Below are 57,419 nucleotides of genomic sequence, written 5' to 3' on the forward strand. Positions count from 1 at the left end.
CCTTTCGGCGGCGCCGTCAGCTGCGTCCGATTCAAGCGTCGGAAACGATCAGCCGGTGTGTTCGATTCTGTCGCCCGCCCATACAGATGTTGAACCTCGCGAGATCTCCGCGTCGGCCAGTCCGCGGTCGCGAAGCCGTGCGATGAACGAGAGTCTTTGCTGGCCCGCGGTCCGCGGCCACAGAACGTCGACCGCTCTCAAAAGTGTTGAATCTCGCGAGATCTCCACGCGGATCAGCCCGCGCCGCGGGCGAAAGAGCTTAGCCCCGGCTTCAGCCGGGGGTTGGAGAGTCGTCGCACAGACGTCAAGCCCGCTTCAGCGGGCGACAGATCCACGCATCCCTACTCCAGATTCACCGAGATCTCGCCGACGGTGAGGAGGAGCTCGATCACGCTGCTGGCCTCGGAGCTCGGGTTGTTCCACTCTGCGGCTCCTGCAAAGAGGCCTTCTCTCGACTCTCTGCGGCTTCCGATCTCGGTGCGCACCTCGCCGACGCGGGCACGCGCTTTCAGCCGGCGCACGTCCGCGGACGAGCCTTTCATCCGGATCTCGCCCGCCTTCATCGAGACCAGAACGTTTCCGAGACTTCCACTCAGATCGACTTCACCGGCCGTCTGTCTCAGCTCGACGCTCGTCCACTCGGGGAGAGTCAGCGTGATCTTCGATTCGATGTCCCGTCGTTTGGCTTTCGAGCTCCGCGCCGCGCCTTCCCGCTTGTCGCGCAAGATCAGCCGGGTATCCTTCCGGATCGCCTCGATCGACAAGCCGTCGAGGACGCTGTCGAGCCATTCCTGGTCCTCGTTGCCGCGTTCGATCCTGTATTCGACCTCCACCTGAACGCGATCGATCGGAGCGGTTCGAACCTGGATCTCGGATGGAGGAACCTGTACCTCGACACGCTTCACGCCCTCTGCCGACCATGCGATCGTCGAGGTTCGCGAAACCCTCTCGTCCGCCCAACCCGGAATCGCCGCAATCGCTGCAACAGCCGCGACGAGAATCAGCTTCTTCATGAAATCCTCCCCTTCACACTCTGAATACGTATCCCCTCCGTCGAAGGTTCCACGCCGAGCGGATACGCGGAGTCGGATGCGCTCCGGTGTCGCTATGGGATGAAGTCTTCCCGTCTCGCTTCGAGCCACGTGATCGCTTCCTCGCGCGAGGAGATTCTCCCCTCCAGCTGCTCCGTGAAGACCGCCGATGCGGCCTGACCGATCACCGGGCCCGGCCCCACGCCGAGAATCGACATCACAGCGGTTCCGTCGAGAAACGGATTCATCCGGAAGATCTCGGGAGACTCGAGAAAGAGCTCGATCCGCTCGGCCTCCGCTTCGCGGCCGACGAGCCGGAGAAGCTCAGCGGCCTGCGCCGCAGCCTCACGGCCAGACGTTCTGACGGGGATAGCAATCGAGTCGCTCCCCGATCTGGCAACGAACCCCGCGAGAGCGAACATCTCACGAATGCCGGAGTCGCGCCTTCGCATATGAATGATCTTCTCAGCAGTTCCTTCCGGGACCTTCCACGCAATCGCTCCGAGAACGACGTTCGGATGCGATGCGCGCGCTGCGGTCGACGCATCGATCTCCGCTCCGAAGAGGACGACATCGATCCGAAGCGTCGAGAGCGCTTTCACCAGCCGCGGGGGGTCGCCGAGGTCGAGAGCGGCGTTGAGCTCCTGCGCAATTCGCTCTCCCGCGACATTCGCCAGCAGATGCGCATGGCGGCGGCAGGCGTCCAGCGTCTCGTCGGATATGTCGAATGCGAGCGTGCTGTGAAAACGCGCCGCGCGAAGAATCCGCAACGGATCGTCGATGAGATTTCGTTCGTCTACGATTCGTATGACCTCGTCGCGGATGTCGTCGAGGCCGCCGAAAGGGTCGAGGAAGGAACCGTCGCTTCCGAGGGCCATCGCATTGATCGAAAAATCACGTCTCGCGAGGTCCTGCGAGATATCTCCACCGACGATCGGCGCGACATCTGCCGTTCCGTCGCCACCGACGATCCTGCTGACGACGAGCTCGCGTCCGAGATTCACCGGTCTGCCGCCCCATTCTCGTGCGATCTGCCCGGCGGTGCGGGAAGGATCGGGTGAGACGAGATCGAGATCCTTCGTCTCGAGTCCCAGAACCGCATCCCGGACGGTGCCGCCGACGACCCACCAGGGGCGCGCGAGAGTGTGCAGGACCGCGAAGCGCTTCTCGATTGCCGCGAGAAGATCAGCGGGCTCGACCGTCATTCGACCCGGTTCGAGAGGATTCCGAGGTTTTCGATCTCGACGCTGACTTCGTCGCCCCGCTCGAGCGGTCCGACGCCCTCGGGAGTCCCGGTGAGGATGACGTCACCCGGTTCGAGCGTCATGACCGAGGAGACGAACCCGAGAATCGCACCGCAATCGAAGATCATCTGGGAGGTTCGTCCCTGCTGGCGGACGCTGCCGTTAACGCGGGTGGTGACCGCGACATCGTCCGGGTCGAGATCGGTTTCGATCCAGGGTCCTAGAGGGCAGAAGGTATCGAACCCTTTACCGCGGGTGAACTGCCCGTCGAATTTCTGCAGATCGCGCGCGGTGACGTCGTTGCCGCATGTGAAACCGATGATCACAGAGCGCCAGTCGTCGCCGAGGTTGCGGCAGCGCCTGCCGATGACGATGGCGAGCTCGCCTTCGAAATCGACCCTCGACGAGGAAGCAGGCCGGATGATCGATTCTCCCGGCCCGATGACGGATGTACCCGGTTTGAGAAAGATCAACGGCGTGGATGGCAGCTCGTTGCCGAGCTCCTTCGCGTGGTCCGCGTAGTTCCGACCGACCCCGACGATCTTGCGCGGCTGAACCGGAGCAACAAGTCTGGCCTCGGAGACTGCGATCCCGGCGTCGAACGTCGGAGCCGTCTCCGTGAACGGGTCGGCGATCGGAAGGATCCGCTCGTCGTGGATCTGTCCGTAGCCGATGATGCCGCCATGTTCGTATCGAACGATCCTCATGCGGGACTCAGAGATTCTGCGTAACGTGCTGGTCGTAGATCAGCCACAGGCCGGAGAACTCGCGAAACAATCTGAGTCTGGAGCGATGGAGGCGCCGGACGCCCTCGGGCCCCCATTGGGCCTGAGCTCCGTTCATGATTGCGCCGAAGGCGGAATCCGTGGTCTCCGCCGCCCCGAGCGTTTCGCGAATTCCGCCGAGATCCTCGCTCGCCGCGCCCTGTGTCTTCATGATTTTCAGCATCTTTCCCGCATCCTCGTTGATTCGCATTCGCAGCGCCGCTGCGCGGACATAGAGCAGATCCCGCTCCCGTTCATCGGCGGTTTGTCCCCCCTCCTCTCTGTAGAGATGGAAAAAGGCGGCAATTTCCCACGGCTCGAGTCGCAGATCGACGACGACTTCGCGCGCGAGATCGTTGGCAGGGCCGAGCCGATTCTTCCACGGCGTGAGTGCCGTGCTGATCTTCTCGAGATAGGGCTGGAGCACGGCATCGCTTCCGAAGATCCGCTCGAGCGACACCCGTTCCTCGACCTTCTCGATCACTGGAGAGACGTCGGTTTCCTCCGAGGCCTTTCGATCCTGGCCGAGCAGCCGATACAGACTCTGCTTCATTCGCATGATCGATTCGGTCTTGAGATTCGAGCGCGAACGCGATTCGTCGAAATCCTGCTTGAACTTTCGAAACCGCTCGAGCTCGGCGATTGCGTCATCCTCCCGAGCGAATCCATCTCTGAGAGAATCCTCGTTATCGATCACGCGCTGAATGTTGTTCAGGATCTCCTGCTCCTCGATCTGGTAGAGCTCGGAAAACCGTTTCTTCATCGCCACGTTCGCGTTGACCGCGGCCAGCATCACATCCGGATGAAACAGCGCGTTTCCGCACTCGTGCTTGAGCATCCGGAGTTTTCCGATCAGATCGGAGTCGGTCAGGTTCTCAAACCGGCTCGCCTGCTCGACCTGCTCTCGAATGACCTTGAGCTCCCGGATGATCTCGAGCAGACGCTCCTGTCCGGGGAGCTTGCCCTCGAAGCTCGAGCCAATCGCCTGGAATCTCTCCCGAAGATTGAGGGAGTCGCGGACGCCGATGCCTCCCTGGTCATCGACGTAAGCCTCTCCCAGACGTGTGACGAGAAAGTCGAACTTGTCGCGGCGGTCACCTTCGAGTGATTCCGGCGACGCCAGGTAGAAGCGGATCAGATGAACGAGGATCATCTCATCCCGACTCCCGAGTTTCTCGAAGAATCGCCGCATGACAGAAGTCGTCAGGAGCTCGTCCGCGACGAGAAGCTGCTTCGCGATGTTCGCCAGATCGGTCGCGCCGCTCTGGAGACGATCGCTCACCTTTTCCGGATCGGCGGTACCGATCTGCGTCTGCGTGTGCCGGATCGGCTCCCAGACGCTCTGGAAATCGATCTTGTACGGAAGCGGTCGCTCGAGAACGTTCCGGAACACGCTCTGAGCGAACTGGTGAAACGTCCAGAGCGATTTGAACCGGTCGGACAACTGCACAAACCGGTTGTGAAGCCCAGATATCTCCTCGACGGACATCTCCCTCCCCTGCGGTAGAATTCTTACACAGATGCCACAACGCACGATAATCACCACTGATCAACTGCAAAAACGAATCGCGGACCTCGGACGACAGATCAGTCACGAGATCCCTCCCGAAGAGGAGATCATCGCTCTCTGTGTTCTGAAGGGAGCTGTTTTCTTCATGACCGACCTCGTACGAGCGATGGACCGCGACGTCGCAATCGACTTTCTTCAGGTCTCTTCCTACGGAAACGACATGACTTCCAGCGGCGTCGTCACGATCCTCAAAGAACCCCAGCTCGATCTTCGCGGCAAGACCGTTCTCGTCATCGAGGACATCGTCGACAGCGGCCTGACCATGCGCGAAGTCGACCGATACATCCGCAACAAGGGTGCAGCCAGGGTGATGACCGTCACTCTGCTCGACAAAGCAGCTTCTCGAACCGTCGACTTCCAGCCCGATTACGTCGGTTTTCAAATCGATCCCGACTTTGTCGTCGGCTATGGACTCGATCACGCCGAGAGTTTTCGCAACCTTCCGGAAATTCGCGTCGTCGAGTGACCGATCTCTTTCCCTTCAATCTCTGGGAAGCGGTGCCGAATGTCAGCGAGGGCCGCGACCGCGAAATCATCGAGGGAATCGAATCCGCAATCCGTGGCATATCGGGAGCTCATCTTCTCGACCGTCACGTCGATCCCGATCACAATCGAAGCGTCTTCACGCTCGTCGCTCGTGACGGGGACGACCTGCTGGCGGCACTCCTCGCCATGTTTCACGAAGCGTCGAAGAGAATCGACCTCCGCAGGCACTCCGGGGTTCACCCGAGGACCGGAGCAGTTGACGTCGTCCCGCTGATCCGTCTCGGTGGTCACTCCGAAGAGAAAGGCCGCGAGCTGGCCCGGACGCTCGGATCCGAGCTCGCCAGACTCCACGATCTTCCGGTCTTTCTGTACGAGCACTCGGCGAGTGCGAGCCATCGTCGGACGCTCCCCTCGATCCGTCGCGGAGGTCTCGACGGCCTCGCCGCGCGCATGCGCGAGGCCGGCTGGAAGCCCGATTTCGGCCCCGAGAAGCATCACGAGTCGCTCGGCTCGGTGATCACCGGCCTCAGGGACGTCCTCGTCGCCTTCAACGTTCTGCTCGACTCGACCGACCCCGCGCCTGCCGCCCGGATCGCGCGGAAGATTCGCGAGAGCTCCGGCGGTCTCCCCGGCGTTCGCGCCCTCGGGATGTCTCTGCTCCGCAGAGGAAAATCGCAGGTATCGATCAATCTCGTCCGGCCGTTCGAAACCACCGTTGCGGATGTGTTCGGGGCGGTGTCGAGGGAGGCGCATGCGCTCGGAGTCGACGTCCTCTCCAGCGAGATCGTCGGACTCGCCCCCGCCCGATCCCTGGGGACGGACGATCTCGCGAGCCTTCTCCTCGAGCGGGAAGACATCATTCTCGAGGACCACGTCGAGAAGGGGTTGGAGGTCTGAGGAGGTTGGAGGTTGGAGGCTGTTTTCGGGGATCAAAAACACTCGTCATCGTGAGCCTAGAGACCGGTGCTTCGCGCCGGTGAATCGGAAATGACAACGGAGCCCTGGAAAAGCCGCTTCCGCATTCTCAAACCGACGTCGTCCCGAGCGGGCGGTCGGGCGGGCAAGCGAGGGACCTCGCAGGGTGGGACCTCCAGGCGAAGCTAAGCGCTGAAAAAGATCGGAGTCCAGGAAGTTCGCCGTTGAGTGGGCGGCTTTGGTTCCAATCTCAAACCTCCAACCACAAACCTTTTCCCTAGCCCCTCAGCTGAACGACTTCCTCAGCCGCTCGATCTCCCGCCGCTCCTTCTTGGTCGGTCTTCCGGCGCCGCGGTCCCGCTCCATGACCGGGCTGACCTTCTCCCTCACGGGACGCGGAGGAGAAAGATCGTTGACGATCGTCCTCGCCTTCTCCTTCGAGAGCTGCCGGTCGGGAATCTCCAGGATTTCCCATCGCCGGGTCCACTCGCCGGAGATCTCCACAGTGTCGCCGGCTCTCACCGCGCCGGCCGGCTTGATCCGCTGTCCGTTGACCTTGACGATTCCGCCCCGGCACGCATCGGTGGCATCCGATCGGTGCCTGACCAGGCACGCCCACTTCAGAAAAAGGTCGACCCGGAGGGAATCCACGGCAGATCAGGACCCGCCGGAGTCACTCGAGTCGGAGCTGTCCGACTCTCCCGCATCGGCAGGAATGTTTCGCAGCTCCTTGCCGGGTTTGAAGCGGATCGTATAACCGGGAGGAATGCGGAACTCGTCGCCGGTCTTCGGGTTGCGTCCGATTCCGCGCTTCCGCTCGCGCACTTCGAAGACTCCGAAGCCGCGGATCTCGATGCGCCGCCCCTCGGCGAGAGCGTCGCGCAGCCCTTCGATCACGGCATCGACCGCCTCGATCGCTTTTGGTCGCTGTGTGTCGGTCTTGTCGACCACATTGTTGACGATGTCGATTTTGATCATTCGGAGCTCGGACCGCGATTATAGAAACGGCGATTCACAACGGTCAAATCCGTCACTTCAGAACTGACTCAGAATCCGGACGTCGTTCTCGAACAGGACGCGAATGTTCGGCATGCCGAATTTCAGCATCGTGACCCGATCGATTCCGAGGCCGAATGCGAACCCGGTGTACCTTTCGGAGTCGATTCCGACGTTCTCGAGCACCTTCGGGTGGACCATTCCGCACCCGAGAATCTCCATCCACCCCGTCTGGGAACAGGTGCCGCAGCCCTTGCCCGAACAGAAAACGCACGAGATGTCGACCTCCGCCGACGGCTCGGTGAAGGGGAAGTAGCTCGGCCGGAATCGGATCCCGGTTCCCGCGGAAAAGATCTTCCGGAGAAAGTGCTGAAGCGTCCCCTTCAGATGCCCGAAGTGAATTCCTTCGTCGACCAGGAGCCCCTCGATCTGATGAAACATCGGCGAGCGGCGAAGCGTGATCTCGTCGCGACGGTAAACGCGGCCGGACGCGACCAGCTTCACCGGCGGCTTCACAGCCTCCATCACGCGGATCTGAACATTCGACGTATGGGTACGAAGGAGCCGGTCCGCCCCGAGATAGAAGGTGTCCTGTTCGTCTCGTGCCGGATGCTCCGGCTCGAAGTTGAGAGCTTCGAAGTTGTACCAGTCGCTCTCGATCTCGGGTCCTGCCGCGACCGAATAGCCCATCTCCCGGAAAACACCCTCGATCTCGCGCCGGACGATCGTGATCGGGTGAAGATGGCCGATCCTCGGGCGCCGGCCGGGAAGCGTGACGTCGATCGCTTTCCGTTTCGACGCCGGCCGGGAGACCGACGCGATCGCTTCGTCCATCCGGGACTGCAACTCGGCCCGGAGCGCGTTGAGCGCAGCGCCCGCTTCCTTCTTCTCCTCAGGCGGGATCGACTTCAGCTCGCCGAACAGAGCGGGAACGAGCCCCCCCTTGCGGCCGAAGTACCGGATGCGGAGGTCTTCTACCGAGCGGGCATCGTTCGCCGCCTCGAGGTCTTCGGCGAACCGACGGCGGATCTCTTCGAGCTGTTTCCCGAGCGTCTCGTTCATAAAAAAATCGCGGGTCAGGCCGACCCGCGATGGAAGTTTATACGATGAGACTCGATCAGGCGGAAGCGGTCTTTTTGCCGTCGAGCGCCGACTTCGCCTGCTCGACGAGAACGGCGAATGCCGCCTCGTCATGCACCGCGATGTCGGCCAGCACCTTACGGTCGAGATCCGAGCCGGCCGCCTTGAGACCGGCGATAAATCGGGAGTACGACAGCCCGTGCAGCCGCGATGCGGCCCCGATCCTGACGATCCACATCTTTCTGAAATCCCGCTTCCGGTCCTTGCGGCCCGTGTAAGCGGTATCGAGCGCGCGCGCCACCTGCTCTTTTGCGAGCCGGTGACTGCGCGACTTCAGTCCCCAGTAACCACTCGCAAGTTTCAATATCTTGCGACGACGATTCTTACGCTTCGGTCCTCTTTTGACTCTCATTGATCCCTCTCCTCGTTATGATTTCTTCGTCCGGCCGGGTCATGAGGATGGGCGTACCCGGTCGCGGTCGTTGCCGCCAGCTTCGTATCAGAGATACGGCAGCATTCTGTCGACGATCTTGGCGTCCGGTTTTGACAGAAGCACGGACCCGCCGAGCCGGCGCTTCCTTCCGGGCGACTTCTTGGTCAGAATGTGCGCCTTGAAAGCGGAGCTCCGCTTGATCTTTCCGGTGGCCGTTTTCCTGAAGCGCTTCGCCGCGCCTCGATGTGTTTTCATTTTGGGCATGGTTCACCTCTCGAATCGGCGTCCCTAACCGCCTCGACCCCGGTTTGATTCCCTGATCGCGACCCGGCGGCCGGGAGGCGAAGACGCTTCGACACCCCGGCCGCGAGCTCCTTACTTCGAGGGGACGATCAGCAGGATCAGCCGGTTGCCCTGCATACTCGGAAGCCCTTCCGGCTCTCCCACTTCCTTGATGTCCTCGAGAAGACGGTCGAGTACGGCCTTGCCGAGCTCGCGATGCGCCATCTCCCGTCCCCGGAAGCGGACGATCGCCTTGACCTTCGCATCGGACTCGAGGAAGCGGATGACGTGCTTCTTTTTGAACTCGAAGTCGTGATCATCGATTCGAGGGCGGAACTGAACCTCCTTGATCACGATCGTCTTCTGCTTCTTCTTGGCCTCGTTCGCCTTCTTCTTCTCTTCGAAGAGGTACTTGCCGTGGTCCATGATCTTGCAGACCGGCGGTTTTGCCTGGGGCGCGACCTCGACGAGATCGAGACCCTTTTCATCGGCGAGTGCTCTCGCTTCATCGGTGTTGACGATTCCTACCTGGTTTCCCTCGTCATCGATGAGGCGGACTTCCGGAACCCTGATGCGTTCGTTGATTCGGGTTCCATCCCCGGGTTTGCGGGGAATGCGGCCTCGAAAGCCGCGTAACTTGGATGGATGAATAAGCGTGACTCCTTGACGTTGTTTACGTGTTCCGCGCACTCGAAACGCGGCTCTCTACTGCACATTCCCTCGTCTGCAAGGGGCGCGCACAATCTACGAAGTGGTCATTTCAAAGTCAAGGACCGTGTTCGCATTGCGTCGCGCATCCTGGCGGCGAGCGCACCAACCTGCTCCGCTCCCAGGTCACCGGCGCTCCGGTCTCTCACACTGACCGTTCCGGCGCTCTCTTCCTTTTCGCCGACGATGAGCATCAAAGGCACTTTCTCGATCTGCGCATTCCTGATCTTGGCGCCGAGCTTCTCGTTGGCACCGTCGACCTCGACTCGCAAACCGGCTACGACGAGCTCGTCCCGCACCTTTCCGGCGTACTCCAGAAAGCGGTCCGACACCGGAAGAATCTTCGCCTGTACCGGCGCGAGCCACAGAGGGAACGCCCCCGCGAAGTGCTCGACCAGAATTGCGAAGAACCGTTCGATCGAACCGAGGATCGCGCGGTGGATCATCACCGGACGGTGCTCCTCGTTGTCAGCGCCGACGTAAGTAAGCTCGAAGCGCTCCGGGAGCGCATAGTCGAGCTGAATCGTTCCGAGCTGCCAGGGCCGGCCGATCGCATCGTGAATCAGAAACTCGAGCTTCGGCCCGTAAAAAGCCCCTTCGCCCGGGTTCACGTGGTACTCGAGCCCACGCGCCTCGAGCGCCTCCTCGAGGGCCTTCTCCGCCGCGTCCCACATCTCCGGCGTCCCGATCGCCTTCTCCGGTCGGTTCGACAGCGCAATCCGAACGTCAGCGAATCCGAAGACCGCGTACATCTCCTCGGTCAGCCCGATCTCCCGTTCGATCTCACTCCGAATCTGATCCGGTGTCGTGAACAGATGCGCATCGTCCTGCGCAAAGGAACGGACTCGCGTCAGACCGTGGGTCACCCCGGAACGCTCATAGCGGTGAAGCCTGCAGAAATCGGCGATCCGCAGCGGGAGATCCCTGTACGAATGCATTCTCGCGGCGTAAATCTGCGTGTGACCGGGACAGTTCATCGGCTTCACGCCATACTCCCGCTCGTCGATCTCCGAGAAGAACATCGAGTCGCGAAAGTTCTCGTAATGCCCCGAGGTCCGAAAGAGATCGGCGTCCCAGATCATCGGCGTCACGACCTCGTCGTATCCGTCGCGAACGTAATACTCCCGGACGAAATCGACGAGCTCGTTGTAAATGATCGTTCCCTTCGGAAGAAAGATCGGCATCGCCGGAGCGAACTTCGAGAACGTGAAGAGATCGAGATCTTTGCCGAGCTTCCGATGGTCCCGCGCCTTCGCCTGCTCCAGCCGCTCGAGATACGCCGCCAGCTCCTTCCGGTCGGCCCACGCCGTGCCGTAGATCCGCTGCAGCATCGCGTTCCGCTCGTCACCTCTCCAGTAGGCTCCCGCGACCGACAGAAGCTTGAAAGCTCCCAGCTTTCCCGTCGCCGGAACGTGCGGGCCGCGGCACAAGTCCTTCCAGTCACCCTGCGAGTAGACCGAGAGAACCTCGTCCTCCGGAATCTCCCGGATGATCTCGGCCTTGTACGCCTCCCCCATCGTCTCGAATTCCTCGACGGCGTCGTTGCGCGCCCACTCGGAGCGCTCGATCGGGAGATCGCGCTCTACGATTTCCGCCATTCTCTTTTCGATCCGCTCGAGATCCTCGTCGGTGAAGGGCCGATCGGTCGCAAAGTCGTAGAAGAAGCCATCCTCGATCACCGGGCCGATCGTCACCTGGGTTCCGGGAAAGAGCTCCTGAACCGCATTCGCCATCAGATGTGCCGTCGAATGCCGGATGATCTCGCGGCCCTGATCGGTCTGCGGGGTGACGATCGCGATCTTCGACCCTTCGCTGACCGGCGCGTACAGGTCGACGATCTTCCCGTCGACGATTCCCGCAATCGCGTCTTTCGCGAGTCGCTTCCCGATCGAGGCGGCCACGTCGGCGACCGTCGCCCCGTCGGGCACTTCTTTTTTCGATCCGTCCGGCAACTCCACCTGCATGCAAACTCTCCTCTAAACGAAAAAGACAGGACCCGGGGCCCTGTCTCGTGCGCGCCTGAAAACAGATGACGACTTCACGAGCCGGGGCGTCTCACCTCGTCCGTGGTAGTCGACGTCGTCGTCATTGCTCCCGCCATTCCGGGGCAACAACGGCCCCGTTTCACCCCGGATTCCCGACAAGGCACGCTTTTTGTTCCCGAAATTACTCGGTAACGAAAGGAGTCACCCATCATGAGAAACCGCACGTCAATCCTTCTGGCAGCAACTCTTCCGCTTCTTTTCCTCGGCTGTGGTTCGACCGACCTCGGAGGAATCCTCGGAGGGGGCACCGACACCCGGACCTCGTCGTCCGCACCGAGCATGGTTCGCGGCGTAGTCTCGAGCGTCGACCCGACCAATCGCGTGATCTATCTCGACTCGGCGACCGTGAGCCTCCAGAACAGCGGCTACGATTCCGCCAAGCTCTACTACGAGACGAATACGCCGGTCATTTTCAACAACGAGCGCTATACCCCCGAGAACCTCGAGCGGGGCGACCGGATCGAGGCCTCCGTTCAGAGCTCCTCGAATCGACTGATCGCCACCGAGATCCACGTGACCTACGACTCGACCCCGGATGATGCCTGGGGCGGTTCGACGAACGCATCCCTCATGACGGGAACCGTTCGTGACATCGATACCCGCTCACGCTGGATCGACGTCCAGAGCAACGACTGGAACCGCACCGTCACGCGCGTCTACTACGACAACTCGACGGTCGCGATGCAGGACGGACGCTCCTACAATCCCGATACAATCCGCGTCGGCGATGAGATCCGGCTCGAGGTCTCGCAGACCTCGAATCGACTCTATGCATCGCGCATCGAGATCGGCGCTACCGCCTCGGGCGGTGACCGGTGGGGTTCGATCAATGAGACCGTTCGCGCTGAAGTCGTCTCGGTCAACGAATGGAACAACACCCTCGAAGTGCGGCGAACGACCGGAGCGCGCGAGCGGCTGACGCTGAGCTACGACTCCAGAACGGGCGTCGAGTATCAGGGCCGGACCTATCCGGTCGTGAATCTCGAGCGAGGGGACGTCGTCGACATTGCCGTGACCGGAACCTCGCCGACAAATCTGACGGCGAGCCGCATCGTCGTCGTTCGGAGCGTCCGGTAGGAAAGACAGGGATCAGGGATCAGGGAGCAGGGACCAGGGAGCAGGGATCAGGGAGCAGGGACCAGGGAGCAGAAGAAACCTCGTTCCAGAGCTTCGGTCGCAAGATTTCACCCCGCCCAGATCCTTCGCCGTGCTTCGGCGGCTCAGGATGGCGAGTGTTTCGATGTGGCGAGAGCAAAACGACCCGGACCTCGTCGTTCCGAGTCTGAAGGTGGAGTTTGCGAAACCGAAACCACGTCATCCTGAGTAAAACCCGTTCGTGGCGCCTGGTGAAGCGGAAATGAGACCCGTGAGTGCATAAACAACCGCACTCGCGTACTCAAACCGACGTCATCCTGAGCAAGTGACCGGCGCGTTGCGCCGGTGAAGCGGAAATGACACCTGTAAGTGCAGAACAACCGCGCTCACATACTCAAACAGACGTCATCCTGAGCGGGCGGTCGGGCGGGCAGGCGAAGGACCTCGCAGGTTGGGACATCAGACCAAGCGAAGCGCTGTAAAAGGTCGAAGTCCAGCAATTTCATAGTGGTTTCATTAGGAGCGGGCGGTCGGGCGGGCAGGCGAAGAGCCTGCCCTGAGGGGTGATGGGTGGGGGAAACCGAAGGGACCTCGCAGGTTGGGACATCAGACCAAGCGAAGCGCTGCAAAAGATAAGGGCCGGGCCGACCACGTGGGGTTGGTCGAGCCTTTTGCCTCCGAGACCCTCGCGCGCCCTTACTCGACGCTGACCGACTTCCATGCATCCGCGATGGCCTGAGCGGCGACGAGCGCCTCGTCCTGCCCCGTCGCCCAGTTGCTGACCGACACCCGGATGACCGCCCGCCCCTTCCAGCGGCTTCCGCTGAGCCAGATCCGCCCGTCCTGCTGAATGCGCCGCACCACACGATCGACGAGGCCGTCGTGTAGTTTCGAATCCTCGACGTCGAAATCGACGAGCACCTGATTCAGCACGACCTCGTTGACGATTCGAATGCCATCCACTTTTCGCAGTTCCGAGGCGATCCGGCTCGCTGCCGAACAGCCGCGCTCGATCAGTTCTCGAAGTCCCGAGCGACCAAGCCAGCGCAGCGCGGCATAGACCGGCAATCCTCTTCCGCGCCTGGAGAACTCCGGTGTCCAGTCGAGAGGATCGCGGGGCGCATCCGAATCCGGACCCGCCTGGATGAGGTAGTCGGCACGCACGGAGGTCGCTCCGAGGTGTGCGGCGCGATCTTTGACGATGGCGATCCCGCAGTCGTAGGGGACGTTGAGCCATTTGTGGGCATCGGTCGCCCACGAATCCGCCTCCTCGACGCCTTCGACGAGCGGCGAGGTCTCGGGTGAGACGCGAGCCCAGAGACCGAACGCTCCGTCGACGTGCACCCACGCATCCGATTCATGGGCGATCGCGATCACCTCCCCGAGAGGATCGAACGAGCCGGTGTTGACATTACCCGCCTGCGCGCAGACGATCGCCGGCCCTTCGCCCTCTCGCAGCGCATTCCGAAGCGCTTCCGGCCGCATCCGCCCTTCGAAATCCGTAGCGATCCGTACCGGACTCGCCCCGAGTCCGATCAGCCTCAGCGCGCTGAAAATCGTCGCATGCGCCTCGTCCGGAACGAGCACGCGAACTCTCGGGGCGCCCTGAAGCCCGTCTCTTTCCACATCCCATCCGGCATCGGCGAGGACGCGGTGTCTCGCCGCCGCGAGGCAGGTCGTGTTCGCCATCTGCCCGCCGGTCACGAACGCAACGCCACTCGTTTCCGGCAATCGGAGGACTTCGAGCAGCCAGCGCGCGGCGACCTCTTCGCAGACCGAAGGAGCCGGCGCCGCGGCATAGAGCCCGGCGTTCTGATCCCACACGGAGGTGAGCCAGTCGGCGGCCAGCGCTACGGGCATCGAGCCACCGATGACGAAGCCGAAGAAGCGCGGCGAGACCGATCCGAGCAGACCGTCTCTCGCCCCTTCGATCAGTTCCCGGATGACCTTTTCATCATCCAGCCCCTCCTCGGTCAGTTCGAGCCCGAGCCGCTCACGCAACTGCTCGAGCGACGCCCGATGCGTCACATCCCTCTCGGGGATGGCGGAGAGGAAGCGCTGCGACTCGGCGCTCGCGAGCTGCAGGACACGCTCGAAGCGTTTTTCGTCCCAGTCGAACCGGCTCATCTCTTCTCTGACAACCGCTCAGACATCCGCGGCAGGCTCGGACACCCCTTTGTCGTGGTGCAGGTGGTAATCCTTTTCTCCCGCCTCGACCCGGATCGGCAGCCAGTTCTGTCTCGGCGGCAACGGACAGGTTGCGAACGGAGTGAAGGCGCACGGAGGGTTGTACGCTCGATTGAAGTCGATGACGATCGATCCATCCTCCGCGGCAGTCGTCTCGGTATACAGATAACGGCCAGCGCCGTATGTCTCCTCGCCACTGGTCTCATCCCGGAAGATGATGAAGTAGTTGTCGTCGCTGTCGTAAACGTCGAGGGTCAGCTTCCACCCGTCGTGCTCGAAATGAATTCTCCCGGGGCTCTCCATGGTCTGCTGGCCTCCGGCGTAGTCTTCGAGCCGGACCATTCTCACCTCGTCGAACGGAATGAATCGTCCTTCGATCCGCCATTCGCGCGACACCGGGTAATGCTCGATCCCTTCGAAATTCACTCGAGTCGGCGCTTCAGTGTCGAGGACGCGAACGCCGAGCCGGCCATCGCGCTCGATCAGGTAGAACGACGTCGTACCCGAGACCAGAGTCGTCGGCTCCCTCTTCAGCTCGGAGGCCTCGGCATCGGAGATGAGATCGATCGGGCCATCGAGCGCGTCGGTTTTCGAAGTCAGATCGGTCCCCGTCACCGGAATGAATCGAACGGCTCCGTGATCGCCCTCCGAGGGCATCCGGTCGACGACGATCACGCCGGCACGGGGAGGAAGCCCGTCAACGACGATGTCGCTCCCCGGCACGCTTCCGATCCGGTTCGAGCCGGGCTCGAGCCAGTGGAGACCGACCAGCGCGAGGTACCCCCCTTCCGACTGCAGACTCGACAGCCTCCGGGCCCGCCACTCCTCGGTGGCCTCGATGTGGCCGTCCGCATCGGATCCTTCAGGCGCCTCGTACGCGCATCCGGACAGGATCGAGATCAATGCAACACCTGCGAGCAGGGGACGAAATGGCTGGTTCAAGTTCACCTCCGGTACAATCTCGCAGGATTCTATCGCTAAGAGCACCACGAGTTGATCGAACCGATGACCAGAGGGAACTTCTACGCGCCGCCGCAGCGGGATGTCGCTGCGACGATCTATACCACCGCGGGCTGGATGAGGGGGAACTTCGTCATCCCCAGCAGCCGTCGTCTCATCGAATTCACCAACCAGCCGGACGACTTCTTCAAGCTGCGCGACGTTCAGCTCCCCTCCGTCCCCGGACGTGCGACCTTTTTCGCCCTCCAGCGCGACTCGGTGATCTTCATCGTTCCCAACAGTCAGGCCGAAGTCTCCAGGATCACGACACTCGGTCAGGACCGGGTCGAGCGCGACGTCTCGTGTGCGTTCGAGACCGGCCTGATCAGCGGAATTCTGTACGTTCCCACCGGCCTTCGCGTCTCGGACTACCTGGTTCAGAGAAAGCGCTTCTTCGAGATCTACGAATGCGAGTATCTCGTCGGCGAAGGAGAGCAGCTCGACCGGGTCCGGAACATCCCGATCATGCTCGTGAACTCGAACCGGATCATCGGTGTCTCCGAGCCCCGGGTGCGCTGAGGCGCCACAGCGTCGAGCCATCTGGAAGCTGGCTGACGACCTCGCCCGGTACGGGATCGGACGGAGCAGGGTATTCACCTGCGGTCCGCGCTTCTCCTTCGACCGCGACGTGAGTGATTCCGTCGCTCACGAGTCTCTCCTCGAACCCCGGCGCGGCGAGATAATCGGAAATCCGATCGGAGTCGGCGTTGCCTCCCCCTCTCGGACTGCCGTCGACCCAGAACAGCTCCGGAACCCCGACGATGAAGGCCCGGTCGTTCTCGGTCAGCGTCTGGTTGAGCCAGAGGACCGCTCGATGCGCCTCCCTCCTCTCCGATATCCATTCGTCCGCACTCCGCTCGCTGGCGATCACTTCCCAGGGACGGAGCGCGAGGGCGACACCCGCCGTGACCACGAGTTGCGACACCGCCAGGATGAGCGCAACCAACGCAACACCATGCATCACGCGTGACCGGGGCGCGAAGCCTCGCCTCCAGGCCTCGAGCGCGGCGATGACTGCGAAGGGCATCAGAATGCGCGCCGCGGGACCGACGAAGGCGAGAATGGCAATCGAACCGGCGGCGAAAAGAAGAAGGCGACTGTCTTCTCTGCGGCGGAGCGCCACGATGCCGCCCGCCACGATGATCATCCAGATCGCCAGACCGGTCGATTCATCGAACTGAACGGGATCGAAAACATAGCCCCACGGCAACGGAACCGACCCCTCGCTGGTCCGGTACCGCGTGATCTCTTCGGTCTCACCCCCCAGCAGCGGCTCGACCGGGTTCCCTGTCCACACCGCATTTCTTACGTAAAAGAGCGAACCGAGAGCCAGGCCGATGAGCATCGGAGCGACCAGAGATCGCATCATCGGCCGGCGGACGAGCCCGGCCAGAACCACGAGCGCAATGAGCGGAAAGGTGTACTTGAGCATCAGCCCGGCTGCCACGGCGAGCGCGAGCAGCAACCGGTCCGGCTCCGCTCGTTTCAGCGAAGCGATCATGACCAGCGTCACGCCGATCAGCGGCCACTCGAGCATCGCGGCGCCGGCTGTCGCGAGGAGTACCGGCGTGGAGACGATTGCCGCGGTCAGGGCCCACGATCCCGACAGCCGCAGACACAGGATGACGACCACCCCGGCCACGATCAGATGGACGAGGTGGACCGCCATCCCTCCCCAGACCTTCCCCAGCACCAGCAGATGGAGGGGATAGATCGACTCGAAGCCAACGGGAAAATACGAGTGCGACATCAGTGGCAGCTCGACGACCCTCCCCTCCGCCGCCCAGACCGCCGGGACGGCAAGGTGATACGCCACCTCGTCGCGCATGAAGGGGGGCGCGAGCGCAAGAAAAAACGCGACGATCAGCGCACCCGTGATCACGCCGGCCCCGGCAATCTCGAGCGTTCCATGAACCCGGGGGAGGTCGCGGGGAATGCGCAGCCGGACGAGCCCGACGACCGCGAGGGGGACGAGGATCGCGAGTATCCCGGGTACGGTGACACTGAAGAGTCCGCAGAGATGAAGGAGACCCCCGGCGATCGGCAGTCCCACGAGGATCGCCTCTCCATCGGAGATGCGGGTTGCCAGCCGCTTCGAGAACGAGAGCTCGAGGAGCCGGACCAGACCGGCAGCGGCGAAAAGCGGAAGCGCGACGAGAAGGATTGCGAGAAGAATCTTCATCATCGCCCCTCGAGGCGGAGAGGCGTTTCACCCCTCTCGTGGGAGGGTCCGCGCAACCAGCTCAGCCTCGGAAATGCGAATCGAGCAGATCGTAGGCGCGGCGGAGGTTCTCCGAGGGAGCGGAAAGCTCCGAGAACGCGTCGCGGTAGATCAACTTGGCTCTCTTGAAGTCGTATTCGCGAAGCGCGTAGACGAGCTCTTTCAGCGCATCCCTCGACGAGCTGTCGAGGTCGGCGCGGCGCATCTCCAGCTCCATCAGCGAGACCGCCTGGCGGAGCTGCTTCGGCACTTCCCTCGAGGACGGATCCGATATCGCAGGCTCGGGCTCTGGACGCCGCTGCGCGGAGCGTTCCGCATCGAGCGCATCGAGTCCGACCGACCCGGGCAGTTGCCGGAGCTGATTGTTGAACTTCCCGAGCAGGAGATAGATCTCCTTCTCGGTGGCGAAGTTCCCGACGAGCCGGCTGTCGGCCGACAGCTCCAGATGCTCGGACTCCTGCAGCATGATGTAGGCGCGCGCATTGTCCTCGAGCGAGATCCGGCGTGCGGTCACCTTCCAGGCCGTGAGCGTACCTTCGATGTAGCACGCCTCCCTCGCCCGGACGTTCACTGCATCGACTTTGACGTCCGGTTCGATCCGGATCGATCCGTTGGTCGACTCGAGCTCCGAATAGTTTCCGGAGTTCTGGATGACGAGATTTCCAGGCGTCTTGATCGAGAGCTGCCCCTCGTCATTGACTCGAATCTCCGTACCCCTCGGGATGATCATCGTCGGAAAATTCGACGGATTCTCCACGGCGTTCGACATCTCTCACACTCCTCTTCTTCCACCCCGTATGAATGTCGACGGCAGAGGTTCGTAATCATTGAACTCCCTGACCGAGCGCGACTGGATGAGGAGCTTCTCCTCATCGTTCCAGCGATGATCCAGTATATAGATCCTCGGGTCAACTGGTCTGTAAACTCCCGCCCCGTCGAGGTCCGCCCGCACCTCGTAATGGAGATGCGAGTTCGTGCTCCACCCGGACGACCCGACCGTCGCGATGAATTGCCCCTGGGAGACCTTCTCTCCCGTCTTCACCCGGACTTCGTCACAGTGGGCGTAGATCGTCACGAATTTGTCCGCATGATTGACCACGACGACGTTCCCGAAGCGCCACCAGGCGATGCTCCTCGACATCGGGTATCGTCCGGCGAACGTCACAACGCCGTCTCCGGCAGCGACGATCGGTGTGCCTCGCGGCGCCGCCAGATCGAGACCGTTATGCATGTCCGCGGTCCTGGTGAAAGGCGAAATCCTCGATCCGAACGGCGAGGTCAGCACGAACTGCTCCTCCGGGACCGGCAGGATCGCCGGAACGTGCTTGACCAGCTCGGCGTGTTGTTCCTCGTAATCTGCCAGCATTGCGAGCTGTTCGCTGATTCTGGAAACTGCGAGCCTCAGAAGCGCTTCCTTCTCCCTCGCGGCCTCGAGCGGATCGGTCACCGGATCGACCAGCACCGCCTTATCAGGAAATGCCACCCCTCCCGTGCCGACGGACTCTCCGGCGAGGCCGTATACGGTCAGAAGCTTTTCGATTCCGATCTTCTGCTCGTCGAGCTTCTTCTCCAGCCCTTCCATCTGGGCGACGTGATCCGCCAGCTTCTCGAGCTGGACCGCCTGGCTGTCCCGGGCAATCCGAAGCTCCGCATCCCGATGGACGCGGCGCAGTACCGACGGGGCAGCCGCCATCGAGCCCCACAGCTCCAACAGGATCAGCGTGCCGATCACGAGCCCGACCGCCGCAGTCCGGCCTCCAAAGAAGAGATAGCGCACTCTTCCCCTGATCTCACTCGGATGTACCTGGATCTCGATCATCTGGACCCGCCTCGGGCGGACTCACATTTTACAACGAATCACCGGAGGAGACCGTCGATTCGAGCTCCCGGACCACCGAAAAACGGCGCCTGATGACGAAGAGAAGGCTGATCACCGCCGCCGCAACGAGGCTCACGATCAGGAGCCGGTTCACCAGGTCGGCCTGGCCGAGCGCACCCGTAACGATCGCATCTGCAGAGAATGCAACCACGAAGACCGACACCGGGAGACCGATCGACGACCCCAGGAGAAAGTCCTTCAGCCTCATCGAGGTGACCCCGGATCCGTAGTTGAATACGAAAAATGGAATCCCAGGCACGAGCCGAAGTACCGCGACGGTCTGTGCCCCCGCCTGATCGAGAATTCCGTATAATTTAGGAAACTTACGGCTCAGATACTTCATCACCGCTCCGCCGATCACCCAGCGGGCAAGCTCGAAGGAAACCCAGGCGGCCAGCAGGCACCCCGCCAGCACATAGAGTCCCCCCTCAGCCCACCCCCAGAGTACGGCCCCCAGGACCACGAACAGCGATGCCGGGACCGGAAGCACCGTCAGCATTGCCACCATTGCGACGAAGGCAATCGGAGCCCACCAGCGCTCGGCCAGATTCCGCCCTTGTTCGATCCAGATCTCGATCGAGTCCATGTTGAGCGCCTCGCCGGCCGGGCTGAGATAAATCGCTGCTCCCACCCCGATCAGCAGAATGACCGCCAGCAATCTCGGGAGCCACCCGCGCCCCGCAGCGCCTCCGGTCACCGAGCCCGCTCCACCACCAGAACCGAGCTGGGCTCGAGGCGTCCCGACAGCCCCAGCGAGCCGAAAACCGTCCGGAAGGCGATCGAACAGGGAACGTCGTCGAACACGAAGGTCCCTTTGACGGTGATCTCCTCGTCCATCATGACGTTGCGGATCGAACACTGCCGGGCGAGGCTCTCGACGATCGATTTCGCACTCGCATCCACGACATCGAGCCTGACGCCCGCATCACCGGCGTCGCGGACGACGAGAGTCCGGCCCCGCTCGATGAGCTCAAGCCCCAGTGCATCCGCCAGCACTTCGAGCGTCTCGATGATGGTCCCTCCCTCGATATCCGCTCGGAAACGGAAATCGACGAAATCGGCAACGATAGTTCTCCCCGTGCGCAGCTCGACGGTGCGGAGAAAGGCATGCATCGAGGCACCGCTCGCGTGGAGAGAAACGGTCCCGGCGTGACGGTTGACCGTCTTCACTTCGAGAATCGAGGCGCCGAGGGGCGACGCCGCGAGAAGAAGAAAAGCGCTGAAGAGGAGTGGTCGCATCATGAATCGCGCAAACCGTGCGCGCATCCCCGATATGCCCCGCGCGTGAATGATCCGGGCTAAGCTCTCGCCATGACGACGCTCGCCCGGCGGCTCGGCGCGTTCGACGCGACGATGATCGTGATGGGCGGGATCATCGGCTCCGGGATTTTCATCAACCCGGCGGTCGTCGCCCGGTACCTCGACACCACCCCCCTCATCATCGGAGCCTGGCTCGCCGGGGGCGCGATCGCGCTCCTCGGAGCTTTCATCTACGCCGAGCTCGCATCGGTCCGTCCCGAGGCCGGCGGGCAATACGCATATCTTCGCGACGCATTTCATCCCTCCGTCGCATTCCTCTACGGCTGGGGCCTGCTGCTCGTGGTTCAGAGCGGAGGAATGGCGGCGGTTGCCGTCACATTCGCGCGCTATGCGAACGAGCTCGGAGGTTGGCCGATACCGGAATGGCTCCTCGCCAGCCTGACCCTTCTCGCTCTCACCATCATCAACTGCCTCGGTGTCAGGAGCGGCAGCAACACCCAGTCGGTCCTGATGATCCTGAAGCTCCTCGCGATCGCTCTCCTCGTCGGAGCTGGAGCATTCTGGATTCGAGAGTCGAAGCTCGACTTCGGCGCGATTCCGGCGTCCGAGCCTCCAGCCGGTCTCCTCTTCGCGTTCGCCGCGGCGATGACCCCGGTCATGTTCTCTTATGGCGGCTGGCAGACCGCGAGCTTCATCTCGGGGGAGCTGCGGAGACCCGGACGCGATCTCGCCATCGGCCTCCTGGCCGGTGTCGCGGGTGTGGTCACCGTCTATATCGCCGTCAACCTGGTCTGTCTTCATGCCCTCGGACCGGACGGGCTGGCGCAGACCGCGGCTCCAGCCTCCGCGGTGATGCGGCTCGCGTTCGGCGAGCCGGGCGCTCGATTCATCGCCGCGGGGATCGCTATCTCGACCCTCGGGTTCCTCAGCCAGAGCATGCTGACCGCCCCCCGCGTCTATTACGCCATGGCCGACGACGGCGTTTTCTTTCGATCGGTCGGAAAAGTTCATCTCGTCACCCGCGTCCCGGTGGTCGCGATCGCGCTCCAGGGGCTCGTGGCAACGGTCATCGCGATCTCCGGCACCTACGAACAGATCCTCGGGTACGTGGTCTCGACAGACTTCATCTTCTTTGCACTCACGGGATTGACGCTTTTCGTTTTCAGGAGACGCCACGATTCCGCGCGCACTGAAGGCTTCAAGGCGCCCGGCCACCCCTGGACGACTGCGATCTTCACGATCGCCTGCCTTCTGGTGGTGATCGGCTCGGTCGCGCGCTCACCGGTCGACAGCCTCGTCGGATTCGCCATTCTCGCCAGCGGCCTCGTCGCTTACCGCTGGTTCGATTCTGTCGCCCGCTGAAGCGGGCTCGACATCTGAGGGTGCCACATTCCTGTCCCCCGGCTGAAGCCGGGGGCTATGATCTGGCGCCGCCGTCCGGCGGCTTCGTCCGATTCTGCGCCGCGTCTGAAACGGTCAGCCCGGTCCTCGATTCTGTCGCCCGCTGAAGCGGGCTCGACACTCGAGGGTGCCACGTCCCTGTCCCCCGGCTGAAGCCGGGGGCTAAGACCTGGCGCCGCCTTTCGGCGGCTCCGTCCGATTCTGCGCGACGTCCGAAACGATCAGCCCGGTCCTGCTCGATTCTGCTTCGCGGTTGCGAAACGCGAGGATCGAGTCTTTGCCAGCCCGCGGTCCGCGTGTTGCCAGCCCAAGGTCCGCGAGCGACAGAACGTCAAACGCCCTCGAAGGCGTTGAATCTCGCGAGATCTCCACCTTGGTTCAGCCCGCGCCCCGCGGGCGTAAGACCTTAGCCCCCGGCTTCAGCCGGGGGATAGGAGACCGTCGCAGAGAATGTCGAGCCCGCTTCAGCGGGCGGCAGATTTCGCGCTGAAGGGGAGGCGTTCCGAGAATTTCGCCGATTGTTCACCGATCTCCATTCGGATCGAGCCGTTTCCTGAGTAAGGTGTGTCAGGAGGATTCAATGACGGCGCGAAAACTCACCATCAACGGCAGGAAAGTCGAGTTACAGGCCGGTGCTGATATGCCGCTCCTCTGGGCGCTCAGAGACGTCCTCGGCCTCACGGGTACGAAATATGGCTGCGGTGTCGGACTCTGCGGCGCGTGCACGGTGCTCGACGGAGATCGCGCAATCCGGTCCTGCCAGGTCGGCGTGGGGGCCGCCGAAGGTCACTCGATCACGACGATCGAGGGTCTCTCGGAAGATGCGTCCCATCCGATTCAGAAGGCGTGGCTCGAGGAGGACGTGGCGCAGTGCGGATACTGCCAGCCGGCGATGATCCTGGCCATCCGGGCGCTGCTTCGCGAGAACCCCGACCCGACTCCGGCCGAGATCGACGCCGCTCTCAGCGATCACGTCTGTCGCTGCGGTTCCTACCCTCGTATCAGAAAAGCGGCGCTGCGCGCGGCGAGACTCGGAGGCGGAAAATGACCACGACACGCCGCGATTTCATCAAGCTCGTCAGCGCGAGCAGCGGAGCGCTCATCCTCGGCCTCCGGCTCGATGCACTGTCGGACGAAGCTGCCAGCCTCGAGCCGAATGCCTGGGTATCGATCCATCCCGAGGGCTCAGTCCTCATCCGCATCGGAAAAAGCGAAATGGGTCAGGGCGTCCGGACGTCACTCCCGATGATTCTCACCGAGGAGCTCGACGCCGATCTCTCGTCGGTGAAGATCGAGCAGGCGTCGCCGAGTGAAGTATTCAATCGCCTCGGAACCGGGGGAAGCGGATCGATCATGAGAATGTGGGATCCTCTCCGCCAGGCCGGGGCGACGGCCCGCGCAATGCTCGTCGCCGCGGCCGCAGCTCGCTGGAACGTCGATCCGTTGACATGCACGACCTCAGCGGGAGTCGTCCACCACTCGCCCACCGGCCGGACGGCGAAGTACGGTGATCTCGCCGCCGCCGCGTCCACTCTGCCGGTTCCTCAGGATGTCCCGCTGAAAAAACGGGAGGACTTTCGCCTGATCGGGAAGGCTCTGCATCGGACCGATGGTCCCGACATCGTCACCGGACGCGCCGTCTACGGACTCGACGTCCGCGTTCCCGGGATGGTCTTCGCGGTCCTTGCGCGCCCTCCCAGGTTCGGCGCCACAATGGCGAAACTCGATTCGAAGAAAACCGAGTCGATGCCAGGCGTCGTGAAGGTCGTCGAGATTCCGCAGGGAGTCGCCGTCGTCGGGACGACGACGTGGGCCGCCCTCGAAGGAAGACGAGCGCTCCTCATCGAATGGAAGAACGGCGAGGGTTCCGATTTCGACAGCGATGAGCACGCCGGCAAACTGCGCGCGGCGACCGAACATCGGAACATGGTGATCCACACGGTCGGAAATGGCGCGGCCGATCTCGAGCTCGCCGATCGGAAGATCGAAGCACTCTACGAATACGGTTTCGAAGCGCACGCTCCGGTCGAACCTGTCAACTGCACCGTTCTCGCCGAGGAGGACCGGTGCACGATCTGGTCACCGACGCAAACGCCGAACAGCGTTCAGGCGGTCGGTGCCCACGTCCTCGGAATCGACCGTTCTGCCGTCCTGGTCAACGTGATGATGATCGGCGGAGGCTTCGGGCGCAGGCTCGGGCACGACTTCGATCGTGAGGCGGTCGAGATCGCGAGCAGGATGAAGGGGACGCCGGTGCAGCTCGTCTGGTCGCGCGAAGACGACATGAAACACGGCTACTTCCAGGCCGCCTCGGCGCACCGCCTCGCCGCCGGAATCGACGAATCCGGCCGCGTGACGAGCTGGCTCCATCGAAAAACCTCGTCGCCGCACAACGCTCGCTACGCATTCTCCGAAAAGGAGCGCGCCAGCCCGGACGTCGTTCGTGGATGGGCGTGGGGCGTCTACGACAACCCCTACGCGATCCCTTCGATGGAGATGAGCTACGGCATCGTCGACTCCCCCGTTCTGATCGGACCGTGGAGATCCGTCTTCTCGCCGCCATCGGTCTTCGCCCGCGAATGCTTCATCGACGAGATCGCAATGGAGCTCGATCGCGACCCGATCGATCTTCGCCTCGAGCTCCTCGGGCGCGACGACGAATCGATTCCCCATACGCTGACGTTCGACGAAGACAAGTCGGACCGGCGACGGCTGCGGGGAGTGCTGGACGCGGTCGCGAAGCTTTCGCGCTGGAACGCGCCGGTCAAAAAGGGACACGCGCGCGGCATCGCCTGCAATGTCTTTCACACCGAAACCTACATTGCGTACGTCGTCGACGTCTCCCTCCGGCCGGATGCTCCGGACGGCGCACTCCCGTTTCGAGTTCACAGCGTCGCAGCCGCGGTCGACTGCGGCGTCGTCGTCAACCCGAACGGCGTCCGCCAGCAGGTCGAGAGCGGCGTCATCTGGTCCCTCTCGAACATGAAATCGGAGATCACTTTCCGCGAGGGTGCAGCGGAGCAGAGCTACTATTCCGATTTCCCTGTGGTCATGATCGACGAGACACCGGCAGTCATCGACGTGACCATCATCGAGAGCGACGACGATCGTCCTCACGGACTCGGCGAACCGACCGTATGCCCCTTTGCACCGGCCGTCGCGAACGCACTCTCGAGACTCGCCGGAAATAGGATCCGGAAGCTTCCCGTCAGAGCCGGCGATCTCGCCTGATCAATCGCGATCCGTGACGATCTCCGCGTATGCGCGAGGGTCGTCGACGTCCCGCGTGTCGCCGGCTTCGATGAGGCGGGCGGTCGAATCCGATCGGATCAGCTCGCGCGCCCCCTCGTCGCCATCGAGACGCATCAGCTCGCGGAAGAGCGAACGCGCGAAGATCGCGGGGACGCCGCCCCCTTGGGCGTAGCGAGTTGCAACGATGTTCCGGTCATCGGCTCTCCACGCCCCGATCAGCCGCTCGAGATCCGGCCGGTCAATCCGCGGCTGGTCGGCGAGGACGATCAGTGCGGCGTCGATGTCGTCACCGAGCGCCGCCACACCGCACCGTACCGAGCTCGCGATTCCCTCCCGCCAGTCGGAGTTGGGGACCGAACGAGCTCCGCGACGCCGGGCTATAGCTCCAACTTCCGGCTCCGCGCCGTCGACGACGACAACGTCGCAGACCGGAAGCTCGCCCACGGTCGCGAGCGCTTCCTCGAGAAGCGAATCATCCCCGCGGCCCTTCATCAGAAGCTTGCTTTCCCCCATCCTCGACGAGCCGCCCGCGGCCAGAATGATCGCCGCCAGTCTGGCCGAGCCCCGGCCGTGAACCGGCTCACTGCTGGCGCTGAGCGAGCCACCCTCCACTCCCCGGCGCACCGCCTGGATCTCGGCGACGATTGACAGCGCGATCTCCTCCACGGTTTCCGAGCCGATCTCGAGTCCTGCAGGGGTGTGCAGCCGGAAGAGGTCGAGATCGCCGTGCTGGTTCCGAAGCTCTGCGACGAGCTTCCCGCTCCGTGAGCGCGACCCGATGAGACCGACATAGAGCGGATCGTTTGCGAGCGCCTCTGCCACCAGGTCGAGGTCGCGCTCGAAATGGTGCGTCATGACCACGATCGCCGTTCGGGCGGGTCTCGTAACGACCGGACCGAGATCCTTCGCGGTCCGTGCGAGCGCGGCCATCGATTCGCGAACCCGCGGCCGGTGATCGACCACGACCGGTTCCCATCCGATCGGGACCGCCAGCCGCGCCATCGACGCCGCGAGCGCTCCTCCACCGCAGAGGATCAGCTCGAGCGGTGCCTGAAGCCGCTCGCGGAAAATCACGCGCCCGCTCGCCCCATCCGGAGCCTCGTCGAGATGAATCCGGGTGCGGGGACCGCTCTCCGGTTCATCGGATACCGTCAGAAAGAGGTCGCGGTCGCGGATCGCATCGGGAATCGTGGCGAGCTCGTCCGACAGTCTCCCGCCGATCTTCTCGACCGCGATCGCCACCTCGCCGTCGCACATTGCACCTTCGCCGAGAAGTACGTCGTCATCGGCACCGTCGTAGCGGAGGATCACCGAGCGACCCGTGCGAATCACTTCGCTCGAGGCATCGATCACCGAGTTTTCGAGACAACCTCCGCTCACCGATCCGATGGTCGACCCGTCCTCGAAAACGAGCATCCTCGCTCCCGGCCGCCGGAAGGTCGAGCCTCGCGTCCGGATGACGGTCGCGAGCGCGCCGCCGCGCGCCCGATCCGCGCGGTCGCCCCACGCGGTTGCGATTCCGACGATCTCGCTCATCAGCGCCCATCCTACGTCCTGGGTCGGCAGCCCGCGAGCAAAGCGACAGATTCGTCACGTCACCGAGTAGCGTGCTCCGGACGCCCCTCGCAATCGCCACGTTCATTTACGAGCCGCCCCCCAGATCCTTCGCCTGCGCTTCGCCGGTCCCTAATAAAAACAGCCACGAAATTTGTTGGACTTTGACCCTTTTGCAGCGCTTCGCTTGGCCTGATGTCCCAACCTGCGAGGTCCCTCGCTTGCCCGCCCGACCTCCCGCTCGGGATGACGTCGGTTTGAGTACGCGAGTGAGGTTGTTGTTGCACTCACGGGTTTCATTTCCGCAACGCGCCGGTCTACTCGCTCAGGATGACGAGTTGTTCGATTTCGCAAAATTGTGTATCCCGTCAGATCGCAGCAACGAAGGCGTCTTTCCTTCACTCTTCACTCTTCACTCTTCACTCTTCACCCTTCACTCTTCTCTCTTCACTCTTCACTCTTCACTCTTCACTCTTCACTCTTCACTCTTCACCCTTCACTCTTCTCTCTTCACTCTTCTCTCTTCTCCTCGCTCTTCACTCTTCTCAGTAGCCGCGCTCGGTATCGACCAGATTGACCAGCGCTTCCCCCCGCCGGAACCGTCGAAGGTTCTCCGCGAACAGAGCCATCTGACGCTCCTTCGCTTCCGGACTCCTCCAGGTCGTGTGAGGGAGAACGACGACATTCTCCATCGACCAGAGCGGGCTGTCGGACGGCAGAGGCTCCTCGATGAAGACGTCGAGGATCGCTCCGGCGATGCGTCGATCCTCGAGCGCACGAACCAGAGCGCGCTCATCCACGATCTCACCACGGGCCACGTTGACGATCCGCGCAGATCGCTTCATCCGCCCGAGCTCCTCTTCCCCGATCATCCCTTCCGTCCGCGAGGTCAGCGGCACAGAGACGATGACCCAGTCGGCCTTCGGAAGGGTCTCTGCCAGCGCTTCGACCGGAAGTCCCACGTCGAAAGGCTCGCGTGGTTCACCCGTCCGCGTCAGTGCGATCGTCGAGACCCCGAATGCGCGGAGCCGCGTCGCGATCTCGCTCGCTACACGGCCACCGCCGATGAAGAGTGCGGTATCGCCCATCAGCTCCGGCTCCTCGGTTTTCAGCCAGCGTTTCTGACGCTGTCGCTCGAACACTTCCCCGAGATTCTTTTGAGCCGCCAGCATGCATCCGACCACCCACTCCGCCATCGAGACCGCGTTCACTCCCGACGAGTTGGTCAGCGGAATCCCCTTCGAGAGAAACCGCGGAGTCAGGATGTGATCGACACCGACCGAGCCGGTGTGAACCCAGGCGAGATCGGGGTGGTCATCGAGCATCCGATGAAATTCATCCTCCGGTATCCACCACCGAAACAATGCCTCCGCTCCGGCCGCGTCGCCCTCGATCCGACAATCCTGATCGTAGGAAACGAGCTCGAAACGGGACGCGTCCTCACCGAGCGCCTTCTCGATCCCGCTTCTGAGATGCGCCGGGACGAGAGCCTTCATCATTCCGAAGCACCCGTCATCTCCGCTCTCCCGAATCTCCGTGAGGCGTCGGCCGCGTCCCGGCTCAATATGGCAGATATCCAGATGGGTTGCGACTTCATTCTTCCTCCGAGCTCGGCGCGTTCAACCAACACCGCGAAGCGCCCGGTTTACCACGAGATCGCGCAAAAACAAAAAAGGCCGCGCACGTTGGTGCGCGGCCTGATTGCATCAGTGAATGATGCTTCAGCGATTCTGAGGCCGGTTACCGGTCTTCTGAGTCGGATTCGGGTTCTTGTCGGTGCCCTTCTTCGGGGCGCCCTCGAAGCCCTCACGCTCCTTCTCGTTTCGCTTCGGATCGTTCTGTTTGCGGTCGGATGGCTTCTGTTCTTTCATTGCGATATTTCTCCTTTCATTTCGTTATCGGTCTCTTGTCGACCGACACTTATTTGTAGTTGCAATGGCCGCGCCAAAGACAGCTCGTGAAGCAAAATGATCAGACCCCCGGTGTGTCTCACATTTGTCCGCCCGAAACGCTCAGCAGAGCTTCGCGCCATCGGGCACCCGCCGCTCCGGGACCGCCAGAACGATCGCTCCCTCCGCGTCGGCGAAACCGGTGATCAGAACCTCGGATTTAACCGGGCCGATCTGCTTCGGCGGGAAGTTCACCACCCCGATGATCTGACGACCTATGAGATCTTCTTTCGAATAGTGCGTCGTTATCTGCGCGCTCGATCTCCGGAGGCCGATCCCTTCCCCGAAGTCCACCGTGACCTTCCAGGCCGACTTCCGTGCTTCCGGAAAATCGAGCACCTCCACGATCGTCCCGACTCTCAGCTCCACCCGTTCGAAGTCTCTCCACTCGATCTCTTTCATGACTCGATCTTCGCACACCGTCCGACTCACGCCGGCTCATTCTTCAGTACTCCGCGGGTGTTCATGGCAGCCAGCACAACCTGGAGAATCACCAGAGCCAGCGCCCCCGCAGCCCATCCCCAGATACTCCACAGAAGATTGCTCAGGAGAAACAGCCAGAAGCCCGCTTTTCTGCGCCATTTCGTCTGACTCGCCGTGAACCACGCGGCGAGGACGGTGACGATCATTGCGGGCCATTGCAGAGCGTCGAGCCACCATGCCGAGTCCATCCCCGCTCCATGAGCGAAGTCGGTGCCCGTCCCGGGAGACCCTGTCGCTCAGATGCCGAAACGATGACGCAGCGTAGCGACCCAGCTCGTCCCCTGGCGCGAAAGAGGATTCGCGAAACCGACAGCTCCCCCTTTTTTCATCAGCCGTCGCGTACCGACGATCCGCCGGACCGGCTCATCATCGCCGAAGGTAATCGTGTGAGCGATCAGCCGATGGTGCCGGCGGGCTGCGAAATGAATCACGTAGCTCTTTCGCGTCCGGTGGGGATCCGCGACTGGTGAACCACCGTGGAGAAGACCCGGATGCCAGAAGAGCACTTCCCCACTCCTCGGGGTGAAGATCACACGCGCTTCCTCCACGTCGTCGTTCGCGGTCGAGTGATGCGAGCCGGGAACGTAGACGAGAGGGCCGGAGTCGGGATGAATGTCCTCGAGCGCGATCCAGGCGGCGACGAGGAGTCCCGGCGGGTCGGTCTTCACATAGTAGGGATCGCGGTGAAGCGCCTGCCCCGATCCGTACTCGAACAGGATCGACTGGATGGCGATCACCGGCTCCCCGAGAAGGAGCGCCGCGAGCCGATGAAGCGAGGGGTCGAGATAGAGGTCGCGCGCGGCCCGCGAATGGGACTGCGCTTCGTGGATGCGAGCACCCGGGCGTGTCGCATCGACCGGAAGGTCCGCGAGCGGCCGGAGCGTCTCGTCCCCGTGCGAGCATCCCGGCAGATCATCAGGACGCTCGGACCAGAGCCGGTCGATCTCCTCCGCCAGGTCCCGGCAGAGACCGCGGTCGCCGACGACGGTCGAAAGCGACCCATTCTCCCGGAACTCGATCAGCAGCCGGGCCTCCGCCGGAGTGATCGTTCCCGACTCGACGGCACCCTCCATCCGTTGGGGAGCGTCGGGCCCGTCGACCCAAAGTACAGGCACGATCTCGTTCGGATGCTGCGGTCCGCGATTCATCGCCGCAAGTCTAGCGGCTCACCCGCACCGTTGCTCGATATTCGGCGGGGTCGATCCTGACTCCCTCTTCGGGATGGGGCTCGATCCGGAGGAGCTCGATTGCATACGTTCCCACGACCGCGGATCGGGAGAATCTCTCGTTGAGATGAAGTTCGATCGTGGTCGGTTCACCCGACTCGACCCACACGCTCGTCACCGCGGTCGCATCTCCCTCCCAGACGCATTGAATGCCGATCGCGCACCGGGAGTCGTTCTCGACCCGAAGCAACTCGACGAAGAGCCGCTCGTCGTCGAAGGACCTGACTTCCCCAGCAGCGATCGTCGCTTCCCACGACGACGTCCCCCGGTCGTCCGCATCAGGGGCAGTGACCGATCCTCCGCACCCGAAAATCAGCAACCCGAAAAGCATCCCGCAGATCCTCATGTTCACCTCGTCCGGCGGCGGGATCGATCAGCCCGCTCCGAGCTTTTCCCGATACTCCTCCGGCTTCCATCCGAACACGAACTTGCTGCCCGAGACCACCAGCGGCCGCCGCATCAGGTTCGAATCCTTCAGAATGAGATCGATCGCCTCGGAGGCCGTGACTTTCCGATCCGCGAGGCCCCTCTCCTTGAATGCCGGGCTTCTCGGATTGAGCACTTCGCGCGCATTCGCGTCGGTGACGAGCCGCTCGAGCAGCTCCCGCGGCGGTGGATCCTTCGCGAGATCGTGTTTCTCCAGGCCCACTCCAGCATCGTCGAAGAAGGCGACCGCCTTCCTGCAGCTCGTTCAGCTGGGCTTGAGCCAGATCTGCATCCGTTTACCGGCCATGATTCCTCCCTAGAACTGGAACGACAATCCGGCCGAAAGAATCAGCGGATTGACTTCGATCTCGCCCTGCTCCTCAGGGCCCGCGAGAAAGACGACAGTTGCAGCCGACTCGACCGGAATGTACTTCGCGTCGACATTGAGCGCGAACGCGCTCGTCAGATCGAAGCTGAACCCGAGGTTGAAGACGACCCCGTAATCGTCCTCGAGCTCGACCCGGTCGAGCTCGATCTGCTCGACATCGTCGCGGCTCTCGAGGTCATCGACGAGAACGTAGCCGACTCCTACACCGATGTAGGGATCGAAAGCCGAGTTGGGCAGGAGGTGGAGTTGAAGCACCGCACTCAGCGGGACTACCTCCAGCTCACCGAGGGCGAGGGGCGGCAGCGCCGGGTTGGCGGCCGTCGCGAAGGCATCCGGCTCGAACCGGTGAATCGATGCGGCGAGCGAGAGGCGGTTGCCGATGAAGAAGTTCAGCCCGAGGCCATACCCGGTCTCCGAATCGAAATCGATGTCGACATCATCGATCTCGTCGGGGTCGATCGATTCCAGGGTCGTGTCTCCGCTCAGATCGATCCAGCCATACCATGCGGTCACATCGACGATTCTCCCCTCCGCCGGCAGCGCGAAGAGCCCCGCCACCAGAGCAGTGGAAATCAGAAGTCGTTTCATTTCAGAGTCCCCCTTCCCCCGCCCGAGCGAGCAGGATCGGTGCCGATGGTCGCTTCGCGCAAAAACGCAACATTCGTCATTCTGAGCCCGGCGGAGCACGGGCGAAGAATCTGGCCGGGGGCTCGTGAATCACCGTTGCCGTCCACTCGTCACTTTCTTTCACGAGCCTGCCGCCAGATCCTTCGCCGTCCTTCGGCGGCTCAGGATGACGAGGGGGTGGAATGTCCGGGCGCCCGCCCATTAGAGAACCCGCATCCCCCGCACCCCCAGAATAATCAGGTCGTTCCGGCAGTTTTCCGGCGCGACTACAGAGGTAGAGGACGAGACTATGAAATCAGGAATTCATCCCGAGTATCACCAGGTGGAGGTCCACTGTGCATGTGGCCACACCTTCACGACGCGCTCGACGAACAAGGATCTCCGGCTGGAGATCTGCTCGGAGTGCCACCCCTTCTTCACGGGCAAACAGAAGCTCGTCGACACGGCAGGCCGCGTCGATCGCTTCAACAAGAGATACGGCAAGAGCTCGTGAACGTGCTCGCCGGCGCATGGAGAGGTGCAGCCCGGTTCGCGGCCGGGGCCTTCGGGGCCCTGACCAACGGGCTCGTCTCGGCGACGCCCGAGACCCGGCCCGACAACAACGTCGACATGATCATCGGCGGGCAGGCTGTCCTCGAAGGCGTCATGATGCGCAGCTTTTCTGGCTACGGCGTCGCGGTACGCCAGCCTGATGGCGGAATCGCCGTCAAGGAAGGCGCGATCGAGCCGATCACGAAGAAATATCCGATTCTGAAGACTCCGGTCCTGCGCGGATCGATCGTCCTCTTTCAGGCACTCGTTCTCGGCCTCCGTGCGCTCAACTTCTCCGCGGTCGCCTCCTCGGAGGACGAAGACGGCGAGCCCGAGCTGACCAACTGGGCGATCTTCACCTCCATGGCGATGGCCTTCGGGCTGGGAATCGGCCTCTTCATCCTCGCTCCGCTCGGCCTGACCAATCTGATCCGCGCCACGCTCATGCCGGCGATGGACAACTTCACCTACAACATGATCGACGGGGTCATCCGCGCGGTCTTCTTCTTCGTCTATGTCTGGTCGATCTCCTTCATGGACGACATCCGCAGGGTCTTCCAGTACCACGGCGCTGAGCACAAGACGGTCTACACGTTCGAAGCACGAGAGCCTCTGACCGTCGAGAACGCACGGGTGAAGTCGACTCTGCATCCGCGATGTGGAACGAGCTTCCTCCTCTTCGTCCTCGCGATCTCGATCCTGGTCTTCTCGCTGATTCCGCAGACGGCACCATTCTTTGCGAAGTTCGGAGCGCGCATCGTTTTCCTTCCGCTGATTGCGGGTATCGCCTATGAGCTGATCCGGTTTTCCGCACGACATCTCGACAACTCGCTCTGCCGTGCGCTGATCACCCCGGGGCTCTGGCTCCAGCGGATCACGACGAAGGAGCCGGACGACAGTCAGCTCGAGATTGCCATTCATGCGCTCGAGGTCGCTCTCCGCTACGACGCGGTCGACACCGATCAAGTCGCCGTAGCCTGAGCGGGGCCGGACCCTCCGGCCGGGCAACCACGATGAACGACGTTCGCGACAAGCTCCAGCAGATCGAGAATCGCTACGAAGAGCTCCAGCAGATTCTCGCCGACCCCGCAGTCGCCACCGACCGGGACCGCTCACGCGAGGTGATGAAATCCGTCACCGAGATCGAAGAGATCGTCGAAGCGTGGCGCGAGCTGAAGCAGGTCGAGTCGGGGCTCGCGGGAGCGCGTGAGATCGCACGAGGAGACGATCGCGACATGCGCGAGCTCGCCGAGGCCGAGATCGAAGAGCTCGAGGAACGGCTTCCCGAGATCGAGCAGACGCTCCGAACGCTCCTCCAGCCGAAGGATCCGAACGACGAGCGAAACGTCTTCGTGGAGATTCGCGCGGGTACCGGCGGAGACGAAGCGACTCTCTTCGCCGCGGAGATGATGCGCCTCTACACCCGTTACGCCGAGACGAAGCGGTGGAAGGTCAGCCTCACCGACGCCAACTGGTCGAGCGTCGGCGGGGTCAAAGACGCGACACTCCTGATCGAAGGCGACAAGGTCTACTCACGCCTCAAGTACGAGTCCGGCGTCCACCGTGTTCAGCGCGTCCCCGAAACCGAGACGCAGGGTCGCATCCACACCTCGGCGATCACCGTGGCCGTCCTCCCCGAGGCCGACGACATCGACATCCAGATCGACGCGAAGGACCTTCGGATCGATACGTTCTGCTCCTCCGGTCCCGGCGGACAGTCGGTCAACACCACCTACTCCGCGATCCGGATCACCCATCTTCCGACCAATACCGTCGTCTCCTGCCAGGATGAAAAATCGCAGATCAAGAACAAGGCGAAGGCGATGAAGGTGCTCCAGGCGCGCCTCTACGACATGGAGCGCGACAAGCGTGAGGCGGAGCTGTCGGCTACGCGGAAGGGACTGATCGGAAGCGGCGACCGCTCCGAGAAGATCCGGACCTACAACTTCCCGCAGGACCGCGTGACGGATCACCGGATCGGCCTGACCGTCCACAACCTCCCTTCGATCATGAACGGTGCGATCGATCCCCTGATCGACGCACTCAGCTCGCACTATCAGGCGGAAGCAGTGCGGGAGAGCGTAGCGTGATGAAGCAGGAGCCAGGATCCAGGAGCCAGGATTCAGGAGCCAGGATTCAGGAGCCAGGATTCAGGAATCAGGAATCAGGAGACAGGATTCAGGGCGGGGCAACGGGATCGTGATCGTTTCGCCAATCACGTAGCCGCGCTGGAAGCTCTTCGACTCTCCGAACCCCTCCACGTGATGGATGAGAAGCACCTCACCCGAAAGTCTGCCCTGATTCCTGATTCCTGAATCCTGGATCCTGGATCCTGGCTCCTGATCCCTGATCCCTTCTTCATCCCAATGAAATGAATCCGTCTCCCCGCCCGATTGAGAGTGCCATGTCACCGTCCGATGTAAACGATATCTCCGGTCTTTACCCTCCTGGCTCCTGGATCCTGGCTCCTGACTCCTGAAACGGTGCGACGCCTCCTCGTTTATTTTCAGCGACGGCAGTCCGGGCTCTGGTGGGGCTTTCTCTTCCTGCTCCTCTCCGCCGGCTTTTCCCTCGCCAAGCCGCTGATCGTCGGAAACGCCGTCGACGCCGTCACGACCGGCTTCGTCCAAAGCGAGCTCGTCAGATTCGGCCTCCTCTACGTCGCCGTCGCCGCGGCTCAGGGCATCTTCCTCTACTTCCAGCGCTGGACGATCATCGGCACCTCGCGCAAGATCGAGTACGACATCCGCGGCGATTTCTACGATCATCTCCAGACGCTTCCTCAGTCGTTCTACGCGCGTCAGCGGACCGGCGATCTGATGTCGCGCGCCACCAACGATCTTTCGGCGGTCCGGATGCTCGCCGGACCCGCCGTGATGCATTCGCTCTCGGCGGTCATCGTTGTTCTCGGATCGTTCATCATGATGTACCGGATCTCCCCGAGCCTCGCGACGGTCGCGCTGGTCGCCGTGCCGCTCGTCGCGATCACCGCGAAGTACTTCGGCGAGCTCATCCACGACCGGACCAAAATCGTTCAGGACTACTTCGGCGAGATCTCCTCCGCGATCCAGGAGAACCTGGCGGGAGCGCGAGTCGTCCGCGCATTCAGCCAGGAGGACAATCAGCAGCGCGCTTTCCGCGAGATGAATCGCGGCTACGTCGACCGAAGCCGCAAGCTGATCACCGTCACCGCGACCTTCCGCCCGGTTCTCGAGCTTCTGATCGGCCTGGTGTTCGCGGGCATCTTCTGGTTCGGCATGAGGAAGATCCTCGCCGGCTCGATCTCGCTCGGGGAGTTCGTCGCGCTCCAGTTCTATCTGATGCGGATGATCTGGCCGCTGATCGCAATCGGCTGGGTGATCAACCTCTTCCAGCGCGGGCTCGCGTCGATGCGACGCCTCAGCGAAGTCTGGGACGTCGCGGGGGACGATCGCACCGATCGGCCACTCGCTGCTCCTCCCCCCCGCCGCCCGGATACGCCGGAGATCGAGGTGCGGAATCTCAGCTTCGGCTACGGCGGGGCGAACGCGATCGAAGATATCAGTTTCAGGGTCATGCCGGGTCACACGCTCGGAATCGTCGGGCGGACCGGCTCCGGCAAATCGACTCTGATCTCGCTGCTCGCAGGAATCTGGGACGCTCCGCTTGATTCGATTTTCATACGCGGTGTCCCGATCGAGCAGATCTCGCTCGAGACTCTTCGCGAGATGCTCGCGCTAGTTCCGCAGGACACATTTCTCTTCTCCGACACGATCGCCGAGAACATCCGGTTCGGCCGTGCCAGCGCATCGGACAGTGAAGTCGAGCGGGTGGTCGATCTCGCCGGGCTCGGCGGAGACATCGCCTCGTTCCCGAAAGGACTCGAGACGATGATCGGCGAGCGCGGCATCACCCTCTCCGGCGGACAGAAACAGCGAACGGCGATCGCGCGTGCAATCGTCCGGTCTCCCGACATCCTGATCCTCGACGATGCGCTCAGCGCCGTCGACACCGAAACCGAGGACACCATCCTTCGCTCGATGCGCCAGGTGCGCGAGGGCCGCACCGTCATCGTCGTCGCCCACCGCGTCTCCTCCGTCAAGGACGCCGATCAGATCCTCGTTCTCGAAGAGGGCCGGATCGTCGAGCGCGGCGATCACGAGACGCTTTTGAAACGGGACGGGTTCTACGCGAGCCTCTACCGGAAGCAGACGCTCGAGATCGAGATCGAGGAGATCGCCTGATGGACGAGCGTCACGAAGAGGAACCGGCACAGAAGTTCGACGCGGGGCTCGCCCGCCGCCTTCTCGGATGGCTGAAGCCGTACAAAGGCCGTGCGCTCACCTCGGTTTTTCTGATCATTCTCGCCTCGCTGCTCCAGGTGGCCGGACCTCTGATCATCGCGGTGGCGATCGATCTCTACGTCCTCCCGGAAGAAGCGGAGACGGCCGGAATCAGCTTCCGGGTCGGCGAGTGGCTGAGCGGCCGAGGTCTCGAGATCGAACCGCTCACCGGGATCAACCTCGCTGCGATCCTCTTCCTGACGACGATCGTCTTCGACTTCCTGATCATGTACTTCCAGATGATTCTGATGAACATGATGGGACAGTACGTGATGTACGACCTCCGGAAGGCGATCTTCGAACGCCTTCAGCAGCTCGAGGTTCGGTTCTTCGACCGGAATCCGGTCGGTCGCCTCATCACCCGGATGACGACCGACGTCGAGGCCCTCAACGAGCTCTTCACAGCCGGCTTCGTCTCGATTTTCGGCGATCTCTTCGTACTCGGAGGAATCGTCGTGATCCTCTTCGTGATGAGCTGGAAGCTCGCGCTCGTCCTCTTCTCGATCATTCCCCTGATCCTGCTCCTGAGCCTCTGGTTCCGCCGGGGAGCGCGGAAGGCCTATCGCTCCGTCCGCGCGCGCATTGCCGCGATCAACGCCTTCCTCCAGGAGCACATCTCCGGAATGGCAGTCGTCCAGCTGTTCAACCGGGAAACCGCCGAGGCGAGGAAGTTCGAGAGTCTCAATGCACGGCATCGGGACGCGAACATCGACGGAATCCGCTACTACGCCGTCTTCTACCCGGCGGTCGAGCTCATCCAGTCGATCGGGGTTGCGCTGGTGGTCTGGTACGGCGGCGGCGAGGTGCTGCGGGGGGCGATCTCGCTCGGCGTTCTCGTCGCATTCTTCCAGTACGTCCAGCGCTTCTACGAGCCGATCTCCGATCTCTCCGAAAAGTACAACATTCTCCAGGCGGCAATGGCGGCGAGCGAGCGGATCTTCAAGCTCCTCGATACGAAACCGACGATCGTCTCGCCGCCCGCGGGTGCCGGAATCGATCAGGTCGAATCGATCGAGTTCCGCGACGTCTGGTTCGCCTACAACGAGGAGGACTGGGTTCTGAAAAACGTATCGTTCCGGGTCGAGAGGGGCGATCACATCGCGATCGTCGGACACACCGGCGCCGGCAAGACTACGATCACGAACCTTCTGCTGCGACTTTATGACATCCAGAAGGGATCGATCCTGATCAACGGGATCGACATTCGCGAGCTCGATCTGGCGGCGCTCCGGCGGCTCTTCGCCATCGTCCAGCAGGACGTCTTCCTCTTCTCCGGAACGATCGCGCACAACGTGTCGCTGGGGGATCCCGCGATCCCGCACGAGCAGGTTCGGGCATCGTCGGAGCGGGTCGAAGCCGCGCGATTCATCGAACGGCTCCCGGCGGCGTACGAGCACGAGCTCCTCGAGCGCGGTGGCGGGCTCTCGTCGGGCGAGAAGCAGTTGCTCTCGTTCGCTCGCGCGCTCGCGTTCGATCCGTCGGTGCTGATCCTCGACGAAGCGACCTCGTCGATCGACACCGAGACCGAACAGCTCATCCAGCGGGGAATCGCGGCGCTGATGGAAGGACGGACCTCGATCATCATCGCGCACCGGCTCTCGACGATCCGCCACGCCGACGAGATCCTAGTGTTTCATCACGGCGAGATCCGCGAGCGCGGAACGCACGACGAGCTCGTCGACGCTGATGGCCTCTACCGGCGGCTCTACGAGCTCCAGTATCGCGAGGAGGAAACGAACGTCGCATGAGAGCGACGCCCAATCTCCTCCGCGCATTCAGACATCGGAACTTCGCGCTATTCTTCTCCGGACAGATCATCTCGCTCATCGGAACGTGGATGCAGTCGGTTGCCCAGGCATGGCTGGTCTACCGTCTGACCGGATCGGCGACGATGCTCGGAATCGTCGGGTTCGCGACGATGATCCCCTCTTTTCTCTTTGCGTCGTTCGGCGGTCTCCTCGCTGATCGGGTCAGCCGCAGACGAATTCTGCTCTGGACGCAGATCCTCTCGATGACGCTGGCGTTCATCCTCGCGGTGCTGACGCTTTCCGGAATGATCCAGGTCTGGCACATCCTCCTGCTCGCCACGCTGCTAGGACTCGTGAACGCCTTCGACGTCCCGGCGCGACAGTCGTTCGTCGTCGAGATGGTGGCGCGAGAACACCTTCCGAACGCGATCGCGCTCAACTCGTCGATGTTCAACGGCGCCCGGATGATCGGTCCCGCAGTCGCAGGCGTCATCGTCGCAACCCTCGGTGAAGGCTGGTGCTTCCTGATCAACGCGATCAGTTACGTCGCGGTGATCGCGGGACTCCTCATGATGAAGATGCCTCCCGGAAGCCCGCGGACCGGCGAGATCGACGAGTCGATTCTCAGCCGGCTCGCTGGCGGGTGGCGATTCGCGAGCAGAACGCGGCCGATCCGGGCGCTGCTGCTCCTTCTCGGACTCGTCAGTCTCGTCGGGATGCCCTATACGACTCTGATGCCGATCTTCGCCGACCGTATTCTCCACGGGGGACCACAGGCGCTCGGCATCCTCCTCGGGAGCGCGGGGCTCGGGGCGTTCGGAGGATCGATCGTGCTCGCGACGCGGCGCGACGTCCGAGGCCTCGGCCGGTGGGTCGCGCGCGCAGCGGTGGCGTTCGGAGCGTTCCTGATCGTCTTCGCCTTCTCGCGCATCTTCTGGTTGTCCGCGGCGATCCTGGTCGCGGTCGGTGCTTCGATGATCGTTCAGATGGCGGCGTCGAACACCCTCATTCAGGTGATGGTCCCGGATGCGCTGCGGGGCCGCGTGATGGCGCTCTATTCGATGATGTTTCTCGGAATGGCCCCGTTCGGCGCGCTCTTCGCGGGCTGGCTCGCCGAGCGGCTGACCGCGCCCGTCACGCTCGGCATCGGCGGCGTCATGGCGATCCTCGGTGGCGCGTTCTTCATGTCACAGTTGCCGAAGATGCGCGTCGAGGCGCGACGGCTGATCATTCAGAACGAGATGCCGGGAGGCCCCGCCGCCGAGAAGGTCGTCGTGAAGAAGGCGTAGCTGACGACGCATCTGTCGCCCCTCCGGGGCTGGAAACGGGCACGAACCATCGCGATTCCGAATCGGAGCCATCGCATGCGGGGAAGTTTCACTGTCCACAAAGTCCGAGTCAACTCGAACGTAGGGTTGGAAGTTGGAAGTTGAGGAATGCGGCACCCCCGGCTGGGGGTCGGCTCTCCAGAGCCGACTCGCGGGGGGCTCCAGCCCCCCGCAGGTCGATCGCTCCCTCGGAATGGAAAGCACGGTTGCGCCGCGATTACGGTACGCTCCACGCCGACGATTCGGATCGCGGTAACCCGCAGAGAAGGAGAAGAGGCGTGGACACCGAGGCCTTTCCCGAGCTCAACCTGATCATCGCCCTCCTCGGCGGGCTGGTTCTGGTTCTCGGCCTCTTCTCGCAACGTCTCAATGCGAGCCCGTTCCCCCCGGTTTTGATTGCTCTGGCGAGCGGAATCATCATCGGGCCTCACGCCCTCGGTCTCCTCGATTTGGCGGATCTGGCGGCGAGATCATCGATCATCGAGTACGCGGCGCGGCTCACACTGGCCATCGGCCTCTTCGGCGTCGCTCTCAGAATCGGAGCCGAATACCCCCGCCGGCACTGGAGGGATGTTGCCGTTCTGGTCGGGCTCGGAATGCCGATCATGTGGTTCGTCAGCTCGACGCTGGTTTACCTGATTCTCGACCTTCCCTTGTGGATGTCCGTACTGATCGGGGCGATCATCACACCTACGGACCCGATCGCGTCCACGCCGATCGTGACAGGAAAACTCTCCGAATCGATCATCCCGGAACGAATGCGACACGCGATCTCCTCGGAGTCGGGCGCCAACGACGGTCTCGCCTATCTGTTCGTACTCCTTCCGATTCTCGTGATGACCAGGTCGACCGGTGACGCACTCTCGCACTGGATTACGAGAACGCTGATGTGGGAGGTGGTGACCGCGACGCTGATCGGCATCGTGATCGGCCTCGTCGCGGCGAAACTGCTCCAGTTCTCCGAAAAGCGGGATCTGATCGCCCCGGAATGGCGCCTGATCTACACCGTGTCCCTTGCGCTGCTGACCGCGGGACTCGGGCGCATCATCGGAACGGACGAAGTCGTGCTCGTCTTTGCCGCGGGCATCGCCTTCACTCAACTGCTCACTACGGAGGAGCGGGAAGAGGAAGATCTCGGACAAGAGGCCGTGAACAGATTCTTCTCGGTGCCGATCTTTGCTCTTTTCGGTATGGCCATTCCCTGGGAAGGGTGGCGGGCCCTCGGCTGGAGCGGTCTGCTGCTCGCGGTCGCGATCATGTTTTTGCGGCGGCTACCTGCGATTCTTCTGCTGCGACCGTTGTTGCGAGGAGTCCATGGCGCGAAAGAAGCTCTGTTCATCGGATGGTTCGGGCCGATCGCCGTGGCGGCGATGTACTACTCATCCCTGGCAGAGCATCGGCTCGGCGAAACCATCGTCTGGGATGTGGTCAGCCTCGTGATCTTCGCCTCGGTTTTGAGCCACGGGTTGACCGCGGATCCATTCACGCGTCTGTTCGGCAGGTCGATCGCCACCGCTCCCGCTCCGGAACAGACGACGACATACACGGTCCAGGCGTCGGCGACGGAACGTGGCCGAACCGGTCGCCGGTCACGGTAATCTCGGCCCGATGAAACCCTCAATGATCCTGCTCGTGAGTGCAATCGTCATCGAGGTGGCTGCCATCGTGCTCATCGTCAAATCGATCGTCACCGACTCCTCTCCAACACTCGGCATCATTTTCCTGGCGGTTGGGATGACAATGCTGGTCATCGGACTCGCGACGCGGTCAAAGAAAACTGACTGACAGACCGGGTGCTGCTGGTGCCGTTCCCGCAGTCTCGCCGCTTCGCTTTGGCTCACCGTACTCCTCAAACCTCCAACCTCCAACTTCCAACCCAATCGCCTTCCATTTGCTAAGATCCCCCGCAGCTCACGAACAGCGGGAGGCCCGGTTTGCCAGAGCAGAGAGGTCAATGGAAATCGAGGTTAGGCTTCATCCTGGCCGCATCGGGGTCGGCGATCGGACTCGGCAACATCGTCTTCTTCGGCGCCAACGCCTACACCTTCGGCGCTGGCGCCTTCTACCTCCCCTATCTCGTCGCGCTGGTCTTCGTCGGCATCCCGGTCCTCATCGCCGAGCTCGGACTCGGAGCGTGGAGCCAGAAGGCGTTCCCCCTCGCGATGCGCGAGGTTGGCGGCCCCAAAGGAGAGTTCATCGGCTGGTGGGGCCTTCTCAACTCCGCCTTCATCACCGCTTACTACATCACCATCCTCGCCTGGGTCTGTGGCATGTTCGTCGGGGCCTTCGGGAAACTCTGGACGCCGTCGACCAATGTCGAAGCGTTCGGCATCCCCGAGATGGGCAACCCGGTCGGCTACTTCTTCGACATGATCTCGTCGTGGTGGGTCCTCGCACTCGTCGTGATCGTCTGGCTGCTCAACATCCTGATCGTCCGCCGCGGGATCGCTTCGATCGAGCCGGTGACGAAGGTCTTCGTCCCGCTGATGTGGGTCTTCATGATCATCCTCATCATACGAGGCGTGACGCTGCCGAACGGCGAGGACGGCGTCTATCTCCTCTTCACTCCGAACTTCACCGTGATGAACGATCTCAATGTCTGGGGCGGTGCCGTCAGCCAGATCTTCTTCAGCCTCACCCTCGGGTTCGGCGTCATGACGGCCTACGCATCGTATCTTCCGAAGAGCTCCGACCAGACGAGCAACAGTCTCGTCGTCGCGTGCCTCAACTGCGGCTTCGAGTACGTCGCGGGGATCGCGATCTTTTCGATTCTCTTCTCCTTCGCGATCGTGCCGCAGGCATCGACCCTCGCGATGATGTTCTTCGTCGTTCCGCAGGGAATCGAGGCCCTGCCGTTCGGCGTGATGGCTTTCGGTCTTCTCTTCTTCTTCCTTCTTCTGATCGCCGGACTCTCCTCTTCGATCTCGCTGGTCGAGGCGATCAACACGGCGCTTGTGGACAAGTTCGGCTGGGCTCGGCGGCGGGTACTCGCGACGACCGCGATCATCGGCAGCGCCGGAAGCCTCGCCTTTGCGCTCCCGATCATCATCGACCGAAACATCGCCTCGAACGGAACGCTCGGCCTGACCCTGCTCGATCTGGTCGACCACTGGGCATTCAGCCACGGTCTGATCATCGTCGGGCTCGTCGAATGCCTGATGATCGGGTGGCTCCTTCCGGTATCGAAGATCCGCGAGATGCTCAACCGCAACAGCCGGCTGCACCTGCCGGTGGCGTTCGAATGGCTGATCAAGTTCATCATTCCTCTCGGGCTGGCGGCGATCCTGACGCATTCGATCTTCCAGAAACTGACCGACGGGATGTACGGTTCGGATTTCACCCTCGACTGGGGGGCGTCGCTCCCCTGGATCGCGTTCGCGGTCTGGCTGCTCGGCACCACCGGAGTCGCCGCGTGGCTCACGACGCGCGGAGCTCGTCGCGGAAACGGGAGGCTCGCATGAATAGATGGATTGCCGCGGCAACGCTCGCGCTCGTCGCATCGCCCCTCTCGGCCGAGGTCGCGATCACAGTCGCGGACACCTATCCGCTGTTCGGTGAGCCCGTAACGGTCACGGTCGCCGATGACGGCGTTCCGGTCGGCTCCGCCACCGTATCCGCCGAGTACCGCCCCAACAGCCGCACCATGGTCGCCGAGGCAATCGGAACGACCGACGCCTCCGGGAACGTGGAGTGGACGCCGTCTGACGCCGGGCTCGTCCGTCTGACCGCGATCGCGGCAGGCTCCGAGGAGGCGATCGCCTCCAAAGCGGTCTCGGTCCGCTACGTCAGCTTCCCGATCGAGGGGATTCTGACGATGCTCATCGCCGGAATCATCCTCTTCGGAGGCGCCGGACTCGGGATGTCGATCCTGATGCGGGAGGAAAAGATCCCGGAAGAAGAGCCGCCGAGCACGTGAGAAGAAGAGTGAAGAGTAGAAGAGTGAAAGAGAAGAGTGAAGAAAACGGCGACAAAACGAGACCTGGCGGATCGAACTTTCGAATTCGCTCGTGACGTAGTGATGCTTTGCCGGAAGCTGGAACAGAATCCTGGGGTGGTCCGCACGATGGCGCAGCAACTTCTCCGCTCAGCATGCTCCGTAGGCGCGAATGTCCAGGAAGGGCAGGGCAGTCAATCGCGCGCGGACTTCACCGCGAAGTACTCCATCGCCTGCAAGGAAGCCCGCGAATCTCTCTACTGGCTCCGCCTGCTCGCCGAAAGTGATGTCGTTCCGCGCGTCACACTCGAGGCACTGATCGACGAATCCTTATCAACTCGTCGCTATCCTGACTACGATCGTAAAGAGGACAAAATCAAACACGAAGCTGAAAGGTGCGAGCTGAGGTCTCGCTTCTTTTCACTCTTCACTCTTCACTCTTCACTCTTCTTTTTCACTCTTCACTCTTCTTTTTCACTCTTCACTCTTCACTCTTCACTCTTCTTTTTCACTCTTCACTCTTCACTCTTCACTCTTCACTCTTCACTCTTCACTCTTCACTCTTCACTCTTCACTCTTCACTCTTCTTCTTCACGAGTTCTTCTCCCAGGACTTCGATCTGCCATCGGCGCATATTGTCGATCCGTGCGAGGTCGTCCACCGAGGATGGTTCCGCGGTCGCGATCGCTTCGAGGATGTGGCGGGGAGCGAGGATGCCGGCATCGATTCCGAGGGATTTCGCTTTCGAGTCTCGCAGCTTTTTGAGCGCGTCGATCCGTTTCTCGACCTCGCGGTCCCGGCGCCAGGCCTTCGACTTCTGTTTCTCGGGAAGATCCGTCTCGGCGACCTCCGCCGCGCTCCGCACCGCCGAGAGCAGCGGCCGGGCATAGCGCCGGGCGAGCCTCGCCGGCACCTTCGCCTCGTCGACGAGCGCGCCGGTCGTCTTCGGTTTCTTTTCGGCCACCGAGAGGAGCGAGTCATTCCCGATCACTTTGAACGCGGGGACATCGCGCTCCCTGGCGAGGCCATCGCGCCAGGCGTGAAGGGAGCGGAGGACCTCGAGTCCGCGCCGGTCGAGCTTCCCCGAGCCCTTCAGCCTCCGCCACCGCTCCTCCTCTTCATCCACCGGGGAGAAGCTGATCGCCTCGAGTCGCTCGAACTCTTCCACCGCCCACCCCCACCGACCGAGCTCGACGAGCTTAGCCTGCAGAATTCCGAAGATCTTCGACAGGTGAGCCGTGTCCTCGGTTGCATAACGGAGCATCGCGGGCGGAAGCGGTCTGCGGGCCCAATCGGCTCGCTGATGCTTCTTGTCGAGCGCCACCCCCGCGTACTTCTCGACCAGCGCCGCGAGCCCGACCGCCGGCTCACCCGCGAGCTGCGCACAGATCATCGTGTCGGCGACGTTGCGCACCCTGATTCCGTAGTCACGATCGAGAATCCGGATGTCGTAGTCGGCGCCGTGGAGGATTTTGCGGATCTCCGGATCGGAGAGGACCGTTCCCAGACCGGAGATGTCGATTGGCGCGAGAGGATCGATGACGTGATCGGCGCCGTCAGCGGAGATCTGGATCAGACACACCTTGTCGAAGTAGCTGTGAAGCGAATCGGCCTCGGTGTCGATCGCGATCGCGGGGACGTTGCGGAGATCACCGATCAAACGATCGAACGAGCTCTGATCAGCGATCACCGGCATCAGGTTCCTTTTTCACCACCCAGCCCGATCGAGCGAAGCCGTTTGTCGAAGCGATCGGCGTCGAATCCGTCGCGGAGCCGGAGCTTCGAAAGCTTTTTGCGCGCGTCTTCCGCCTCGTCGACCGCGAGCAGAGTTGCAAGATCCTCCGGAGTCACGACGCGGAGCTCGCCCCCTCCCAACGCCGTCGTCACCGCATCCCGCACCATCAGTCCATAAAGCGCATTGGTCGCGAACAGAACGTAAACGGGAATCTCGGTTTCACCGTCGACGAACGAGAGAGGGACCAGGTCGAGCTCTCTGGTCGCCTCGAGCGCTTCCTCGTCGATCCGGAATCCGTTGTTCGCTGCCATCTTCGGGATCATTTCCCGCTGCTCGGGGCTGACGACGGCGACGACGTCGACCGAACCGGTTTTCATCTTCGAGCCGAGCCATGCCGATTCCGCGACGCCTCCGACAAAGGCATACTGCATCCGGAACTTCCCGAGAAGACTCGAGGTCGCGAAAATCGCACGTTCATAAGTTCTTGCCGCTTCGATTTGCGTACCGCTCACTTTCGGTCCTTTCTTCGCTCTCCACCCGCTTTTTTTCACTCTTCACTCTTCACTCTTCACTCTTCTTCTTCACTCTTCACTCTTCACTCTTCGCTCTTCCTTTGCCGCGGCGACGAGCTCGGTGACGAGTCGAGGATCGACCGCCTCCTCCACTCGTCCGTCTCGCTTGAGCGAGCTACCCACGATGACGCCGTCGGCAATCTCCAGATAGCTTCTCACAGTCTCCCGCCGGACTCCGCTCGCGACGAGAATCGGTGCATCGGGAACCGCCCTCCTCACCGACTCGACGAGCTCATGGTCGACCGGAGCGGATGTCCCGATCCCCGTCAGAAGAATGGCGTCCGCCAGCGCCCGCCGCCGGAGATCGGAGACTTCCTGATCGACGGGTCCCGCGGCGAGCGGCATCGCGTGTTTCACACGGAAGTCGGCGAATATATGCACTTTGGCCCCGAGAGCCGATCGCCGGCGCAGCGTCCCGGCCGCATTTCCTTCGATGATCCCCTGGTCGGTGACCATCGCTCCAGCGTGGACGTTGACGCGGATGAAGGCTGCGCCCGTCGCGACCGCGATTGCGAGCGAGGCGATCGGGTCGTTTCTCAGAACGTTGATTCCGAACGGCCGTCCGTCGAGCGCGTCGATTGCGGTGATCACAGCCGTCATGGCGGCGACGGTCTCGGGCCCGACTTCTTTCGAGAATGGGACGTCACCGAAATTCTCGATGACGGCGCCGTCGGCTCCCCCCTCGAAGATCGCCTCGGCGTCCGACGCGGCGCGGTCGACGACCTCCCCGATCGATCCCCGCCAGAGAGGCGAGCCGGGGAGCGGCAGCAGATGAATCATTCCGATGACGGGCGATCGGCCGAAACGTCGCGTGAACGCGTCGCGCGTGAGTGGAATCTCAGAGAATTCGATGACCGACCATCCCCGAATCATCGGGCTCGTTCGCGAGGAGCCAGCCGACGACCTCGCCCGGGCGGAACTCGTCGGGAAGGTAGTTCTGGAGATCGAACGATGCCGAGCCGCGTCCCGCGATGTCGGGCGCCGCGTCGACGATCCGCTCGATCCGCTGTCTCCAGTGGCGGAAGCTCGACCGGCGCAGATCCACCCACCCCTTTTCCGCCCATCTCTCCACGTTCCCCTCCGTCGGAAGCGGCTGGCCATCGGGTGCCGGCACCGGGATGTTGAGCCTCGGGCCGCGCGTGATCACGGGTCCTTCGCCATCCTCTCTCAGAATCGGAAGGCCGACGGTCGTGATCAGCCGCGACACGCGAGGATTCGCTTCGAGCCATTTCTCGACGGCGAGACGCATCTCCTCCGCCTCGATCGCGACCAGCTCCTCCACTCGCGAGGTTCCGCATGCGGTTCTGATGAGCCAGGCCTCGGTGAGGAGCTTGGTCAGCTGTGGCGGCCCGAGATGTCCGACGGGCATCGACGGGAAAAGGTCTTCGTCGGAGGAGAAGAGCGCCTCGAGTCGGTCGAGCTCCAGCTTCGCCTGATGGCGCAGCAGACCCGCGCGGTAGCTCGGCTCGGTGATCGCACCGTCGATCGCGGCGATGACGTCGCGACCGGTCGAGGACCCGAGGATCTCGAGCACGACCGTCCGCGCGACCTCCTCCGGTGTGACGTACTCCATCTGCCGCGGATAGGTGATCGCCTCGAACTCGCCGATCGAGAAAAATCCGTTCTCTCCGGTATCGGCGCCGACCATCTCGATCGGTGTTTGACGCCCCCCGGCGTCCTCGTACTCCGACCAGCTCTGCCGCGGCTCGAGCTTCGGCCCGATCCGCTCCTGCTTCTGCTCGTAGAGATATCCCGGCTCCCGCATCCCGGAGGGACCGTTGAGGCGGACGTGTGCTCTTCCGAGCCGGCGGAATCCGATCATCGCGCCCGGCTTGATCTCCTTGATCATCGTCCCGTGCGAGCTCTTTCCCGACGCGCCGGCCGAGCCGGGCGTTCGGGCGAGAAGGAAGAGAAGCCCGGTGTGCGCGAAGCCGATCGCCGATTTCGACAGCAGCGTCGGCGACGGCTTCTCTTCGCTGTGCGTGTAGGGGATGTTGACGCCCATTCCTCCGGTGCCGGTCGTTCCGACCTTGACGTAAACGCGCACCGAGCTGTCGTCGAGCGCCTTCTGAAGGAAGAGGATGTGGCGGACGATCTGCGGAACTCCCTGCGCGACGACGAGCTCCCGGATCGCCGAGACGAACGGCGTGACGCTCGCGTCGTCGATGACGCGCTTTTCCTCGAGACGATCGAGTAGAAACTTGATCCGTTTCGAGCTCGTGTAGACGTCCTGGTAGGAAATGGCCGTAGCGGTGTTGATGCAGTCGACGATCACGTCCGGCTGGTGGTCGCGGATCAGCCGGACCATCTCTGACCGGCTCCAGGCATCGGGATCGGACGAGAAGACGTCGTCGAAGAGCTGATCGAAAAGTTCCCTGTTCTCGAGGAGCTCGGCCCGGGAGTGTCCCTGGAGCGTCGACGGGAGGAAGATGTCCCCCGCTTCCCCTTTGAAGCTGACGTCCCAACCGAGGCTCGTCGCTTCCTCGCTCAGGAGTGCGACCGCCTCGTCGACCTCGTTCTGGTAGAGCGCGGAGATGACGATCGTCTCTGGCCGGAGGTTTCGCGCAATCTCCCGCGCGACCTGCAGACCGACCATACCGCCACCACCGAGGAGCAGGACCCGTCGGGCGGGCCGGAACTCGGTCACGCGCGAACCTCTTCCCCTCTTTGGAGCCCCCATCGCTCGGTCACGCGCTCGTGTGTGAGCCATCTCTCACAGTCGAGCGCCGCCATGCACCCGGTCCCCGCAGCGGTCACCGCCTGTCTGTAGACGTGATCCGCCACGTCGCCGGAGGCGAAAACGCCCGGGACGCTGGTCACCGTCGAGCCGGGCTTCACCGTGATGTAGCCGCCGCCATCGAGATCGAGCTGTCCTCTGAAAGGCGCAGTATTCGGCGAGTGACCGATCGCGACGAAGAGACCCTGGGTGGGGAACTCCGACTTCTCCCCCGTCTCGAGGTTCTCGAGCTTCAGCGCGGTTACGCCGTTCTCCTTCGATCCGAGGACGTCGGTGACGACAGTGTTCCAGATGAACGAGATCTTGTCGTTGTTGAACGCGCGGTCCTGCATGATCTTCGACGCTCTCAGCTCCTCGCGCCGATGAATCACGGTGACCTTCGAGGCGAACTTCGTGAGAAACGTCGCTTCCTCCATCGCCGAGTCTCCGCCGCCAACGACGACGATCTCCTTTTCCTTGAAGAAGAACCCGTCGCAGGTCGCGCAGTAGGAGACGCCGAAGCCCTGCAGCGCCTTCTCGGAGTCGAGTCCGATCTGCTTGGCCGAAGCACCGGAAGCGATGATGACCGCTTCCGCCTCGTACTCCTTCTGGTCCGATTTGACCTTGAATGGACGCGACGAGAAGTCGACGCTCTCGACCTCTTCCATCAGAAACTTCGCGCCGAACCGCTCGGCCTGCGTCCGCATCAGATCCATCAGCTTCGGACCGAGAATCCCCTCGGGGAATCCGGGATAGTTCTCGACGTCGGTGGTGATGGTGAGCTGGCCACCCGGCTGCAACCCTTCGAGCACGGTCGCCTGAATGTTCGCCCGGCTCAGGTAGAGAGCGGCGGTACATCCGGCCGGACCCGAGCCGATGATCACGACTTTATGGTCGGTTTGATCCATGTTTCGATCGTTCCCTTCGATGACTGCTGTGATGGTGCGCGGGACGGGAAAGGCACACCAGAATCCGCGCGCCCGGATTGTATCAGTGAAGAGAGAAGAGAGGGTTTGAGGTTCGAGGTTCGAGGTTTGAGGTTCGAGGATTCGCCGGGAGGGATATCGTTGTGCGCAGTTCGATGAATCACCAAGTCCCCCCCGCGTCCACCTCTTCACCTCCAACCTCCAACCTCGAACCTCCAACCTGCAACCTCCCTGGGCTGGCCGGAATGCCTCCCGGCATGGAGAATTGAGCTGGTGATGAAGCGAAAGACATTCGAGAGCGTGGTCGAGAAGGCGCTCGCCGAGATACCGGAAGAATTTCGGTCTCACATCGACAACATCGCGATCGTCGTCGAGGACGAGCCTTCCCCGGCGGACCTCGAAGGTCTGGAGGACGAAGAGGGAGAGCTTCTCGGGATCTTTCGAGGAGAACCTCTGACGACCCGGAGCTGGGAAGCGCCGGCTGGTCCGTCGCACATTGCAATCTTTCGCGGTCCGATTCTCCGCTGCTGCGAGACCGAGGAGGAAGCGATCGCCGAGATCCGCGACACGGTCGTCCACGAGCTCGGTCACTATTTCGGGCTCGATGATCACGAAATGGACTACTAGTTAGAAGAGTGAAGAGTGAAGGGTGAAAAAGAAGAGTGAAACGGCTAAAACACGAGATCTGGCGGAACGGACTTTCGATTTCGCTCGTGACGTCGTGATTCTTTGCCGAGGCGACCGCCTCGTCTCGCGCTTGCTGAATCAAGCCTAATTACCGGGAGGGCGAAGCTCCTGCTGAGCCGCACCGTAGAACGCCGCCCGGAAGTCACCTGCAACCGATGCTCGATCAGCTGACTCTCGATCTTCCCTTGAACGAACTTTTTGCCATCTCGAAAGGGGGCGGCTCGGCAGGAGCCTCGCCCTCCCAGTGATCGCTGACATCGCGCAAGCGCGCTGCGGTGCGGCTCGGCCAGGTGCCGGTTGGAAACGGCGTACGGCCGGCTGGAACCTGGCGCTACACGCCCACCGGCAACCGGCAACTGGCAACCGGCAACTGCTTCTCTTCACTCTTCACTCTTCTTTTTCACTCTTCACCCTTCACTCTTCTTTCACTCTTCACTCTTCACTCTTCCTTACGGCTGGAGCGCGGTCGCTTCGTCGCCAGCCGCAAGGATCCGGACACGCTTGACGGTGGGGAGTGCGCGCAGCGTCGTCTCGATCGAGGCTCGGACCGCCTGCGCCCTGCACGATCCTCCGACGTTCGACATCCCGGAGCCGAAATCGGCAACGGCCGTGGAACCATCCACCGACACCGACGTGAGCGTCGCGCCCCTCGGCATCGGGTTGGTCACTCCCATCGTCTTCTCGTCTTCGGTCGGGCCGCGCATCAGTGCTTCGATGAGAAGCCGCGCCATCGCGACGCTCTTCGGGATCCGTCTCGTGACCGGCTCGACTCGCTGGCAATCAGTGCCATCACTGCGGGGGAAAAAGAGCTGGACGTCGATCGGCTCGATGTCGTTCTTGACGGCCACCGAATCGAGCAGACGCGGCTTGCCGTCCTTCGCCGAGTACTCGACCGCCTGGATCGAGAAGTCGCGCCCCGGGTCTCTCGTCAGCCAGAAGTCGAGACTGTATGGATTGAAGCTCCCTATCTCCCCTCGCGCCGTCGTGAAGGTCGACTCCACCTCCCGCCCGTCGGTTCCGACGATGCGGATCGAGACATTGTTCTCGAACGTGCGCGCGATCCCTTTGATACGCACGGGATTCTTCCGCAGTTCCTCTCCCTCCGAAGGCGCGGTGATCGGCTCCTGATCCGGGGCCGGAACCGACGTATCCATCGTCGCATCGGCGACGCTCGTCGTCGTCGCAGCCCTCGTCGCGGTCGACGCGTCAGGATCGGAAAGATCGCTCCCCTCGGTACAGGCAACGAGAAAGAGTGTGAGAAGGAGACTTCGAGTTGTCTTCACGACTCCTTGCCGTGCAATGGAGCTGCCGCTTCATGGGCGGTCCGGCCGCGGCTTCCGTATCAAAGGACTGAGCGCGCTGCTGGACGGCCCCGAACCAACGCCCGGCGCGCCAGTCTCCTCCAGAGGGCGGTCCTTTCGAGGGACCCGGCGTCTCGCCACGAGGCGCAGGTTCCTCGACCGGGCCGCCCGGTTGTGGCATGCCTTTCCGGGCCTCCTCTGCTTCCTCACCGTCTCTCCCTGTAAAATGCGCCACGCCATCGCCGAAATCGAGCGATCTCCCTTCCAATGACAGAAAAGCCCGAGCCACCGGACTCCCCCGAATCGACCGAAGCGGACCTCATCCGCGTCCGCCGCGCGAAGCTCGAGCAGATCCGCGCGCTCGGGATCGATCCATGGCCTACGACCGTCGATGCCGACACGCGGATCGGATCGATCATCGAGCAACACTCGGAAAAATCACTCGAAGAGCTCGAGGCGGAAAACAGCGTCGTCGCGATCGCCGGTCGCATCACCGCCGTGCGCGACCACGGCAAGACGATGTTCCTCACGGTCAACGAGGGGGAGGCGAAGCTTCAGATCTACGTTCGGAAGGATGAGATCGAGGAGAAGGAATGGGAGCTCGTCCGCCTGCTCGATACCGGCGACTGGATCGAGGTTCACGGCCCCGTCTTCCGCACGAAGAAAGGGGAGCTTTCGGTGCGCGCGTCGTCGGTTCGCTTCCTCGCGAAGTCGCTCCGCCCGCTGCCGGAGAAGTGGCATGGGCTGACCGACGTCGAACAGCGTTACCGGCAGCGCTATCTCGATCTGGCGGTGAACGAAGACTCCCGCCAGGTCTTCATCACACGTGCGGCGATCATCCGCTACATCCGCAACTTCTTCGACGCGCGCGGCTACGTCGAGGTCGAGACGCCGATGATGGTGCCGCTCGCCGGTGGCGCAGCGGCCCGCCCCTTCGTCACCCATCACAATACCCTCGATCTCGATCTCTACCTGCGAATCGCGCCGGAGCTCTACCTGAAACGGCTGATCGTCGGCGGGCTCCAGCGCGTCTACGAGATCAACCGGAACTTCCGCAATGAGGGAATCTCCACCCAGCATAATCCGGAGTTCACGATGCTCGAGTTCTACGAGGCATTCTCCGACTACCGGAAGCTGATGGATCTCACTGCCGAGCTCCTCACCGGGCTCGTCACCGCGGTGACCGGAAGCCCGAAGGTCGTCTGGAAGGAGATGGAGATCGATTTCTCGCGACCTTTCGAGCGATTGACGATGCGGCAGGCCGTTCTCCGCTACGCCGGCGAGCGAGGGCTCGAGATCGCCCCCTCCGATCTCGAGGACCGCGACGCTCTCGTCCGGCTCGTCCGGAGCCTCGGCGCACACACGCACATGCGACCCGACGGGACGGAGGGTCCGGGCTGGGAGAAACCATCCGGGGTCGGCTCGTGGAACGAGGGGAAGCTGCTCGCCGAGCTCTTTGAAGCAGTGGCCGAGCCTCATCTGATCCAGCCGACGTTCATCATCGATTTTCCGGTGGAGGTCTCACCGCTGTCGAAGCAGAGCCCGGACAACCCGCGGGTCGTCGAGAGATTCGAGCTGTTCGTCGGAGGGATGGAGATCGCCAACGCCTTTTCCGAGCTCAACGATCCGGACGAGCAGGATCGCCGGTTCCGCCAGCAGCTCACCGAGCGCGAAGGTGGAGACGATGAAGCGCACCAGCTCGACGAGGACTACGTCCGCGCGCTCGAGTTCGGCATGCCTCCGACCGGAGGTGAAGGCATCGGAATCGACCGCCTGACGATGATTCTCACCGGTTCCCCCTCCATCCGCGACGTGATCCTCTTTCCTCTTCTGAGGCCGAAGAGCGGATGAGCAACTTCGAGCTCGGGGTCGCGCTCCGCTTCCTGAGGATGGCCGGTCGTCAGGCGCACACCGCGTTCCTTTCGATCATCAGCATCCTCGGAATCGCCGTCGGAGTCGCGACGCTGATCATCTCGCTCGCCACGCTGTCGGGGCTGCAGAATCAGATCCGCGACCGGCTTCGTGACACCACACCTCACCTGACCATCGAGCCCGCGGAGGGAGGGTGGATCGACGAGGTCGACGAGCTGCGTGAGGCGCTCCGGCAATGGCCGATCGTCGAGCTTCGCCCCACGATCTCGGGGACCGCATGGGCATCCGACGTCGGAGGCATGCGCGGCCGACCCGCGATGGTCACCTCCCGCACTTCGAGCGAGATCGCCGATGAGGAGGACGCGAATCGCAGCCTCACCCTCTCCCCATCGCTCGCCAGCGTGCTCGGCGTGCAGACGGGCGAGGAGATCATTCTCGTCTCCCCTCGTACACGCCTGACGCCATTCGGGATTCAGCCGCTGTTCCGGACCTACGCGGTAGAGTCGGTGTCGATGATGCCTGCCAACGGCGAGACTCCGGGCGTGATGATGAGTTTCGAGGAAGCCTCCTCCTTTTTCGGAACCGAAGGGGGGCCGACGTCGATCGAAGTGAGGGCGACGCCGGAGCTGGGGAACGAGATCCGCGACACGCTCGAAGCCCGGTTTCCCCGGCTGCGCTTCAGGAGCTGGGAGGATATGAACCGGCCGCTGTTTCTCGCGCTCCGGCTGGAGAAGGTCGTCATGTTCGCGACGATCTCGCTGATCGTTCTCGTCGCCGCGCTGAATCTCGTATCGTCGCTCGCGATGATCATCGTCGAGAAGAAAAAGCAGGTCGGCATCCTCTCGACACTCGGAGCATCCCGCCGGTCGATCGGCCTGGTCTTTCTCTACCTCGGACTCTTCATCGGTCTGACCGGTACGATCCTCGGAGACGTGATCGGACTCAGCTTCTCCTGGGCCGCGGACCGCTGGGGACTCGTGCCGCTCCCGAGCTCGGTGTACGACGCGACGAGTCTCCCTTTCCGGATCGATCCGGCCGACGTTCTCGGAGTCAACGCCGTCGCAATCGTCCTCGCGGTCCTCACGACGCTCTACCCTGCCTGGGTCGCGTCATCGCTCGATCCGGTCAACGCCATCAGGGAGGAATGATTGATTCTCTCGTTCGACAGCTCGCTCCCTTCGATGTCCGTAGCCCTGGTCGATGACCGGACCGCGATTGCGTCGATCATTCTCGAAGGCAAGCGCTCGCGAAACGAAAAACTGCTCCCCGCGATCGATTTTCTCCTTCGCGAATCGGGACGCGAAATGAAGGATGTAGGTTCGATCGTCGTGACACGGGGCCCGGGCTCGTTCACAGGTGTGCGGATCGGACTCGCCACGGCTCAGGGTCTCGCACTCTCGACCGGTGCTTCGATCATCGCGCCGGGAACGCATGACGGTTTCGCCTACGAGGCGGAGCGCGTAGCCGTCATCGGAGATGCCGGACGGGACGAGGTCTATCTCAGCAGATACGAAGGGGGAGCAAAGGACGGCGAGACCTCGATCGTCCCGGCGGATGCGGTCGACTCGCTGCCGGACGACGTCACGATCGTCAGGATCGATCAGATCTGTCGCGAACGGAACGTTGCCCTTCTCTGCGCGTTCCGGGCGATCGACGCGAACCTCGAACCGGGCGAGACGTTCCCTCTTTACGTACGCGCGAGCGCCGCCGAGGAGAAGCTGCGGAATGGCTCCGGCTGAGCTGAGGATTCGGGACGCCCGTCCCGAGGATCTCGCGGAGATCACCCGTCTGGAAGCGATCTGCTTCCCGAGCCCCTGGCCGCGGCAGTTCTTCGAGTCGGAGCTCGTTGCGCCGGGGCGGTTTTCCCGCGTCGTCGATTCCGGCGATGCGCTCGTCGGATATCTCTTCGCGATGATCGTCTTCGATGAACTGCACGTCAACAAGCTCGGCGTCTCACCGCTCCATCGGAGAAACGGGATCGGAACGCATCTGATGGAAGACGCGCTGCGGAGAGCGGCCGAGTCGAACGTAAAGACCGTCTGGCTCGAGCTGAGAGCGAGCAACCTCGAGGGACGCGCGTTTTACGAACGGCTCGAGTTCAGTCACGAGTACACGAGACCGAACTACTACACGAACGGCGAAACGGCGCTGATCATGGTGCGGCGCCTGGGCGATTCATGAGCGTAGGCGACGCCGCGCCACGTGCGCGATGGCGGAGCGCGCTCCCGTGGATCTTCGCTCTCGGCTGGGCCGGCTGGGGCATGACCGCGCTCGACCAGTACGGCCCCAACTGGGATGAGTCGCTCGGCGATCTCTTCTTCGGCCAGCGCTACGTCTCCTTCTGGACATCCTTCGACGGCCGGTACCTCGACTTCGTGAGCGATCCCTACGGGGAGAGCGTCGTACCCGATCTCCGCTCGAGCCCGCTACGGATCGCTCCGCATCAGCACTACCCCGTCATGGCAACCGGAGCGATGGCGTTCGTCAGTCTGGTCCGGCCGGCTGGATTGTTCGCGAGCTCGTTCGACGCCGTGCACGCGTTCGTCCTTCTGGTCGCCGCGCTGCTGATCGTCGCGATGTTCCGCTGGGTTGAGCGACATGCGGGGATGGTCGCGGCGTCCTCGGCGGTGCTCCTTCTCATGCTCTCGCCACGGGTCGCGTATCACTCGCTCGTCAACCTGAAGGACTTCGGTGAGATGGCGCTTTTCGCACTCACCCTCTTCATTCTCTACGACGCGATCGAGCGAGGCTCGGCGAAGGGACTCATCGCCGGCGGAGTCGTGTGGGGACTCGCGCTCGGCACGAAGGCGAATGCGCTCTTCATCCTCCCGATCATCGTCGTGTGGCTCTTCACGAGGGGCGTTCCCGCGAGCTGGCGCGAGCGGAAGCGCGGTATGGTGATGCTCGCGTTCCTCTGGCCGATCATCGGGGCCGTCACGTTCTTCGTCACCTGGCCGTGGCTCTGGCCCGATCCCGTGCGGCGGCTCGGTGCGCATCTCGATTACATCTTCATTCGAGGAGGCTCGGGGGCGGGCGCGAGCGACGCGCCGGCGGCCCTGATGATTCTGCTGACCTCCGTCCCGGTGACGCTGGCGCTCGCGCTCGGCGGCGCTGTGATCACCACGCGGAGAGCGGCGAGGCGCGATTCATTTGCACTTTTCGTTCTCGTCTGGATGTTCGTCGTCCTCGTACGCGCCGTGGCCGGAACGAACTTCGACGGCATTCGCCACTTCCTCGAGCTTTTCC

General features: G+C 62.6%; 57 protein-coding genes and 1 pseudogene (1 of these 58 running past the window's edge). 25 read left to right on the forward strand and 33 right to left on the reverse strand.

The window, feature by feature from the left end:
* Positions 1–341: 341 nt before the first annotated feature.
* From KY459_11050 to KY459_11065, 4 genes are all read right to left on the reverse strand, one after another.
* Positions 342–1,013: a hypothetical protein gene (locus KY459_11050; protein ID MBW3565253.1), complete on the reverse strand. Its 672-nt coding sequence runs from the start codon at positions 1,011–1,013 to the stop codon at positions 342–344.
* Positions 1,014–1,105: 92 nt separating this feature from the next.
* Positions 1,106–2,236, reverse strand: coding sequence for a hypothetical protein (locus KY459_11055; protein MBW3565254.1), 1,131 nt, complete (start codon positions 2,234–2,236; stop codon positions 1,106–1,108).
* A complete protein-coding gene (locus tag KY459_11060) occupies positions 2,233–2,982 on the reverse strand; it encodes a fumarylacetoacetate hydrolase family protein (protein ID MBW3565255.1) in 750 nt (249 codons plus the stop codon). The genes KY459_11055 and KY459_11060 overlap by 4 nt, the downstream gene beginning before the upstream one ends.
* Before the next feature lie 7 nt (positions 2,983–2,989).
* Positions 2,990–4,528 carry a hypothetical protein gene (locus KY459_11065; GenBank protein MBW3565256.1) on the reverse strand — a complete coding sequence of 513 codons (1,539 nt, stop codon included), beginning with the start codon at positions 4,526–4,528 and terminating at the stop codon, positions 2,990–2,992.
* Between the two features lie 31 nt (positions 4,529–4,559).
* Between KY459_11065 and hpt the strand changes: the two genes are divergently transcribed.
* Entirely contained in the window at positions 4,560–5,075 is a 516-nt protein-coding gene (gene hpt / locus KY459_11070) for a hypoxanthine phosphoribosyltransferase (GenBank protein MBW3565257.1), read from the forward strand.
* Positions 5,072–5,992 carry a glutamate formimidoyltransferase gene (ftcD, locus tag KY459_11075; GenBank protein ID MBW3565258.1) on the forward strand — a complete coding sequence of 307 codons (921 nt, stop codon included), beginning with the start codon at positions 5,072–5,074 and terminating at the stop codon, positions 5,990–5,992. Before hpt ends, ftcD begins: the two co-directional genes overlap by 4 nt.
* 303 nt (positions 5,993–6,295) lie before the next feature.
* Here the strand turns inward: ftcD and KY459_11080 are convergent, their stop codons facing one another.
* From KY459_11080 to thrS, 7 genes are all read right to left on the reverse strand, one after another.
* Entirely contained in the window at positions 6,296–6,634 is a 339-nt protein-coding gene (locus KY459_11080) for an RNA-binding S4 domain-containing protein (protein MBW3565259.1), read from the reverse strand.
* A gap of 33 nt (positions 6,635–6,667) precedes the next feature.
* Positions 6,668–6,988 carry an integration host factor subunit beta gene (locus tag KY459_11085; protein MBW3565260.1) on the reverse strand — a complete coding sequence of 107 codons (321 nt, stop codon included), beginning with the start codon at positions 6,986–6,988 and terminating at the stop codon, positions 6,668–6,670.
* A gap of 57 nt (positions 6,989–7,045) precedes the next feature.
* The gene (gene pheS, locus KY459_11090; protein MBW3565261.1) at positions 7,046–8,068 is read right to left on the reverse strand and encodes a phenylalanine--tRNA ligase subunit alpha; all 1,023 of its coding nucleotides are present in this window, start codon (positions 8,066–8,068) and stop codon (positions 7,046–7,048) included.
* A gap of 55 nt (positions 8,069–8,123) precedes the next feature.
* Positions 8,124–8,498, reverse strand: coding sequence for a 50S ribosomal protein L20 (gene rplT, locus KY459_11095; GenBank protein MBW3565262.1), 375 nt, complete (start codon positions 8,496–8,498; stop codon positions 8,124–8,126).
* 87 nt (positions 8,499–8,585) lie between these two features.
* Entirely contained in the window at positions 8,586–8,783 is a 198-nt protein-coding gene (rpmI, locus tag KY459_11100; GenBank protein MBW3565263.1) for a 50S ribosomal protein L35, read from the reverse strand.
* A gap of 111 nt (positions 8,784–8,894) precedes the next feature.
* Positions 8,895–9,386 (reverse strand): translation initiation factor IF-3, encoded by a 492-nt coding sequence (infC, locus tag KY459_11105; GenBank protein MBW3565264.1) that lies wholly within the window; start codon positions 9,384–9,386, stop codon positions 8,895–8,897.
* Between the two features lie 170 nt (positions 9,387–9,556).
* Positions 9,557–11,473, reverse strand: a complete 1,917-nt coding sequence (gene thrS, locus KY459_11110; GenBank protein ID MBW3565265.1) for a threonine--tRNA ligase — start codon at positions 11,471–11,473, stop codon at positions 9,557–9,559.
* A gap of 231 nt (positions 11,474–11,704) precedes the next feature.
* On the opposite strand from thrS, the gene KY459_11115 reads away from it, so the two are divergent.
* Positions 11,705–12,631 carry a hypothetical protein gene (locus KY459_11115; protein MBW3565266.1) on the forward strand — a complete coding sequence of 309 codons (927 nt, stop codon included), beginning with the start codon at positions 11,705–11,707 and terminating at the stop codon, positions 12,629–12,631.
* A gap of 714 nt (positions 12,632–13,345) precedes the next feature.
* Here the strand turns inward: KY459_11115 and KY459_11120 are convergent.
* Both KY459_11120 and KY459_11125 read right to left on the reverse strand, forming a co-directional pair.
* Complete coding sequence (locus KY459_11120; protein MBW3565267.1) at positions 13,346–14,776, reverse strand: aminotransferase class V-fold PLP-dependent enzyme; 1,431 nt, start codon at positions 14,774–14,776, stop codon at positions 13,346–13,348.
* 18 nt (positions 14,777–14,794) lie between these two features.
* A complete protein-coding gene (locus KY459_11125) occupies positions 14,795–15,778 on the reverse strand; it encodes a DUF1684 domain-containing protein (GenBank protein ID MBW3565268.1) in 984 nt (327 codons plus the stop codon).
* A 63-nt stretch (positions 15,779–15,841) separates the two neighbouring features.
* Here KY459_11125 and KY459_11130 point away from each other — a divergent pair, with 63 nt between their 5' ends.
* Positions 15,842–16,354, forward strand: coding sequence for a hypothetical protein (locus tag KY459_11130; GenBank protein MBW3565269.1), 513 nt, complete (start codon positions 15,842–15,844; stop codon positions 16,352–16,354).
* Here KY459_11130 and KY459_11135 read toward each other — a convergent pair.
* The 5 genes from KY459_11135 to KY459_11155 form a co-directional block, all read right to left on the reverse strand.
* On the reverse strand, positions 16,323–18,017 hold the full coding sequence (locus KY459_11135; protein MBW3565270.1) for a hypothetical protein: 1,695 nt from the start codon (positions 18,015–18,017) through the stop codon (positions 16,323–16,325). The two genes, KY459_11130 and KY459_11135, sit on opposite strands and share 32 nt — an antisense overlap.
* A 61-nt stretch (positions 18,018–18,078) precedes the next feature.
* Positions 18,079–18,825 carry a hypothetical protein gene (locus KY459_11140; protein ID MBW3565271.1) on the reverse strand — a complete coding sequence of 249 codons (747 nt, stop codon included), beginning with the start codon at positions 18,823–18,825 and terminating at the stop codon, positions 18,079–18,081.
* Between the two features lie 3 nt (positions 18,826–18,828).
* Entirely contained in the window at positions 18,829–19,875 is a 1,047-nt protein-coding gene (locus KY459_11145) for a M23 family metallopeptidase (protein MBW3565272.1), read from the reverse strand.
* A gap of 28 nt (positions 19,876–19,903) precedes the next feature.
* Positions 19,904–20,632, reverse strand: a complete 729-nt coding sequence (locus KY459_11150) for a VTT domain-containing protein (protein ID MBW3565273.1) — start codon at positions 20,630–20,632, stop codon at positions 19,904–19,906.
* Positions 20,629–21,174, reverse strand: a complete 546-nt coding sequence (locus KY459_11155) for a hypothetical protein (protein ID MBW3565274.1) — start codon at positions 21,172–21,174, stop codon at positions 20,629–20,631. The genes KY459_11150 and KY459_11155 overlap by 4 nt, the downstream gene beginning before the upstream one ends.
* 72 nt (positions 21,175–21,246) lie before the next feature.
* Here KY459_11155 and KY459_11160 point away from each other — a divergent pair, with 72 nt between their 5' ends.
* The 3 genes from KY459_11160 to KY459_11170 all read left to right on the forward strand — a co-directional run bounded on the left by KY459_11160 (position 21,247) and on the right by KY459_11170 (position 25,827).
* Positions 21,247–22,557 carry an APC family permease gene (locus tag KY459_11160; protein MBW3565275.1) on the forward strand — a complete coding sequence of 437 codons (1,311 nt, stop codon included), beginning with the start codon at positions 21,247–21,249 and terminating at the stop codon, positions 22,555–22,557.
* Positions 22,558–23,176: 619 nt separating this feature from the next.
* A complete protein-coding gene (locus tag KY459_11165) occupies positions 23,177–23,644 on the forward strand; it encodes a (2Fe-2S)-binding protein (GenBank protein MBW3565276.1) in 468 nt (155 codons plus the stop codon).
* Positions 23,641–25,827: a molybdopterin-dependent oxidoreductase gene (locus KY459_11170; protein MBW3565277.1), complete on the forward strand. Its 2,187-nt coding sequence runs from the start codon at positions 23,641–23,643 to the stop codon at positions 25,825–25,827. The genes KY459_11165 and KY459_11170 overlap by 4 nt, the downstream gene beginning before the upstream one ends.
* Here the strand turns inward: KY459_11170 and KY459_11175 are convergent, their stop codons facing one another.
* Entirely contained in the window at positions 25,828–27,384 is a 1,557-nt protein-coding gene (locus KY459_11175; protein ID MBW3565278.1) for an NTP transferase domain-containing protein, read from the reverse strand.
* Between the two features lie 348 nt (positions 27,385–27,732).
* On the opposite strand from KY459_11175, the gene KY459_11180 reads away from it, so the two are divergent.
* Entirely contained in the window at positions 27,733–27,954 is a 222-nt protein-coding gene (locus KY459_11180) for a hypothetical protein (protein ID MBW3565279.1), read from the forward strand.
* Here the strand turns inward: KY459_11180 and KY459_11185 are convergent.
* The 8 genes from KY459_11185 to KY459_11220 form a co-directional block, all read right to left on the reverse strand.
* A complete protein-coding gene (locus KY459_11185; protein MBW3565280.1) occupies positions 27,948–28,898 on the reverse strand; it encodes a D-2-hydroxyacid dehydrogenase in 951 nt (316 codons plus the stop codon). The genes KY459_11180 and KY459_11185 overlap by 7 nt on opposite strands.
* Positions 28,899–29,123: 225 nt before the next feature.
* A complete protein-coding gene (locus KY459_11190; protein MBW3565281.1) occupies positions 29,124–29,273 on the reverse strand; it encodes a hypothetical protein in 150 nt (49 codons plus the stop codon).
* A 141-nt stretch (positions 29,274–29,414) separates the two neighbouring features.
* Positions 29,415–29,753 carry a tRNA-binding protein gene (locus KY459_11195; protein MBW3565282.1) on the reverse strand — a complete coding sequence of 113 codons (339 nt, stop codon included), beginning with the start codon at positions 29,751–29,753 and terminating at the stop codon, positions 29,415–29,417.
* 26 nt (positions 29,754–29,779) lie between these two features.
* Complete coding sequence (locus tag KY459_11200) at positions 29,780–30,022, reverse strand: hypothetical protein (GenBank protein MBW3565283.1); 243 nt, start codon at positions 30,020–30,022, stop codon at positions 29,780–29,782.
* A gap of 48 nt (positions 30,023–30,070) precedes the next feature.
* Complete coding sequence (locus tag KY459_11205; GenBank protein ID MBW3565284.1) at positions 30,071–30,982, reverse strand: phytanoyl-CoA dioxygenase family protein; 912 nt, start codon at positions 30,980–30,982, stop codon at positions 30,071–30,073.
* 10 nt (positions 30,983–30,992) lie between these two features.
* A complete protein-coding gene (locus KY459_11210) occupies positions 30,993–31,406 on the reverse strand; it encodes a hypothetical protein (protein MBW3565285.1) in 414 nt (137 codons plus the stop codon).
* Positions 31,407–31,433: 27 nt separating this feature from the next.
* A complete protein-coding gene (locus tag KY459_11215) occupies positions 31,434–31,709 on the reverse strand; it encodes a hypothetical protein (GenBank protein MBW3565286.1) in 276 nt (91 codons plus the stop codon).
* A gap of 93 nt (positions 31,710–31,802) precedes the next feature.
* Positions 31,803–32,462 (reverse strand): outer membrane beta-barrel protein, encoded by a 660-nt coding sequence (locus tag KY459_11220; GenBank protein MBW3565287.1) that lies wholly within the window; start codon positions 32,460–32,462, stop codon positions 31,803–31,805.
* A 328-nt stretch (positions 32,463–32,790) separates the two neighbouring features.
* Between KY459_11220 and rpmE the strand changes: the two genes are divergently transcribed.
* The 11 genes and pseudogenes from rpmE (at position 32,791) to KY459_11275 (ending at position 44,770) form a co-directional block, all read left to right on the forward strand.
* Positions 32,791–32,994, forward strand: coding sequence for a 50S ribosomal protein L31 (gene rpmE, locus KY459_11225; protein MBW3565288.1), 204 nt, complete (start codon positions 32,791–32,793; stop codon positions 32,992–32,994).
* 116 nt (positions 32,995–33,110) lie between these two features.
* Positions 33,111–34,013, forward strand: a complete 903-nt coding sequence (locus KY459_11230; protein MBW3565289.1) for a DUF1385 domain-containing protein — start codon at positions 33,111–33,113, stop codon at positions 34,011–34,013.
* Between the two features lie 32 nt (positions 34,014–34,045).
* Positions 34,046–35,122 carry a peptide chain release factor 1 gene (gene prfA / locus KY459_11235; protein MBW3565290.1) on the forward strand — a complete coding sequence of 359 codons (1,077 nt, stop codon included), beginning with the start codon at positions 34,046–34,048 and terminating at the stop codon, positions 35,120–35,122.
* A 393-nt stretch (positions 35,123–35,515) separates the two neighbouring features.
* Complete coding sequence (locus KY459_11240; protein ID MBW3565291.1) at positions 35,516–37,255, forward strand: ABC transporter ATP-binding protein/permease; 1,740 nt, start codon at positions 35,516–35,518, stop codon at positions 37,253–37,255.
* Positions 37,255–39,102 (forward strand): ABC transporter ATP-binding protein/permease, encoded by a 1,848-nt coding sequence (locus KY459_11245; protein ID MBW3565292.1) that lies wholly within the window; start codon positions 37,255–37,257, stop codon positions 39,100–39,102. The genes KY459_11240 and KY459_11245 overlap by 1 nt, the downstream gene beginning before the upstream one ends.
* Entirely contained in the window at positions 39,099–40,391 is a 1,293-nt protein-coding gene (locus KY459_11250; protein MBW3565293.1) for an MFS transporter, read from the forward strand. The genes KY459_11245 and KY459_11250 overlap by 4 nt, the downstream gene beginning before the upstream one ends.
* Before the next feature lie 317 nt (positions 40,392–40,708).
* Positions 40,709–42,028: a cation:proton antiporter gene (locus KY459_11255; GenBank protein MBW3565294.1), complete on the forward strand. Its 1,320-nt coding sequence runs from the start codon at positions 40,709–40,711 to the stop codon at positions 42,026–42,028.
* A 10-nt stretch (positions 42,029–42,038) separates the two neighbouring features.
* Positions 42,039–42,215 carry a hypothetical protein gene (locus KY459_11260; GenBank protein ID MBW3565295.1) on the forward strand — a complete coding sequence of 59 codons (177 nt, stop codon included), beginning with the start codon at positions 42,039–42,041 and terminating at the stop codon, positions 42,213–42,215.
* A 149-nt stretch (positions 42,216–42,364) separates the two neighbouring features.
* On the forward strand, positions 42,365–43,891 hold the full coding sequence (locus KY459_11265; protein ID MBW3565296.1) for a sodium-dependent transporter: 1,527 nt from the start codon (positions 42,365–42,367) through the stop codon (positions 43,889–43,891).
* Entirely contained in the window at positions 43,888–44,346 is a 459-nt protein-coding gene (locus KY459_11270) for a hypothetical protein (protein ID MBW3565297.1), read from the forward strand. The genes KY459_11265 and KY459_11270 overlap by 4 nt, the downstream gene beginning before the upstream one ends.
* Positions 44,347–44,448: 102 nt before the next feature.
* Positions 44,449–44,770 (forward strand): annotated as a pseudogene (locus KY459_11275) (four helix bundle protein).
* Positions 44,771–44,935: 165 nt separating this feature from the next.
* Here the strand turns inward: KY459_11275 and KY459_11280 are convergent.
* The 5 genes from KY459_11280 to trxB form a co-directional block, all read right to left on the reverse strand.
* Complete coding sequence (locus tag KY459_11280; GenBank protein ID MBW3565298.1) at positions 44,936–46,060, reverse strand: ribonuclease D; 1,125 nt, start codon at positions 46,058–46,060, stop codon at positions 44,936–44,938.
* Positions 46,060–46,611 (reverse strand): hypothetical protein, encoded by a 552-nt coding sequence (locus KY459_11285; GenBank protein ID MBW3565299.1) that lies wholly within the window; start codon positions 46,609–46,611, stop codon positions 46,060–46,062. Before KY459_11285 ends, KY459_11280 begins: the two co-directional genes overlap by 1 nt.
* 69 nt (positions 46,612–46,680) lie before the next feature.
* Positions 46,681–47,544, reverse strand: coding sequence for a BtpA/SgcQ family protein (locus tag KY459_11290; protein ID MBW3565300.1), 864 nt, complete (start codon positions 47,542–47,544; stop codon positions 46,681–46,683).
* On the reverse strand, positions 47,510–49,318 hold the full coding sequence (locus KY459_11295) for a hypothetical protein (GenBank protein ID MBW3565301.1): 1,809 nt from the start codon (positions 49,316–49,318) through the stop codon (positions 47,510–47,512). Before KY459_11295 ends, KY459_11290 begins: the two co-directional genes overlap by 35 nt.
* A complete protein-coding gene (gene trxB / locus KY459_11300; protein ID MBW3565302.1) occupies positions 49,315–50,295 on the reverse strand; it encodes a thioredoxin-disulfide reductase in 981 nt (326 codons plus the stop codon). Before trxB ends, KY459_11295 begins: the two co-directional genes overlap by 4 nt.
* Positions 50,296–50,589: 294 nt before the next feature.
* Here trxB and KY459_11305 point away from each other — a divergent pair, with 294 nt between their 5' ends.
* Complete coding sequence (locus KY459_11305; GenBank protein MBW3565303.1) at positions 50,590–50,940, forward strand: metallopeptidase family protein; 351 nt, start codon at positions 50,590–50,592, stop codon at positions 50,938–50,940.
* 509 nt (positions 50,941–51,449) lie between these two features.
* Here KY459_11305 and KY459_11310 read toward each other — a convergent pair.
* Positions 51,450–52,283, reverse strand: coding sequence for a GerMN domain-containing protein (locus KY459_11310; protein MBW3565304.1), 834 nt, complete (start codon positions 52,281–52,283; stop codon positions 51,450–51,452).
* A gap of 285 nt (positions 52,284–52,568) precedes the next feature.
* Here KY459_11310 and lysS point away from each other — a divergent pair, with 285 nt between their 5' ends.
* The 5 genes in view from lysS to KY459_11335 are tightly spaced (each overlapping or abutting the next) and all read left to right on the forward strand, a layout consistent with a single transcriptional unit that may run on beyond the window.
* Positions 52,569–54,152 (forward strand): lysine--tRNA ligase, encoded by a 1,584-nt coding sequence (gene lysS / locus KY459_11315; protein ID MBW3565305.1) that lies wholly within the window; start codon positions 52,569–52,571, stop codon positions 54,150–54,152.
* Positions 54,149–55,321: an FtsX-like permease family protein gene (locus KY459_11320; GenBank protein MBW3565306.1), complete on the forward strand. Its 1,173-nt coding sequence runs from the start codon at positions 54,149–54,151 to the stop codon at positions 55,319–55,321. Before lysS ends, KY459_11320 begins: the two co-directional genes overlap by 4 nt.
* Positions 55,322–55,912: a tRNA (adenosine(37)-N6)-threonylcarbamoyltransferase complex dimerization subunit type 1 TsaB gene (tsaB, locus tag KY459_11325; protein ID MBW3565307.1), complete on the forward strand. Its 591-nt coding sequence runs from the start codon at positions 55,322–55,324 to the stop codon at positions 55,910–55,912.
* Positions 55,899–56,354 (forward strand): ribosomal protein S18-alanine N-acetyltransferase, encoded by a 456-nt coding sequence (gene rimI / locus KY459_11330; GenBank protein ID MBW3565308.1) that lies wholly within the window; start codon positions 55,899–55,901, stop codon positions 56,352–56,354. Before tsaB ends, rimI begins: the two co-directional genes overlap by 14 nt.
* Positions 56,351–57,419: the 5' portion of a glycosyltransferase family 39 protein gene (locus KY459_11335; GenBank protein ID MBW3565309.1), read on the forward strand. Its footprint extends 572 nt past the window's final position; 1,069 of the gene's 1,641 nt are visible here — the first part of the coding sequence; its start codon is at positions 56,351–56,353; the stop codon falls past the right edge of the window. The genes rimI and KY459_11335 overlap by 4 nt, the downstream gene beginning before the upstream one ends.

The organism is Acidobacteriota bacterium (genome assembly GCA_019347945.1).
Taxonomy (GTDB): Bacteria; Acidobacteriota; Thermoanaerobaculia; order Gp7-AA8; family JAHWKK01; genus JAHWKK01.

Bases quoted from the DNA above. Each gene is read 5' to 3' on its own strand.
- rpmE (MBW3565288.1), top strand. From the start codon at position 32,791: ATGAAATCAGGAATTCATCCCGAGTATCACCAGGTGGAGGTCCACTGT.
- KY459_11160 (MBW3565275.1), top strand. From the start codon at position 21,247: ATGACGACGCTCGCCCGGCGGCTCGGCGCGTTCGACGCGACGATGATC.
- rplT (MBW3565262.1), bottom strand. From the start codon at position 8,498: ATGAGAGTCAAAAGAGGACCGAAGCGTAAGAATCGTCGTCGCAAGATA.
- rimI (MBW3565308.1), top strand. From the start codon at position 55,899: ATGGCTCCGGCTGAGCTGAGGATTCGGGACGCCCGTCCCGAGGATCTC.
- KY459_11165 (MBW3565276.1), top strand. From the start codon at position 23,177: ATGACGGCGCGAAAACTCACCATCAACGGCAGGAAAGTCGAGTTACAG.
- KY459_11170 (MBW3565277.1), top strand. From the start codon at position 23,641: ATGACCACGACACGCCGCGATTTCATCAAGCTCGTCAGCGCGAGCAGC.
- lysS (MBW3565305.1), top strand. From the start codon at position 52,569: ATGACAGAAAAGCCCGAGCCACCGGACTCCCCCGAATCGACCGAAGCG.
- KY459_11210 (MBW3565285.1), bottom strand. From the start codon at position 31,406: ATGAGGATCTGCGGGATGCTTTTCGGGTTGCTGATTTTCGGGTGCGGA.
- KY459_11270 (MBW3565297.1), top strand. From the start codon at position 43,888: ATGAATAGATGGATTGCCGCGGCAACGCTCGCGCTCGTCGCATCGCCC.
- KY459_11245 (MBW3565292.1), top strand. From the start codon at position 37,255: ATGGACGAGCGTCACGAAGAGGAACCGGCACAGAAGTTCGACGCGGGG.
- KY459_11060 (MBW3565255.1), bottom strand. From the start codon at position 2,982: ATGAGGATCGTTCGATACGAACATGGCGGCATCATCGGCTACGGACAG.
- KY459_11055 (MBW3565254.1), bottom strand. From the start codon at position 2,236: ATGACGGTCGAGCCCGCTGATCTTCTCGCGGCAATCGAGAAGCGCTTC.
- KY459_11145 (MBW3565272.1), bottom strand. From the start codon at position 19,875: ATGATCGAGATCCAGGTACATCCGAGTGAGATCAGGGGAAGAGTGCGC.
- KY459_11220 (MBW3565287.1), bottom strand. From the start codon at position 32,462: ATGAAACGACTTCTGATTTCCACTGCTCTGGTGGCGGGGCTCTTCGCG.
- thrS (MBW3565265.1), bottom strand. From the start codon at position 11,473: ATGCAGGTGGAGTTGCCGGACGGATCGAAAAAAGAAGTGCCCGACGGG.
- KY459_11135 (MBW3565270.1), bottom strand. From the start codon at position 18,017: ATGAAGATTCTTCTCGCAATCCTTCTCGTCGCGCTTCCGCTTTTCGCC.
- KY459_11140 (MBW3565271.1), bottom strand. From the start codon at position 18,825: ATGTCGAACGCCGTGGAGAATCCGTCGAATTTTCCGACGATGATCATC.
- KY459_11260 (MBW3565295.1), top strand. From the start codon at position 42,039: ATGAAACCCTCAATGATCCTGCTCGTGAGTGCAATCGTCATCGAGGTG.
- KY459_11230 (MBW3565289.1), top strand. From the start codon at position 33,111: ATGATCATCGGCGGGCAGGCTGTCCTCGAAGGCGTCATGATGCGCAGC.
- KY459_11085 (MBW3565260.1), bottom strand. From the start codon at position 6,988: ATGATCAAAATCGACATCGTCAACAATGTGGTCGACAAGACCGACACA.
- KY459_11280 (MBW3565298.1), bottom strand. From the start codon at position 46,060: ATGCCGGTGATCGCTGATCAGAGCTCGTTCGATCGTTTGATCGGTGAT.
- KY459_11115 (MBW3565266.1), top strand. From the start codon at position 11,705: ATGAGAAACCGCACGTCAATCCTTCTGGCAGCAACTCTTCCGCTTCTT.
- KY459_11050 (MBW3565253.1), bottom strand. From the start codon at position 1,013: ATGAAGAAGCTGATTCTCGTCGCGGCTGTTGCAGCGATTGCGGCGATT.
- KY459_11155 (MBW3565274.1), bottom strand. From the start codon at position 21,174: ATGCGACCACTCCTCTTCAGCGCTTTTCTTCTTCTCGCGGCGTCGCCC.
- KY459_11195 (MBW3565282.1), bottom strand. From the start codon at position 29,753: ATGAAAGAGATCGAGTGGAGAGACTTCGAACGGGTGGAGCTGAGAGTC.
- KY459_11200 (MBW3565283.1), bottom strand. From the start codon at position 30,022: ATGGACTCGGCATGGTGGCTCGACGCTCTGCAATGGCCCGCAATGATC.
- KY459_11250 (MBW3565293.1), top strand. From the start codon at position 39,099: ATGAGAGCGACGCCCAATCTCCTCCGCGCATTCAGACATCGGAACTTC.
- prfA (MBW3565290.1), top strand. From the start codon at position 34,046: ATGAACGACGTTCGCGACAAGCTCCAGCAGATCGAGAATCGCTACGAA.
- KY459_11065 (MBW3565256.1), bottom strand. From the start codon at position 4,528: ATGTCCGTCGAGGAGATATCTGGGCTTCACAACCGGTTTGTGCAGTTG.
- hpt (MBW3565257.1), top strand. From the start codon at position 4,560: ATGCCACAACGCACGATAATCACCACTGATCAACTGCAAAAACGAATC.
- rpmI (MBW3565263.1), bottom strand. From the start codon at position 8,783: ATGCCCAAAATGAAAACACATCGAGGCGCGGCGAAGCGCTTCAGGAAA.
- KY459_11205 (MBW3565284.1), bottom strand. From the start codon at position 30,982: ATGAATCGCGGACCGCAGCATCCGAACGAGATCGTGCCTGTACTTTGG.
- KY459_11290 (MBW3565300.1), bottom strand. From the start codon at position 47,544: ATGATTCGGGGATGGTCGGTCATCGAATTCTCTGAGATTCCACTCACG.
- KY459_11190 (MBW3565281.1), bottom strand. From the start codon at position 29,273: ATGAAAGAACAGAAGCCATCCGACCGCAAACAGAACGATCCGAAGCGA.
- trxB (MBW3565302.1), bottom strand. From the start codon at position 50,295: ATGGATCAAACCGACCATAAAGTCGTGATCATCGGCTCGGGTCCGGCC.
- KY459_11175 (MBW3565278.1), bottom strand. From the start codon at position 27,384: ATGAGCGAGATCGTCGGAATCGCAACCGCGTGGGGCGACCGCGCGGAT.
- KY459_11305 (MBW3565303.1), top strand. From the start codon at position 50,590: ATGAAGCGAAAGACATTCGAGAGCGTGGTCGAGAAGGCGCTCGCCGAG.
- KY459_11185 (MBW3565280.1), bottom strand. From the start codon at position 28,898: ATGAAGGCTCTCGTCCCGGCGCATCTCAGAAGCGGGATCGAGAAGGCG.
- KY459_11130 (MBW3565269.1), top strand. From the start codon at position 15,842: ATGACCAGAGGGAACTTCTACGCGCCGCCGCAGCGGGATGTCGCTGCG.
- KY459_11320 (MBW3565306.1), top strand. From the start codon at position 54,149: ATGAGCAACTTCGAGCTCGGGGTCGCGCTCCGCTTCCTGAGGATGGCC.
- pheS (MBW3565261.1), bottom strand. From the start codon at position 8,068: ATGAACGAGACGCTCGGGAAACAGCTCGAAGAGATCCGCCGTCGGTTC.
- KY459_11180 (MBW3565279.1), top strand. From the start codon at position 27,733: ATGACGAGTTGTTCGATTTCGCAAAATTGTGTATCCCGTCAGATCGCA.
- KY459_11120 (MBW3565267.1), bottom strand. From the start codon at position 14,776: ATGAGCCGGTTCGACTGGGACGAAAAACGCTTCGAGCGTGTCCTGCAG.